The following is a 52,240-nucleotide window of genomic DNA, read 5'->3' as shown; positions in this document are numbered from 1 at the left end:
AACGTGCAGTTTGAACGACCCCGCAGGAGGTCAAACTCGACGTAATGGGGCAGTGCAGACACAGCGGGGTTTGCATGGGCGCTGGAGCGCATTCTGTTTGATTGAATGCGGCAAGCTCTGAGCATTTTGTATTAGTAATTCGCGGAGTGCGCTGCACCGGCACGCAGCTCCGCCCAGAAGAATGGACGTTTCGCATGAAAGTGACACTTGAGCGGACCGAGCTTTTGAAGTCTCTGACCCACGTACACCGTGTGGTTGAACGGCGGAACACCATTCCGATCCTCTCCAACGTTATGCTGCAGGCTGAAGGTGGCAACCTGAAACTGAAAGCAACCGACTTGGATCTTGAGGTCGTGGAAAGCATCGCAGCAATGGTGGAAACACCTGGCGCGACCACCGTTCCGGCACACATGATCTACGAGATCGTGCGTAAACTGCCAGACGGCTCCCAGGTCGTTCTGGAAACTTCCGGTGATGACAGCACCATGGAAATCCGCGCAGGCCGTTCTCGCTTTGCGCTGCAGATCCTGCCAGTCACCGACTTCCCTGATCTGACAGCAGGTGAGTTCTCTCACAGCTTCACTATGACTGCTGGTGGCATCCGCAAGTTAATCGACAGCACCCAGTTCGCGATCTCTACGGAAGAAACCCGTTACTACCTCAACGGTATCTATATGCATTCTCTGGACATCGGTGAAGGTCTGCGTTTCCGCGCAGTTGCAACTGATGGTCACCGCCTCGCTCAGGCTGAGCTTGAGGCGCCAGAAGGTTCTGACGGCATGCCGGGTATCATCGTACCGCGCAAAACCGTTGGCGAAATTCAGAAGCTGCTGGACGATCCTGAAGTTGAAATCAAGGTCGAGATCTCCGAGACCAAGATCCGCTTCACCATTGGTGACATCATCCTCACCTCCAAGCTGATCGACGGCACTTTCCCAGATTACGAGCGCGTTATTCCGAAAGGAAACGACAAGGAACTGCGAGTTGACCGTGATGTCTTCAAAGAAGCTGTCGACCGCGTGTCCACCATCGCATCCGACCGTGGCCGTGCCGTGAAGATGGCGCTCAGCGAAGGCAAGATCGTCCTGACCGTGACCAACCCGGATTCCGGTACCGCGACTGAAGAAGTTGCAGTTGAGTACGACAACGAAGAATTCGAGATCGGCTTTAACTCCAAGTACCTGCTGGATATCGCAGCGCAGCTGGAAGCAGACACCGCGCTCTTCACTCTCGCAGACTCCGGTTCTCCGACCCTGATCCGCGATGAAGGCAGCGACGAAGCGATCTACGTTCTGATGCCAATGCGCGTATAAATCTTTCGCCCTCGGCTACCACAGTCGGGGGCATTTCTTTTCTTGGTATGCTTTTCCGAAAATGCCTTTCGAATTTCGGAAAACAGCATCTGCGAAACTTATTGAACCAAAGAGAGCCTGAATGTCGGATCCAGTGCCTGTGGCGCTTTCTCGCCTCGCGCTAACGGATTTTCGAAACTACAGCGCAGCAAGCGTTGAGTTGAACAGTCGGATGATCGCATTTGTTGGCGACAACGGCGCAGGCAAAACCAATATCCTCGAAGCAATCTCTTTTCTGTCCGCAGGTCGTGGCCTCCGCCGCGCGACGCTTGGCGATATCGCACGCGCTGATGGGGCTGGTGGCTGGGCAGTAAGCGCCGTCTTGGATGGCGAGTATGGCGAAACGCGCATAGGCACCGGCCTGACAGCAGGTGAACCGGGGCGCCGCGTCCGCATTGATGGCGAAGAAGCTCGCTCCTCGGAAGCTCTGCTGGAATACCTCCGAGTGCTGTGGCTGGTCCCTTCTATGGATGGCCTGTTCACTGGCTCTGCCTCTGATCGCCGCAAGTTTCTTGATCGCTTGGTGCTCTCGCTCAATCCATCTCATGGCCGAATGGTTGCCAGCTTTGAAAAAGCTCTGCGCCAGCGAAACCGCCTGCTTTCCGAAGGGGGAACACCTGAGTTCCTTGATGCCATCGAAGCACAGGTCGCCGAACTAGGCACCGCCGTTGCTCTGGCGCGCAGTGAAACCGTGAGTTTGCTGGCCAAAACGCTGGAAACCCAAAAACAGCTCGGCCTTCCCTTCCCGTCTGCAGAAATCCATCTGCAAGGTGCTTTTGAAACAGCCACCATTGGCATGAGCGCATCGGATCGCGAAGATTGTTACCGCGAACTTCTGGTTGAAGGCCGCTTCCGTGATCGCGCTGCAGGCCGCACTTTGGACGGCCCGCACCGCTCAGATCTCTATGTGGTGCACAGCGAAAAGCAAATGCCAGCGGCTCAAGCCTCAACTGGTGAGCAAAAAGCCCTGCTAATCGGCCTGGTTTTGGCTCATGCAGACCTCACCTCATCCATCTCCGGCATGACGCCAATCCTGCTGTTGGATGAAGTGGCTGCTCACCTTGATCCGGGTCGCCGCGAAGCTCTCTTCACGCGTCTGGAAGTGCTCGGCGGACAGGTGTTCATGACCGGGACTGACCAGAACCTCTTCAAAGACCTGCCAAGCGCAGCACAGATTTTTGAAGTCGAAGGCGGTGGCATTAAGCTGAGCTGACGGGTTTGGTTGAGCTCACTTAAAGGCAATGCCCTTTTATCTCGCTTGTCAGCTCAATTTCCCTGTGTTTATTCTGAAGCGGTGTTCTCGGAAGGTGAAGACTGCTTTTCGGGCAAGAAACACAAAGTGCTTCAAACCTTCTGTTTCAGAGCAATGTGATCCCCATGGACTTGCAAATTCTTCTCGTTTTCGGGGCAACCCTGTTTGTTGTTGCCATCACTCCGGGCCCTGCCATCACCGCACTGGTGTCGCGCACGCTCGGATTTGGTCTGCAAGGCACGCTCACGTTTGTCTCTGGCATGCTGATTGGCAGCATGTGCCTGTTTATTCTGGCAATCCTCGGTCTGGCGAAACTCGCAAGCACCTACGTTCTGGCGTTCACCGTGGTCAAATACGCAGGCGCAGCTTATCTGCTCTTTCTGGCCTGGAAACTCTGGCGCGCCAGCGGCTTGCAAACACAGCAGATGGATGAGCAAGCAGCAGCATCGCAAAACACCAAGGGCAGCGCGAAAACGCTGGTCTCTGGCATGTTGATCACGCTCTCCAATCCAAAAGGCCTGCTGTTTTATGCAGCGCTGATGCCAAGCGTGGTGCCGATGGAAACCATCACAACCATCGGACTGGTGGAATTGATGTTCGTCACGCTTACCGTATTGTCAGTGGTCTTTGCGATCTATATTGGAGTGACCGTACGGGCACGAAGCCTCCTGACCTCAGAAAAAGCCGTTGGCAGATTAAATAAGAGCGCGAGCGTTGCAATGTTTGGCGCCGCTGCTGCAATCGTCGCGAAGTAAGAAGAGCAATAAGATGGAACTGGCAGTTCTTTTGTTTTTTGCAGGAACCCTGTTCGCTGCAGCCATTACCCCCGGTCCCGGTATCACGGCATTGTTGGCCCGTATCTTCGGTCAGGGTATGCGCGGTACGCCGATGTTTGTGGTCGGCATGATCTGTGGCGATCTCTTCTGGTTCACGCTGGCGATCATGGGCCTTGCGGCCATCGCAACCAACTACGCCATCGTGTTCGTTGTCCTCAAATGGCTTGGCGCGGCTTATCTGCTTTATGTCGCTTGGGGCATGTGGAACTCCCAGGGGGTCACGCCAACGCAAGAAGGGGATGCAGCAGTAAAAGCAACATCCCGTCTGGCTGCTTTGCTGGCTGGCCTGTCCATGAACCTCTCCAATCCCAAGGTGGTGATCTTCTACATGGCGCTGATGCCGAACATCGTGCCCATGGATAAGATCGGCTTGCTTGCTTATTGGGAGCTCGCCGCGACCATGGCCTGTGTACTGTTCATCGTCTTTGGCATCTATGCGTATCTGGCTGTTTCTGCGAAGAAGTTGATGTCCTCGCAGCGTGCATTCAAGCGCCTCAACAGAGGCTCCAGCATGGTGATGATTGGCGTAGCTGCAACCATGGTAACCCGCTAACGCAACTGCTCAGGAACGGCGCTTGCGAAAGCGCACGGCGCCGTATACTGAAGATGTTCGTCTTCAGGAAAGAACTGCTGCACTTTTATGGATGTAACAAGCCTTGCCCTGTTTGCCGGCACGCTTTTCACGCTTGCTGTCATCCCCGGCCCCGCCGTCTTTGCGATCATCGCCCGCGCCATGAGCTTTGGCAGCAGCGGAGCCATGCTGTTCTGCTTCGGGCTGCTGAGCGGTGATTTGCTGTGGTTCTCCATGGCCGCATTGGGCCTGGCCGCTATCGCAAGCAGCTTCTCCGGCGCTTTTGTTGTCCTGCAAGGGCTCGGAGCAGCCTATCTCACCTACATCGCCTGGGGCATCTGGAAGAGCGCCAGCGCAACACCTTCTGAAGATCGGGAAACTCCGGCAACACCACAAACATCAGCCAGAACCTCCTTGTTTGCCGGATTGTTGTTCAACCTCTCCAACCCCAAAGCGATTATGTTCTATCTCGCGCTCATGCCAAATCTGGTGAGCGTTGAAGAGATGAACTTGCTGGGTTTTGTCGAGCTGGCCTTGGTACTGTCTGTTGTGCTGCTCACCATCAACGGTGTCTACTCATTTTTGGCTGTGAAATTCAGAGAACTGCTCAGCTCTGAAAAGACCATGTATCTGATTAACCGACTGGCTGCACTGGGTCTTCTGTGCATCGCAGCGCTGATGATTGCACGCTAGAAAAAGCACCAGAAACTAGCTTCAATTTTCCGAAAATCAGAGGCGCTCCACCCAAATCTTGGCGTGTTGTTCGCGAATGCAAAACGCAGTGATGCACGCTAAGGAAATTATCCCCCCATAAAAACAGTGATTATGCAATATTTCCCTTGGTTTACGAGCGCTTAAACTCCCTGATTGCTTGAACCATTTGCCCAACCAATTATAACATGAACTTCAATGAAAACCGTTGTGTGAAGTGATTCGAATGAGCGAAACGTCGACCCCTGAAAATGGCGGACCTGAGCAGGCAAATGGCGCAGGTGAATACGGTGCAGATTCCATTAAAGTGCTGAAAGGCCTGGATGCTGTACGTAAGCGTCCTGGCATGTATATCGGTGACACCGATGATGGATCCGGCCTGCACCATATGGTCTATGAGGTTGTCGACAACTCCATCGATGAAGCGCTGGCTGGTCATGCCGATTATGTGACCGTAACGCTGAATGCTGATGGCTCTGTCACGGTGACCGATAACGGACGCGGTATCCCGGTTGATATTCACCCGGAAGAAGGCATTTCCGCAGCCGAAGTTATTATGACCCAGCTCCACGCTGGTGGTAAGTTTGACAGCAACTCCTACAAGGTATCCGGCGGTCTGCACGGTGTGGGTGTTTCTGTGGTGAACGCGCTGTCCACCACTCTGGACCTGCGCATCTACCGCAATGACAAAGAGCACTTCATTCGCTTCCATCACGGCGAGTCTGCAGGTCCTCTGGAAGTTGTTGGCGACGCACCGGGTAAGTCTGGTACCGAGGTGACCTTCACCCCGTCTCCGGAAACCTTCACCAAAACCGAATTTGACTACGACACTCTGGAACACCGCCTGCGCGAGCTGGCGTTCCTGAACTCTGGTGCTCGTATCATCCTGACCGACAATCGTGGTGTCGAGCCTCATGTTGAAGAGCTCTACTACGAAGGCGGTCTGGAAGCATTCGTCCGTTATCTGGACCGTGCAAAGCATCCGCTCATCGAAGAACCAGTCACCATGATGGCCGAAAAAGACGGCATCACTGTTGAAGTGGCGATGTGGTGGAACTCCAGCTACCACGAAAACGTTCTTTGCTTCACAAACAACATCCCGCAGCGCGATGGTGGTACTCACCTCGCAGGTTTCCGCGCCGCACTGACCCGTCAGTTGACCGGCTACGCAGACACCTCCGGCCTGTTGAAGCGTGAGAAGGTGAGCCCAACCGGCGAAGATTGCCGCGAAGGTCTGTCCTGCGTGCTTTCCGTGAAAGTTCCGGATCCAAAGTTCTCCTCCCAGACCAAAGACAAGCTGGTTTCCTCAGAAGTCCGTCCGGTGGTTGAGAACCTCGTTGGTGAAGCGCTCTCCACATGGTTGGAAGAAAACCCTGCTCCGGCAAAGTCCATCGTTTCCAAAGTGGTGGAAGCTGCAAGTGCCCGTGAAGCGGCGCGTAAAGCACGCGAGCTGACCCGCCGCAAAGGCGCACTGGATATCGCCTCCCTACCGGGTAAGTTGGCCGACTGTCAGGAGCGCGATGCTTCTAAAGCTGAACTCTTCATAGTGGAGGGTGATTCCGCGGGTGGCTCTGCCAAACAGGGCCGTGACAGATCCAACCAGGCTGTGCTGCCGCTGAAGGGTAAGATCCTGAACGTCGAACGCGCACGTTTCGACAAGATGATCTCCTCGCAGGAAATCGGCACGCTGATCACTGCGCTGGGAACCGGTATCGGCAACGAGGAATTCAACCTCGAAAAGCTCCGCTACCACAAGATCATCATCATGACCGATGCGGACGTCGACGGTGCGCACATTCGTACGCTGCTGTTGACCTTCCTGTTCCGTCAGATGCCAGACCTGATCGAAAACGGTTACGTCTACATTGCGCAGCCACCACTCTACAAGGTAACGCGCGGCAAGTCCGAGCAGTACCTGAAAGATGAGGCAGCCTTTGAAGAATACCTGATTGGCAGCGGTCTGGACGAAACCTCCCTTGCACTCGCAAACGGCGAAGTTCGTCTGGGTGAAGATCTGCGTTCAGTTGTTGAAGAAGCCCGTGAGGTTTCCGATATCCTCAACGGCCTGCATTCCCGCTACGACAAAGCAGTTGTTGAGCAGGCAGCCATCGCTGGTGCGCTGAACTCCGACAACCTGCATAACCACGAAAAAGCGCAGGAAGCTGCTGCTTACATCGCACGTCGTCTGGACATTCTGGCTGACGAGTTTGAGCGTGGCTGGGAAGGTGAAGCAACTGAAGAGGGTGATCTCATCTTCAGCCGTGTCGTTCGCGGCGTGAAAGAAGTCACTACCATCGACGCAGCTCTGCTCGGTTCCGCCGATGCGCGCCGTCTCGACAGCCACTTCAAGCATCTGGATGAGGTCTACCACAAGGCAGCTTCTCTGGTTCGCAAAGATAAGTCTGTCGAAATCCGCGGCCCTCAGGCACTTCTGGAAGCTGTATATGCGCAGGGCCGCAAAGGCATCTCCATGCAGCGCTATAAGGGTCTGGGCGAGATGAATCCAGAGCAGCTTTGGGAAACCACTCTGGACCCGAATGTCCGCTCCCTGCTGCAGGTTAAGATCAAGGAAGCTGATGCGGCGGACGACATCTTCACCAAGCTGATGGGTGATGAAGTTGAGCCACGCCGTGACTTCATTCAGACCAACGCATTGTCTGTTGCGAACCTCGACGTTTAAGCAACACGCGACAGCGTAAGAAATCAGAAAAGCCGGATGCATCTGCACTCCGGCTTTTTTTATGCACTCAGGGCAAGCGCGCCAAATCTCTGTTGCTATGGAGAGCCTTAAACGGAAAGGCTAAGGAAGGTGTGCTCGGACATCCAGCGATCGAACAAGAAGCTCACATGCCCTCGAGCAGCGTTGGCAGCCTCTTCCGGGGTGCCGTTGCAATGGGTCTCGATGATTGTGATGTGCTTCTCATGGATATCCGTGCCGCAAAGCGGGATGTCCCGATGAGAGAGCGTTACACGATGCATATGAAGCGCACACCGTTCCAGAATTGGCTCCAGACCGCGCAAGTTTGCCTGACTGAATAACGTGGCATGGAACAGCCGGTCATAAGCGCTGCAGAGAAACACCTCGTTGGCATCTGCTGCCTGACACATGGCATCCAGAATTTCAAAGAGCCGATCCCGCGTCTCGCCAGAAATATTGGAGGCAATCATCCGGCCCGCCTGCTCTTCCAGCTGCATGCGGATCTTGACGATCTCGACTGCTTCCGCGCGGCTGATACCAGCAACCCGCGTGCCTTTATAATCGTGGCGCACCACAAGGCCGGATTGCTGTAGCTTCAACATAGCCTCACGTACAGTTCCCTGCGCGCAGTCGCAGGCATCTGCTACCTGCTGCTCGGCGATTGCTTCACCGGGCTTCAGGGCACCAACGATGATCTGTTCTTCCAGGTAATGATAGACAGCGTCACTTTTACGATTGCTGGAAGATGACCAAGGAGAAATTCCAAAACGAGAAATGAGGGAACGGTCCGAGATCGTGTGCAGCATGACAGAAGCGCTTTTTTTTGGATGAGGACGACTCCGAGAGCTCAATTCGGGCAAATAGCTTCGGATTTCTCATCACAGGAACACCATAAGCACGTATAGCGTGTAAACTATGTTATGTGCAATTGTTAAATATAGTTCCTTAGGGGTAGGGCGTATTGTTGCGCGCTTTGTTGTAGCCCGAATTTAATCGAATAAAAAATTGTAGCTACAGAGCTATATGTTCCAATTTATTGGCAGTTTTGAAGAGTTTCAACCAACGGAACACCAAAAGAAGCTACCGGAAATAAATTAATTTAGCCAGCTAATTTGTCCACAAAGGAAGGAGCACATAGAGGCGATTATGTGCTCCTAACCAGAACTGTTTGATCAGGATTCCGGTTTGATCATCACAGTTCCAGATGCGTAAGCATAGATTTTGCCGTTTTCATCGAGGATTTCGCCAGCAGAGATGCCGGTCTGCCGCGTCATGCTGACAACACGGCCTTCCGCGTATAGAACCTGCCCTACCTTAATGGGACGTATGAACTTAACGTTGAGTTCTGACGTACCGCGAAAACTGAAAGCGTCTTTGAGTTTGGTCTGCACAGCCAGTGAAAGCACAGAATCCAGCGCTGTCGCGGCATAACCACCATGCACAGTGCCGCCGGGGTTCAGGTGATCATTGGTCGGCATGCATTTGAAGCGAACAAGGCCGTCCTCAATGCAATCAATGTCTACATTCATGGTTTCTGCCATGGGCGGACGATTGCCCGCTTTCTGCATGGCTTTCAGGAACTCCAGTCCTGACATCACTTTTACGTCCATCTTTCCAATCCGTCCTATTGAAAATTTCTGAAATCAAAGCCGCGCCAGCAGCGCCTTGAGGTCGTCCCTCTCACGATCACTCAGTTCCGCAAGGAACCTGGCGTTTGCGTCTTCGGTTAAACTATCGAGAACTTCTGTGATCTCCTGCCCGCGCTCAGTGAGGAAAATGTGCTGAGTGCGTCGGTCGTCCGGGCTGGCTTTCCGCTCCAGATATCCGGCAGGGCAAAGTCGATCTAAAACACCGGTCAGCGTGGCATTATCCAGCTCAGCCGCTTTGCCAAGTTGAGACGTGGTGCAACCGTCCTGAACTGCCAATGCTTGCAAAACTATGGATTGAACCGGCGTAAGGCCGAGCTCTTCCAGCTGTTTCTTATAAAAACGCGCGCCGCTTCTGGCGCTTCGGGAAAGCAGATAAAAGATGCAGTTATCAAGGCGCATCGTCAGCACTCCATATACTTTGCATACAAATAGTTTGCACACAAAATATACAAGCGCAATTGATCCTTAGGAGGGGGTGAAAGGAAGCTACAGCAGGTTGTAGCTCCCAATCAGGAAGGCTTTAAGCGACTTCGCGGGTCTCGGTCAGGATGACTTCAAAGCCTTCAAAGTGTGGGCCGCCCAGATAGAAATTCATGCGGGTGCCAGCGCCTTTATGAGCAGACGCGAAGGCCTCGGACTTTGTCCAGGCCTGGAAATTCTCGTAGGAATCCCAAAGGGTGTGGGAGGCGTAAAGCGTATGGTCTTCCAGGGTTTCACCCTTGAGCATCCGAAACTCAATGTAACCAGGAACAGAGCTCAGATGACGCTCACGGTTTTTCCAAACGGTTTCAAACTCTTCTTCTTTGCCCCGCACCACGCGGAAACGGTTCATTGCGATGTACACGCCGGAACTCCTTAGCCAATTAGTACATGAGCCTTTCCTGTTAAAGGCCCAGCAAAGTTTCAGGTCTTCAGAGCCACACTCTAAACACATACCACTACAGGATTAAGAAGGGCATGCGGAGGCTGGCTAGCGAATTAAACCGCTTGGCTGGCAAAATGGTCTTAACGACACGCCCATGGAGGCGGTCAATCCGGGTATGTATGAAAATATGAATTTAATAGTCAAGTATTATTTCGTATATTCACCTGACTTCCTGATCACTTTCATTTTTGACATTGACCGCTATTATAAATATGAGTATTCCACTCATGTTATTCTAAAAGATAGCGCTTTACTAGACGGGCGAATTTGGGAAGCCAAAAGCCACTCATGCCCGCAGGAATGAAATACCTCCTCGCAAATGGGTGCAGCTATGTGTCTTCTAACCAGAGCTCTCAAATCGTTTTCTCTTATGCTTCCTTATGCAGCCGCAGCGCTTCTCAGCCTGTTTTTCGGCATGTTCATTGGTCAGGTCCAGGCTGAAGATCTCCAAAAAAATCAGCGCATCATCTCGATTGGCTCGTCTGTGACAGAAATCGTCTACGCTCTGGAAGCGCAGGACAGGATCGTCGCGGTCGACACAACAAGTCTTTACCCAACTGAAGCGCAAAAACTTCCCAACGTTGGCTACATGCGTGCCCTGAGTGCAGAAGGCGTGCTGGCCTCCAATCCGACCCATATTCTGATGATGGAAGGCTCAGGACCGCAAACCGCGGTGGATGTCCTGAAAGCGGCCTCCATCAATCTGACAGAAGTGAAAGAGGTCTATTCTCCGGAAGGCATCCTCGAAAAGATTGATGTGGTCGGCAACGCATTACAGCTTCCAGAGGAAACCAAAGCACTCAAAGCCAAAGTCAAAGCGGATCTGGATGGCGCTCTGGCATATGCGCAGGAGCAGGCCAAGCCGCTCAAAGTCGTCTTTGTTATCTCTGAAGGGGGCGGCAAGCCACTCGTTGCCGGGCGTGAAACCGGAGCTCACGCTGTTATTGGCCTCGCTGGCGCAACCAACGTGTTTGCCGACCTGCGTGGCTACAAACCAGTGTCTAAGGAAGCGCTCATCGCAGCGGCTCCGGATGTTATCATGATGATGTCCCGTCCAGGCTCCAGCGGTCAGTCCGAAATCTTGAAAGAGCCAGGTTTCAATCTCACACCAGCAGGTCTGAACGGCAATCTCATTGTAATGGATGGCGTCTACCTGCTCGGCTTTGGCCCACGCACTGCAGAGGCGATCCGTGATCTGAGCGACCGCTTCGTGAAAATTGCGGCAAAGACCACCCCTAAATCCTAAGGCGAGGCGGCTATGAGTGAGATGACACTGTCTGAGGCGTTCAAGTCACCAGTAACCCATGCAAGAACAGGCAGGGAAATCTGCCAGCACTATGCCCTCCGCGCTTTGGCGGCTCTGCTGCTGGTGGTTTGCTTTGTCTCGCTGGCTGTTGGGCCAACAGAAGTGTCAGTCTCACATATCTTTGGCGCGATTGATTATTGGCTTCTGGGTGATGAAACCGCGCTCACCCTAAGAGATAAAGTGGTGCTCATGGACATCCGCATGCCAAGAACGCTGCTTGGCTGTCTTGTTGGTGCGTCACTCGCGGCCTCCGGGGCTATGATGCAGGGCCTGTTCCGCAATCCCCTCGCCGATCCCGGCTTGGTTGGCGTATCATCCGGCGCAGGCCTCGCTGCAGTTTGTGTGATCACCCTCTCTTCCGGTCTGCCTGCTTGGTTTTTAGATGACTATTCCGTCTACCTCCTGCCATGGGGCGCCTTCATCGGCGGTGCGGCGACAACCGCCCTGCTCTACAAGGTCGCCACTCGGCGCGGCCAAACCTCCATCGCGACCATGCTGCTCGCAGGCATTGCTCTTGGCGCATTGGCTGGCGCAGTCACCGGTTTCCTTGTTTTTGGCAGTACAGACGAAGAGCTGCGTGACCTGACCTTCTGGGGTATGGGCGGACTGGGCAGTTCCACGTGGCCGCGAGTGTGGTCCACGCTGCCATTCGCGCTTGCTGTTCTGATTTCCCTCCCGTTCATTGCAAAGGGCTTGAATGCGTTTCTGCTGGGTGAGGCAGAAGCTTTCCATCTGGGCTTCAATACGCAGCACCTCAAGCGCTTGATCATCATTCTGGTTGCCGGAGCAACCGGAGCTTCAGTTGCGGCGGCTGGTGCAATTGGCTTTGTTGGGATCGTTGTGCCCCACGTCTTGAGATTGGTAATTGGACCAGACCACCGCTTCCTTCTTCCATCCTGCGCTTTGCTTGGAGCATCCCTGCTCGTTGCTGCAGATGTTGTCGCAAGAACCGTTGTTGCACCCGCAGAGCTGCCAATCGGCATTATCACTGCAGTGATCGGTGCACCGGTGTTCCTCTCCATCCTGCTTGGTCGCAAGAACCAGGTCCAACTCTGAGGAATGTAGATGCTTGAAGCGATCAACATCACCGTCCATGCAGGCCCAAAGAAGCTTCTGCGAGATGTCTACTTCCGCAGCTGTCCGGGGGAGCTGACCGTCATTATCGGCCCCAATGGGGCAGGCAAATCGACGCTCTTGAAGTGCCTGACGGGCGATCTGACGCCAACCGCTGGCACGGTGATGCTGGACGGCACCTCGATCCTGTCTGTTCCGGCAGTCGAATTGGCAAGCCGCAGGGCCGTCCTGCCGCAAAGCTCGCAACTCTCATTTCCGTTCTCAGTTGAAGAAGTGGTGATGCTGGGGCTCGTCTCCGGCACACATGGCCTCAGGGCCAAGCAATTGCGCCCGCGCGTGCTAGAAGCGCTCGACCGTGTCGGCCTCAGCTCTTACCTGCACAGGTACTATCAGGAGCTTTCAGGCGGCGAAAAGCAACGTGTTCATCTGGCACGCGTGCTTTGTCAGGTATGGGAGCCTCGACAGGAAGGCCGGGCCAATTACCTGTTTCTCGATGAGCCGACCGCTAGCCTCGATCTGAAGCACCAGATTGATGTGCTGGAAACGGGTCGTAAGTATGCCAATGAAGGCGGCGGTGTTATCGCCGTTCTGCATGATATCGATCTGGCCTGTGTTTACGCAGACAAGATCTTCGTGCTCAACCACGGCAATCTGGTCGCTCATGGCACACCGCAGGATGTGGTGACAACCGACCTGCTCCGCTCAGTCTACCAGCTTGATGATCGCATGCTGGAAACCAAGTGGGGCCATCTGGCGAAAGGCCAGAAACTCGGCAAGTCATGGTCAGAGCTGCGCCCGTCCTAAGCAAAGGCAGCTCGGCCTTCGCGTCTACAGCAGTGATGCAGGCCGTGTTCAGCCCAACCGGCAGCGAACTCACGCACTTCTCTTAGAGATCATCCCGTCGCTTCAGGCGTTCGCCCTCTATCTTCTCTTCTTCCTCCTTAATGAGATTGAGAGGATGGAGTGCAAACTCGCCTTTGATTGGCGCTTTGCGCTTCAGCACCCTGGAACGTTCAGCCCACCTGTTCCTTACAGCCAGAAACAGTAGTGCAGCAGATAAAAAGCACAGAGCCAAAGCCATGCTTAGAGCGATCGTGGCCATAGCTTCCTCCCAGAATAAGCTAGTCGCCACTCTTATTTTGGGAGCAAATCAACATTGCTAAAATCATCAATGTATGCGGGTAGAATTTTAGGGATTGCTCAGACAGTTTGAGTCGGTCCCCAGTTCGCATGTGGAGTACATGTGATATCCGCATAATACACAAGAATGTGTAGGTACATATCCTAAAGTAATACAAGCCAAATAAGGCAAATAAGGCAGCCCAAACGCCAATAAAATACCAAAGCTCTTTCTAAATCTCCAGAATCGTTAAACCACGGAAATACTGGACGAAAACAGAATCGTGAGAATCTGAAAGCGGTATTCTGTGATGTAAAACATTGAATCGAGGCGATTTTTTTAAATTCGTCCGTAATAAATACTCCATTTTTCTTTCGAAATTTGGCCCCAATTTCCAGAAAAATCACCCTCGTCGAACGCGGAAGCGATCACTGGTACTGCAAACAATGCGGCTGTTGGAAACGCAAAGAACAAAATTGCAGTCAGATCGCATCAACGTTCGTTTTTAACGAGAGAGGCTCAATGAGCCATCTGGACTTTAGCAATTCGGCTAGCTCCTTTCATTTCGGAGTCGTCTGGAATCTCTCAATAAAAACTGAGGGAATACAATGGACTATCGTGGCACATATGACGAATTCCGTGACGCATTGCGGGCTTTCGAATCCGGTTGGGATCGCGAAAGATACAACGACGGCAGAATTCAGGATTGGCAGCTCACTGAATGGGCAGGCGGTCCGGTGCAAGACTTCTTTCCAGAGTATGACAGTTGGGGGGATCTGAACGACGACCAGTGGAGCGCAATGTCTTATCGCTCCATGAACTCTCTTGGGTTCGTCGGATACCAGTTTGGTGAAGCCCTGCTTATTGATCTGGGCTATTATGATGATGACGTCTTCTACGGCAACGGCGCAGCCACCAACACATGGGATGGCCAGTGGACCGGCAAGAACGGCGTAACCTCACTTGAAGATTTCATGACTGCTGAAAAGCAGGAAGTCGCCATTCAGGAAGCGTTTGGCTACAATCTTCAGATTATCGAAAACGGACTGTCCAACAGTGGTCAGACACTGGATGACTTTATTGGACAGGAATTCACATACGAGCAGAACGGCCAAGAGGTTAGCGTAACCCTCACACTAACCGGTATTCTGGCAGCCGCTCACCTGCGTGGTGCGTACGGCACCCTTGCTCTCCTGCAGGGTGGCAACGTTTCTCAGGATGAGTACGGCACATCCATTCTTCAGTATGTTGAACAGTTTGGTGGCTTTGAGAGCCCATCTGTTGACGAAGCGATCGACTACTTCCAGGACCGCCTGACTGGTGATGAAGGCCTGAATGGCTCTCTGCCAGGCGTTGGCGTGCCAAAGGAAGATGCAGACGTGGTCGTCACATGGTCCTACGGTGAACAGGAAGTCGTAAACGACTTTGACACCGAAGACGGCGTGATCTTCGTGGACTGGATCAGTTCCGATCAGCTTGATGTGACTGAGACAGCCGATGGCGTTCTCTTCTCTATCCCTTCCAATGGTGGTCAGACCTTGCTCTTGGCCGGAGTTTCCCTCGCCGACCTGACAATGGCTAACTTCTCCATTCAGGATGCATCTGCAGCAGAGCTCATCAGAGATCTTGTTGGCGGTAACTCCCAGCCAGTGGATCCAACCGATCCAGTTGATCCGGTGGACCCTGTTGACCCAGTCGATCCGGTTGATCCTGTCGACCCAGTTGATCCTGTTGATCCGGGTGACGGAGATGACGGTCATGGTAGTCATCCAGGTGATGGCGATGATGGACACGGCGGCCATACCGGCGACATGTACATGCTCGGTCTGGACAGTGAATCTCAGGTTGTTCCGGACTTCGATCCTTCAACCGACATGATCCACATCCTGCAGGGTGTAACTGGTGAGCAGTTTGAGATCTTCGAGGAAAGCGGTGATGCACTTGGACAGACAGTCCGCATCGTAATTACCGATGAACTCGGCAACATTCTCTCCACCACCATCTTCCAGGGTGTGACCCTCTCCGATCTGTCACTGGCGAACTTCTCCGTCGCAGACCAGTCTGCGTTCAACGAAGTTGTCTCTGCAATCGGTGAGACAGTAGAACAGCCAGATCCGGGTCAGGGCGGCGGATACGAACTTGTCTATGACAATGACGGCTCCAACCCTCCTACCGTAACTGGCACAACAGACGAAGGCGGCTCCAAGTTCCGCGCAGATACCAACGCAGACGATATTGTTGGCTTCAATCCGGCCACGGATGAGCTGGACTTCGGCGGCACTTCTGTGCACGGCCTTATCGTAACGAAGGCACCTTCCGGTGAAATCGTCATCGACAGCCCATGGAGCTCCGCGGCACAGATCGTTCAGGGAGTGACCTACCAGGATGTCGATATCTCAGACTTCGGGATCGTCGGGAACGAACACCTGCGTCAGGATCTGGGCGGTGTGGTCTCTTGGGAACAAGGCGTGGGTCCACGCGAAGACGACACAGTCTACATCCGGTCCCACGAATACGGCGTACACGAAGTTATCTCTGACTTTGACCCAGCCACTATGAAAATCAGCTTCCTGTACTACGGTACACGTGAGCGTCTGAGCGTTGAAGAAACCGACGACGGTCTGCTGATTTCTACACTGCCAAGTGGTCAGAGCTTCCTCTTCGAAGGTATCTCTCTTGATGATCTGGTCCCAGGTCAGCTTGAGTTCCACTTCGACCAGGTCATGGAAGATAACCTCGAAGTTCCATTCGGTTTCGACCAGAATGACGTGACCCTTGTAAGCCGTGAAGGTCTTCTGACCCCAGAAGCACCAGCAGGCGACACAACAGACGGTCACCAGACGAGACCAGGCGATTTCGGTCCAACTGACCCAGTCGATCCTGTTGATCCAACCGATCCGGATCCGGACCCAGTTGATCCTGTTGACCCAGTCGACCCGGTCGACCCAGTTGACCCGGGCACAGGTACTCCAGGTCAGGTTCCTGGTGATGGTGTGGTCGTGTTCACATGGGCTTGGGGTGAGAACAGCGTTATCACCGACTTCAACCCTGCAGAACATAAGATCAGCATTGGCTGGATCAGTTCAGATCAGATCAGCTTCACGGAAAGCGAAGACGGTCTGGTGATCTCCCTGCCATCCAATGGTGGTCAGACCCTCCTGCTGGAAGGTGTGTTCCTTGAAGATCTGAATGCCGATAACTTCGACATCAAAGATCCTTCTACCTTGCAGGAAATCCGCGATCTGCTTGCTGGTGGCAGCACTCAGCCTCCGGTTGATCCTACTCCGGATCCAGATCCAACCCCAGACCCAGATCCGACCCCGGATCCAGATCCAACTCCAGATCCGGACCCAGTGGATCCAGTCGATCCGGTTGACCCAGTTGATCCGGGTGATGGTTCTCCTCGCGAGTTCACACTGGATTGGCAGTGGGGCAAGCAGGAAGAGGTACAGGACTTCAACCCAGCCCAGGATACCGTGAACATCGGTTGGATTGGCGGCGGTCAGTTCGAAGTTGAACAGACTGACGATGGCGTCCTCTTCACCCTGCCAGGTAACGGCGGACGGTCCCTGCTTCTGGTTGGTATTGTCGTCGCAGACCTGACAGCAAACAGCATCCTCGCAAATGATGCAGCCGCTCAGGCCAAGATTGAGGACTTCCTCGCAAATGCCGAAAATCTGGCAGATGTAGGAACTCAGTCTGAAGCTGAAAATGTAGACACAACCTACATTCCAGAAGCACCTGAAGCTCCATCCGCTCCTGAAGAAGCAACCGCTTCCAGCAGCAGAGACGATGATGCAGTTGCAGCACCGGCTGAAGAAGCTGAACAGGAAGAAGGTCCTCGCGAAACACAGGATGCTCCGGAACCAGCTCTCGCAGCTGCAGCCAACAACGGCAATGGTGCAATCGGTGGCGATACCGTAGAAATCAATTGGGATTGGGCAGCAGAAGAAGTCATCACGAACTTCGATCCTGCAACCGACACCATCGATTTCGGCAACCTGAACGCATCTCAGGTTCAGATCACTGAAGAGAACAACAGTGTTGTGATCGAAGTTCTGGACAATGGTGGTCACACCTACACCCTGAACGGCATCAGTGCTGATGATCTGACAGAGGCAAACTTTGAGGCAGATGACTTCAATACCATCGTAACGGAAGACGGCGGTGTTGTGGATCAGATCCATTCGATCAACCAGGACGACAACCTGATCTGATCAACAAAGTAACCTAGCGAACTGCTCCCTCCCGGCGAAAACCGGGAGGGGGTTTCTTGCTTTAATCCCCGAAGACAATTGGGAGAAAGCTTATGCCCGGCAGCCAACGACAAAAAGAATCTGTAATCACCCATGCATTCAGATCTCTAAGGTCCGCACTGCTTGGAATCGGCGGCGTCAGCATGCTGTTGAATATTTTGATGCTGACTGGCCCCCTTTTTATGCTGCAGGTCTATGACCGCGTCCTCGCAAGTGGATCAGTGCCAACACTGCTTGTTCTGGCAACACTTGTAGGCGTCCTCTTTCTTTTCTATGGCATTTTGGAAACGCTCCGCAGTCGTGTTCTTTCACGCCTCGGACAGCGTGTTGACGCTCAGCTCTCTGGCGTCTCCTACGAAATCTCAACAAGCTTGCCACTTATCCTTGGCCCGAAAGGCTCCAAGATGCGCCCGGTTCAGGATCTGGATCAGGTGCGCAGCTTCCTCTCCGGCCCCGGTCCTTCTGCCATCTTCGATTTGCCCTGGATGCCGCTCTACTTCGCTATCGTGTATCTGTTCCACCCATATCTGGGCATGATGGCGATCGGTGGTGCACTGGTGATCTGCGCGCTGGTAGGACTGAACGAGTTCTCCTCTCGCCGGCCATCCAGTGAAGCCGCTGCTGAAACCAACCGCCGCTCCGCTATCGTGGAAGCCAGCCGTGCCAATGCCGAAGTCATTCAGGCCATGGGCATGATGGAAACCATGAAGAACAGATGGCATCAGGGAAATGATGCCTACCTGATCAAACAGCGTAAAGCAGGCGACAGAGCAGCGTTCTTCGCAACAGCAGTCAAAACCTTCCGCTTCGTGCTCCAGTCCGCCATGCTCGGCATGGGTGCTTGGCTTGTTATTCAGCAGGAAGTCACCTCCGGTGTGATGATTGCCTCTTCAATCATGTCCTCCCGTGCACTGGCTCCGGTTGAGCAGGCTGTTTCCCAATGGAAAGGCTTCCTCGCAGCCCGTCAGGGTCTGGCACGCCTGCGCCGTGTGATTGAAAACAAGACCGACGCCAACAACGTGATGGAACTGCCCCTCCCTCACCAGAAGATCGATCTGGATGGCGTGGCATGCGGTCCTGTTGGTATCCGCCAGCCAATAGTGCAAGGCATTTCCTTCAGCCTTGCAGCAGGTGAAGGTCTGGGCGTGATTGGCAAATCCGGTTCCGGCAAATCCACCCTGTCCCGCTCAATCGTGGGCATCACCAACGCCCTCACCGGCTCAATCCGCTTTGATGGTTCCGAGCTGGACCAATGGTCGTCCGACCGTATCGGCCAGTTCATTGGCTTCCTGCCTCAGGATATCCAGCTGTTTGACGGAACGGTCGCGGAAAACATCTCCCGCTTCAAGGAAGATGCGAACCCGGATGATGTCATCGAAGCTGCGAAAATTGCCAGTGTGCATGAGTTCATCACCGGCCTGCCTGATGGTTACAACACCGTCATCGGCACCGGTGGCTATGCCCTCTCCGGCGGACAACGCCAGCGGATCGCCCTTGCTCGTGCCATGTACGGCGAGCCATTCTTGATCGTGCTGGATGAGCCAAACTCCAACCTCGATTCCGAAGGTGAAGCGTGCCTGACCCATGCGATCAAGCTCATGCGCGGTCGCGGCAAGATCGTTATTGTGATTGCCCACCGTCCAAGTGCAATTGCAGCCGTCGATAAGGTGCTCGTGCTCAACGAAGGCCGTCAGGCTGCGTTTGGGCCGCGCGATGAAGTGATGAAGCAACTCGTCACCCCGGTACAGACTCCGCAGGTAAAACCAAAACAACCAGCTAAGGCTCCGCAGAAACAGGGAGCAGCGTGATGCATAACCATTCTGAAAGCGACAAACAGCTGAAAGGCAGCATCCGGTTCCACCTGATCTGCGCTGGTCTTCTGGTCGTCATCCTCGTTGGAGGCGTCGGCCTCTGGGGAGGTCTGATGGAAATCCGCGGCGCGATCATCGCTCCCGGCACCATCGTTGTTGAAACCAACACCAAGAACGTGCAGCACATGGAAGGCGGCATTGTTCGTTCCATCATGGTGACCGACGGTGATACCGTAGATGCTGGTGATACACTGCTTCGTCTTGATGATACGGTGACCAGAGCAAACCTTGCTGTTGTCACGAAGCAGCTGGACAACCTCTACTCTCAGGAAGCTCGCTTGATTGCAGAGCGGGACGGTGAAGAGGAAATCCTGTTCCCGTCACGGGCTGCTGACGATGCGCATTCACAGGTTCTGAATACCATTCAGGAAGGTCAGCGCCGCATGATGGTGGCAAAGACCAAGAACCTGCGCGGTCGTCAGGACCAGATGCGGGCGCAGATTGAGCAGTACAAAAAGCAGATTGATGGTCTGTCTCAGCAACGAGACGCCAAAGAAATCGAAATTGGCCTGATCGATGGTGAGCTGGAAGATTTGCACAAACTGCTTGCTAAGAAACTGGTCACCGAGTCCCGTGTGACAGCTCTGAAGCGTGAGAAAACCAAACTTCAGGGTGAATACGGCGACTTCATTGCTCAGATTGCTAAGACTGAAGAAGCCATCGCAGAACGCAATATCCAGATCATGCAGATCGAAGAAGACGTCATGACCAAGACGTTGGAGCAGCTCCAGCAGGTACGGGCGGAGATCGCTCAGCTTGAAGAGAAAAAGATCGCAGCTCAGGACCAGTTGATGCGCATGGAAATCAAGTCACCGCAATCCGGCACAGTGCACGACCTCACCATTCACACCATCGGCGGTGTGATCGCTCCCGGTGAAGTGGTGATGCAAATCGTGCCACGAGAAGATGTGCTTGTGATTGAAGCTCAGGTGCAGCCAATTGATGTGGACCAGCTTACTCCAAATCAGGAAGCGACTGTTCGCCTGCCAAGCTTTGACCAGCGCACAACGCCGGAGCTGACGGCAGCTGTGAAAACCATCTCACCTGACTTGCTGGAAGACCCGAAAACTGGTCTCAGCTTCTATATGGCCGAGCTGACCATCTCTGAGGATGAAATGGATAAATTAGGTGGCAAGAACCTGGTGCCAGGTATGCCGGTTGAGGCATTCATTCAGACAGAGAACCGCACGGTGATCTCTTACATCATGAAGCCAATGGTCGATCAGATCGCCCACGCAATGCGTGAGTAGGAGCAAAAAGCCCCTACTCTATTAGCTTAAACAGATGGTTGAGGCTGCTTACCAGCCAGCCTCAACATCACCCATCTCAACATAGATGCTCTTCACCTGAGAGTATTGATCCAGTGCCCACTGACCGTTCTCACGACCAATACCGGAATGCTTGAAGCCACCAAATGGCATCTCAACCGGGGTCAGGTTGTAGTTGTTGATCCAGCAAGTTCCTGCTTCCAACTGATCAATCACACGGTAAGCACGCTGAATGTCCTTGGTGAACACAGCAGCAGCCAGACCAAACTCGGTGTTGTTTGCACGGCGGATCACATCAGCTTCGTCGTCAAAGTCCAGCACACACATCACAGGGCCAAAGATCTCTTCACACGCGATGCGCATGTCGTCTTTGACTTCGGTGAAGATGGTTGGCTCCACAAACAGGCCGCGGCCAAGACCATCCACCTGCGGACGACCACCACCCGCGTATAGAACAGCACCTTCGCTCTGACCGATAGCGATGTAATCCATCACTTTCTCAAGCTGAGCTTTGGAAACAAGCGGACCAAGCTGCGTGTCTTCGTTGAGTGGATCACCAATCAGGATCTTCTCGGTACGCTCTTTCAGACGCTTCAGGAACTCTTCCTTGATGGAAGAATGAACGAACACGCGTGTGCCGTTGGAGCAGATCTGGCCGGTTGAGTAGAAGTTAGCATTCATCGCTGCAGCCACAGCATTGTCGATGTCGCTATCTTCAAAAATCACGATCGGAGATTTGCCGCCAAGCTCAAGGCTCATGTGCTTCAGCTGAGAAGCTGCTTTTTCAGCAACCTTCATGCCTGTTGGCACGGAACCAGTCAGGGAAACCTTTGCGATTTCAGGATGCGCTACGAGAGCAGCAGCTGCGTCTCGGTCCGCCTGCACCACGTTGAACACACCATCCGGTAGGCCAGCTTCACGGAAGATCTCAGCAAGCTTCAGCGCAGACAGGCAGGTCACTTCAGAAGGCTTGAAGATCATCGCGTTACCAGCAGCCAAAGCAGGTGCTGCTTTCCATGCCGCAATCTGGATTGGATAGTTCCACGCGCCAATGCCAAGGCAGATGCCCAGTGGCTCGCGCTTTGTCAGTGCATAAGACCCGCCAAGGTCGATATGCTCGCCGTTGGAAGTCGCAGCAACGCTCGCAAAGTATTCCAGAGCTTCAGCACCAGAAGCAGCGTCGGCCACCAGTGTTTCCTGCAGCGGCTTACCGGTATCAAGGGTTTCCAGCTCGGAAAGCTCACGATTGCGCTCACGCATCAGATCCGCAGCCTTGCGCAGAACACGGGAGCGCTCAGCTGGAGCCATGGAGCGCCAGATAGCAAAACCGGTGCGGGCAGAAGCAACCGCTTTGGTGATGATCGCCGGTGTTGCGGAATGAACGCGCGCAATCACCTCCTGCGTTGCCGGGTAAAGGCTCAGGATCTCTTCACCCATCGTATCTTCAACGTAAGTGCCGCCGATGAAGTGAGACCCACTAGGCTGCGCACGCAGGGATGCATTTGTCAGAGTATCTGTTTTCGTCATTTCTTAATCCAACACTTAACGTTGTTCGTTCTGCCAGTTCGGGTGTACCCACGCCTGCTTGTCACTGGCAGGAAGCATACCTTTTCCAAGAATATGGTCAGCTGCCTTCTCACCAACCATGATGGAAGGCGCGTTGAGGTTTCCGTTCGTAATCTGCGGGAAGATGGAGCTATCCGCAACGCGCAAACCGTCAACGCCAATCACACGACATTCGCTGTCAACCACAGCGGTTTCGTCATTCGCGTCACCCATTTTACAGGTGCCGCACGGATGGAACGCGCTTTCAACGTGTTCCTTGATGAACCCGTTCAGCTGTTCGTCTGTTTCAACGTCGCTGCCCGGCTGAATTTCCTTGCCGCGGAACGGATCAAACGCATGCTGCGCAAAGAGCTCACGGGTCAGGCGGATACAAGCGCGGAAGTCTTCCCAATCCTCTTCGTGGCTCATGTAGTTGAACAGCACGTTTGGCTTTTCCATCGGATCAGCAGACTGCAAAGTCACTGCACCGCGAGATTTGGAGCGCATTGGTCCCACATGAACTTGGTAGCCATGGCCTTCAGCCGCTGCTTGTCCGTCATAGCGAACCGCAAATGGGAGGAAGTGGAACTGAATGTCAGGATACTTTACGCCTGCTTTTGAGCGAATGAAGCCGCAGGTTTCAAAGTGGTTTGAAGTGCCCAGACCAGATTTGATCAGCTGCCACTGTGCGCCGATTACCCCTTTTGAGAGCAGGTTCCAGTGCTTGTAAAGCGTGATCGGCTGCGTACAGGCCTGCTGGATGTAAAGCTCCAGATGGTCCTGCAAGTTCGCGCCAACGCCTTTACGGTCAGCAACCACATCAATACCCAGCGCAGAAAGAGCTGCCGCATCACCAATGCCGGAATGCATCAGCAACTTTGGTGAGTTGATGGAAGAGGCAGAAACAATCACTTCGCGGGTGCATTTCAGCTGATGCAGCTGTCCGCCACGCATGTATTCAACACCAACAGCACGCTTGCCTTCCATGAGAACACGGTTCACATGTGCGCCAGAGATGATCTCAAGGTTTTCACGCCCTTTGATCGGCCAGAGATAGGCGTTGGAAGCGGACCAGCGACGGCCATCATGCACCGTCATTTCCATCTCGCCAAAGCCTTCCTGGCGATAACCGTTGTAATCCTCGGTCCGCGCATAACCAGCTTCTTCGCCAGCCTTCACAAAGGCTTCGTAAAGCGGGCTCCACAGCGATCCGCGAGAAACATGCAACGGACCAGACCGGCCGCGCCAGCCTTCATCACCAGAGGTCGCATTTTCAAGACGCTCGAAGTAAGGCAGGACATCTTGATAGCCCCAGCCTTTCGCACCCATCTCTTCCCAGGTGTCAAAGTCGCAGGCATTGCCGCGCACATACACCATGCCGTTGATGGAGGAAGAGCCGCCAATCACCTTACCGCGTGGCAGCGCAAGCCGGCGTCCGTCCAGATGCGGCTCAGGCGCACTCTCATAGCCCCAGTCGTAACGGGACATGTTCATCGGATAGGACAAAGCAGCAGGCATCTGGATGAACGGACCGATATCCGTGCCGCCAAACTCCAGCAAAACCACCTTGTTTTGGGGATTATCAGAAAGACGGTTTGCCAGGGCGCAACCAGCAGAGCCAGCGCCTACAATAATGAAATCTGCAGTCATTGTATTCTCTTGGGCTATAAGCCGTATTCCAGTTTTTATTGTGGGGTATCTGTCGTTTCAAAGCTGTCGAAACATTTCTTCACGTAGTCCTGCACCAGCATGGTTGCTGGTGATCCGTCAGGCCGGTTGGTCGTCAGCACGCATTGCAGCCACAGCCCATCAATCATCGCAGCAGTGCCCTCAGCTGCGGTAATTGCCGTCTGACGATCCGTAACGCGATGGTACTCGGCGGTGAGGTTCGAAATCAGCCGTCGATGATAAACTTGCAGCAAGCGACGCGTTGCAGGCTCGGTGCGTGCCACCACGTAAAACGCAAACCAGGCCGAGATAACCGAAGGCTGAAACTGCTCATCGCTGAAGTTGGTATGGATGATCGCATCGATCCGCTCCATGGGCGTTTTGGCCTTCAGCAGGCGGCTTCGTGATTGCTTGCTCAGATCCTTCAGCAGGAAGCTCATGGTCGCGTTGAACACAGCTGCTTTCGAGCCGAAATAGTGATGCGGCAGTCCCGTAGAGACGCCAGCATTCTTGGCGATATCCGCCATTGTGGTCGCAGCATACCCCTTCTCATGGATCGCTTTGATCGTCCCCATGATGATTGAGGTTTTGCGTTCCTCTTCCATTCCGACTTTAGGCATGCGCGCCGCACTCACTCCAAGATTATTTTTATTGAACGTTCAATCAATAAAAATAGTTCTTAGAACATTTTGGAGCTTTTGAAAAGTATTGCACTCCGATTTATCGTAATTAATATCTGGTGGAGAGGTTGCCTTTAGTCCATCGGGTCTTTATTAGCTTAGGTGAACGAAGGAATTTGAAAATTTAATTATCGGCTGAAGAGTGTTTGGGACATGTTTTCTACACAATTCTACGGCTCTATTAAATAAATACCGAAATTGGGGAGATTTACATGAGTGTTGCTAGTAGCCTGGTAAAGAAACTTTCTACTTCTGCTTCAGTACTATTACTGATCACTGGGTCAGCTCTCGCCGCAGAAGCGGAAGCCTGTAAAACCGTACGCTTCTCCGACGTGGGCTGGACAGACATCACCGCAACCACCGCAACAGCAACCTCTGTTCTGGATGCGATTGGTTATGAAACAGACGTAAAAGTACTTTCCGTGCCAGTAACTTACGCGTCTCTCGCAAACAATGATATCGATGTATTCCTTGGCAACTGGATGCCAACAATGGAAGCTGATATCGCGAAATATCGTGAAGCAGGCACCGTTGATACTGTTCAAACCAACCTGACTGGCGCCAAGTATACTTTGGCTGTTCCTAAGTATACCTACGACAAGGGTCTGAAGGACTTTGCTGACATCGCAAAATTCTCTGGTGACCTTGATGGCGAGATTTACGGCATCGAAGCAGGCAACGATGGTAACCGTCTTATCCTTGATATGATCGAGAAAAACGCATTCGGCCTGAAGGGATTCGAACTCGTCGAATCATCTGAAGCTGGCATGCTGTCTCAGGTCGCTCGTAAGACCCGTAAGGATCAGGACATCGTCTTCCTCGGCTGGGCTCCGCACCCAATGAACTCCAACTTTGAGCTGAAGTACCTCACCGGTGGTGATGAGTTCTTTGGTCCAAACTTCGGTGGTGCTGACGTTCTCACCAACACCCGCGCTGGCTACTCTGCAGAGTGCGCGAACATGGGCAAGTTCCTTCAGAACCTCACCTTCTCCCTGGAGATGGAAAATGAGATCATGAATGCGATCCTGAACGACGGTGAAGAACCAACTGATGCTGCAAAGGCATGGATCAAGAAGAACCCAGAGTCTCTTGATAAATGGCTGGCTGGCGTAACCACCTTCGACGGTAAAGACGGCTTGGCTGCTGCAAAGGCTGCGTTCGGCCTCTAAGCGTCATTACCGAGCATAATTTGAGAGGCGGATGCGATAAACTCGCACTCCGCCTCTTAGCGCGTTTTCCGAAGCCTTCCGACAATCGGAAAAATCAACGCGCAACTGGGGCAAGCTGCGTGTCGGTATCAAGCTTTTTGCATCTCGCCCGATTGATTTGAATTACGTTAACGCGTTGATATACAATAACAAAATCTGAGGTTTCCCGTGGAGTGGCTAACAGAGCATAAACTACCCATTGGCAAATGGGCCAAGTGGTACGTTGACTGGCTCACTGACAACGCAAGTGGCTTTTTCGATGCAATTTCCGTTGCAATTGAATGGCTGATCGACAGTGTACTATGGCTTTTGCAAGCCCCTCACCCGCTCGGCATTGTCGTTATTGCCACCGGTCTGGCCTTTGTGGTCAGAAGGTCCGTCATGTTCTCCGTGTTTGTTGCTCTGAGCCTGCTGCTCATCATCAATCAGGGTTACTGGGATGAAACCACAGAAACGCTGGCGCTGATCCTCAGCTCCACATTCATTTGTATGTTGATCGGCATTCCTGTCGGCGTTTACTCCGCACACCATCCAAAGTTCTTCTCCTGGGTGCGTCCTGTGCTGGACTTGATGCAGACAATCCCGACATTTGTGTACCTGATTCCTGCCCTCATCCTGTTTGGTCTGGGTGTGGTTCCGGGTCTGATCTCTACCGTCGTTTTCGCTCTGCCAGCTTCAATCCGCCTGACCCAGATCGGCGTTGCTTCCACTCCAAAGCACCTGCTGGAAGCCGGTGAAGCCTTTGGGGCCACCTACTGGCAAAAGCTCTTCAAGATCGAGCTGCCATACGCTCTGCCAAACATCATGGCAGGCCTGACGCAAACCATCATGTTGTCCCTGTCCATGGTCGTGATCGCTGCCCTCGTTGGCGCGGATGGCCTTGGCGTTCCAACACTGCGCGCGCTGAACACAGTGAATATCGCAAAAGGGTTTGAAGTCGGTATTGCAATCGTTCTGGTCGCTATCGTGCTGGACCGCTTCTTCAAAAGCTCAGAAGATAAGGGCGGCAAGTAATGACCAATCCTGTTGTTTCCTTCAAAAACCTGTCCATCGTCTTCGGTGATAAGCCAGACGCTGCCCTGCCCCTGATTGACGCTGGCAAAACCCGCGCAGAAATTCAGGAAGAAACTGGCCAACTGGTGGGTGTAGCCAACGCGACCTTTGATATCCAGCAGGGCGAACTGCTCGTTCTGATGGGCCTGTCTGGTTCCGGTAAATCCACCCTGCTCCGCGCTATCAATGGCCTCAATAAGGTTTGCCGCGGTGAAATTCTGGTGGCGGATGATGGCGAACAAGTCAACCCAACCACCTGCTCTGCTGCACGTCTGCGCAAACTGCGCCGCGAGCGCGTTGCTATGGTGTTCCAACAGTTCGGCTTGTTGCCATGGCGCACCGTGCGCGACAACGTTGGCTTCGGTCTGGAACTCTCCGGTATCCCAAAATCTCAGCGCCTCGAACGCGTTGAAGAGCAGCTGGAGCTCGTCGGCCTCGGCGGTTGGGGCGACAAATACGTGCATGAGCTTTCCGGCGGCATGCAGCAGCGTGTTGGTCTGGCCCGAGCCTTTGCCACCGATGCACCAATCCTGTTGATGGACGAACCATTCTCCGCTCTGGATCCCCTCATCCGCAGCCACTTGCAGGATGAGCTGCTGGACCTCCAGGAAAAGCTGCACAGAACCATCGTGTTCGTGAGCCACGACCTCGACGAAGCCGCCAAAATCGGCAACCGTATCGCCATTATGGAAGGTGGTCATGTGGTGCAGATCGGCACGCCGCAGGAGATCGTGAAGAACCCGGTTGATGAGTACGTTGAGTCATTTGTAGCGCACATGAACCCACTCAACGTTCTGCACGCAGAAGACATCATGACCAACCTGTCTGATGCAAGCGCAGACATAATCGTAAGCGTTGACGATATGCCGAGGTGCACTGCCAAACAGATGATCCGTGATGTGATTGAAATGAAGCGCAAACACGCTGGCCCAATCGCAGTTTTCCGCGGCGACCGCCCCGTCGGCATCATCCGCGAACAGGAAATCATGGACTGCTTCGTCTAAACAAACCCAAATCATCGATTCCAAACAGGCGCACCCCCAAAGGTGCGCCTGTTTTTGTTATCGTGCTTGTTTTTCCATTTTCATAGGAGATTTCATCGACGGTAGCATTGTCACCAATGTTGGTGAGGCCAAAAAGGATCCGGTGCTGCCAGAATGGCAATGGAAGAGTTTGAAAAACATCTGCTCAGAAACTGCAGAATTGAACGCTTAAACAAACACGGCTGGGGTGATGCCCCAGCCAAAGCATGTTTTAATCCAACAGCTTACCTAAGCGAACCGCTGTCTTGCCAACCTGCAGACGGCGACTCGGCATAATCAGGACGCAGTTATCGTGTGGTGTGACAACAGGCGTATCACCATCCATCGCAAGCACCGTGCCTTGCTTGGCGATGACTTCCATTCCGCGATAATCTTCGTTGAAGCGGAAGTTTTCACTTTGAACCGTAACAGGCGCGACGATTTCTATGGTCTTCTGCGACACCAATGGCGTCTGTTCTTCTAAAAGCGCCTCACCAAAGTCAGCTGGTACGCACTCTGTTGCACGCAAGAAACGGATGCTCGCTGCAATCGCACGAGGGCCTGCTGCTGCTTCCCAATGCTGTCCAGCCTCCAGCAGCAACGCAGCTTTAGGGCTGGAGGCCTCAGAGAACCCGTCATAATCACGCAGTCGCTTGCCTTCTGCATGACCAGAGTCGCAAATAATCCATTCAGGGTCAGCAACTTGTTTGGCGAGTGTCCGCCCTTTTTCCTGATCTCCCGCCAGCATCAAAGGTGGGTTTTTATGCTGCATGCTGTGCAGATCCAGCAGATAATCAACACTCTCAATCACAGGCCGCACTTCACGCGCCCGTTCCAGCTCGCGTGTTATTTCCGGACCATCGAGGGAGGCTGATTGCCAGACGCGGTTGAAATCCTGATCCAGATAGCGTGATGCGGTTGGGTCGTTGCGGTCAAAGGCGTTGTAGGCTGCAACGTTCATGAAAGCGAAGCTCAGTTTGCCGCGCACAGGGCGAACTTCCTGCTTGAACAACCAGTCCAAAGCAACGGCACCACATGGCTCGTTGCCATGCACCAGGGCTGAAATCATCACATGCGGCCCGGCCGTGCCGGAATCGAACGTGGTGATCCAGTCCACGCCGGTATTACCGACTTTGTAGGGCAGGATATCAGGGAAATCGATTTCGATAGGGTAAGCTGTACTTTCAATAATCATGGCAATGGTCCTTGAAAAGTATAGGTCACACCAGCCCGAAAATGCATCTAGGCCGGTGTTGAATATGGGTCCTCAATCTCGAAGGCGCGCGTGAACTCAATGAATTTTCTGGCGATTGGAGTGCTGGGCGTCGTTGCAGGCAATATGAAGGCGTTGAGGTAGGAAATACGCGGCTTAAACGGCAGAAAAACCAGCGTTTCTGGATGGTTTCGCGCAACAGGAAAAGGGTTGAGGACGCTGACACCAACACCTGCATGCACCAGCTCACTCACGGAGACGGCGGTAGAAGATTCGGCAACAATATTAGGCCGAATTCCCCGTTCCGCAAACATGCGCTCCAAAATAGCGCGCACCGGAAACCGGCGGGTGAGGGCGACGAAATCCTGTCCGTCAAAGTCCTCGGGCTCAATAAACGCTTTGCTGGCAAGGGGATGATCCCGATGCAAAACAGCATGCGCAATGGCAGAGCGCAGTGGTTCCAGCGTCAACCCAGCATGCTTAGAAAGCCCATCCGTAATCCCAAGATCCGCATGTCCTTCAGCCACATGATTGCGCACATCAGAGGATGTCCCAATCTCCAGCTCCACCTTCTGCCCTGGATAAGCCTTGATGAACTCCGCAATCACACCAAGCAGGAAGCGATGTGAGATTGTCGGGGGAGCTGCAAGACGCAGCGGCTTGCTGCTGTGTTGAGAAACAAAGGTCTCGTTCTCAATCCCTGCCAGCATCTCAAACACCGGCTCAAGCTTCTCATTCAGCGCCAGCGCATCAGAGGTCGGCACCAGTCGTCCGCTGTCGCGATTAAACAGTGTTTTGCCCAGTCGCTCTTCCAGATGCTTGATCGCACGGCTTACGGCTGGCTGCGAAATACCAAGGCGGGCAGCGGCTGCAGTTGTTTTCCGGACGCTGATAACAGCGCGTAAAACTTCAAACTCTCGAAGGCTCAAGCGTGGACGGGTAGGGGTATCGGACATAGTTCTATGCGTTTTGATTATAAATTTTTGAATGACAATGTTGAAAACACATACTACGGTTTAAGTCAACCGCGAAGCTCTACCGGTGATTTGCCCTTGTGGTGAAGACACATCCAATAAAGAAGCAGCGGCATTGTTACTGGGCGAATGAATTTTAATCGCCAGAGGGAACGATAATTTCGAGGGGAGAGCAGCAATGATTAAGCTGCAGAAATGGCTTGCTGGAACAGCAAGTGCCATGTTGCTTATGGGTGGAGTGGCTTCAGCTGAAGATCTGACCATCGGCTTGTCTTCAGAGCCAAGCGCGATTGACCCGCACTACCACAATCTGGGCCCGAACAATATGATTGCCTATCATATGTTCGACCGCCTTATTCACCAAAACGAGAAACAGCAGCTGCAGCCCGGTTTGGCAACCAGCTGGAAGCCAGTCAACGCCACCACATGGGAGCTGAAACTGCGTGAAGGCGTGGTGTTCCATGATGGCAATCCGTTCAATGCGGATGACGTGGTGTTCTCGTTTGAGCGCGCACCAAATGTGCCAAACTCACCATCCAGTTTCGCCACATATACCAAAGGCAAAACGGTCAAAAAGATTGATGACTACACAATCCATATCACGACCGAAAAGCCTTATCCGCTTGTTCCGAATGATATCTCTACGGTCAGCATCATCTCTGTAGAAGCAGGAACCGATGCAACAACCGAGATGTACAATGCCGGTACAGCGACCGTCGGTTCAGGCCCATACAAGTTCTCTGAGTATGTGCCGGGCGACCGCATTGTGCTGGAAGCAAACGCTGACTACTGGGGCGCAAAGCCGAAGTGGGATAAGGTAACCTTCAAGCCAATCAAATCCGGCCCATCTCGCGTGGCGGCTTTGCTGGCGGGTGATGTTGACCTGATCAACGGTGTCCCAACAACAGACATTGAAGTGCTGAGCGGCAACGACAAAGTCTCTCTGTGGCAAGGCCCATCCAACCGCGTCATCTACCTGCATCTGGATCATGATCGTGATGACAGCCCATTCGTAAAAGCTATGGGTGGTGGAGCCATCAAAAACCCACTGAAAGATCAACGCGTTCGTGAGGCGATCTCCAAGGCCATCAGCCGTGATCTGATTGTTGAGCGCGTGATGGAAGGTGTTGCTGTCAAAGCAGGCCAGCTTCTGCCAGATGGATTCTTTGGTGTCAGCGAGAACCTGAAGCCGGTGGAGTACGATGCCAAAGGTGCAAAAGAGCTTCTGGCCGCTGCAGGCGTTGGGGATGGCTTCGAGCTGCGCATCCACGGCCCGAATGACCGCTACATCAACGATGCCAAGATCGTGGAAGCCATCGCACAGATGCTCAACCGCGTCGGCATCAAAACCGATGTAGAAACCATGCCGCGTTCAGTTTACTTCAAACGCGCGTCCCGTGGTGGTCCAAACAACACGCCAGAATTCTCAATGGTTCTCGTAGGGTGGGGCGCTGGCTCCGGTGAAGCATCGTCTCCGCTGCGCTCTCTCATCCATACCTACGACAAGGACAAGGGCTTCGGCTCCTCCAACCGTGGTCGCTACTCCAATGCGGAAGTAGACGCCATGATCGAGGAAGCTCTGGCCACCGTTGATGATGAAAAACGTCAGGACTTGCTGGCTAAAGCAACCGAGATTGCCATCAACGATCAGGCGATTATTCCGCTGCACTATCAGGTGAACACATGGGCAACCCGCAAGGGCCTCCAGTACCTGCCACGCACGGATGAATACACCCTGTCCTGGGGCGTATCCGCTGAGTAATCGCACGCAATCAAAAGGTCGGCGTAGGTTCCATGCCGGCCTTTTTCTTATCTGAAGCCAGATTGACACCCCTGTAATTTCAATGGGTTGTCTTTACCTGCGAAAGATTTAGAGACATGTCTGTCTTCATTCTCAGACGCCTGATGCAAAGTGGCATAGTCATGATTGCTATGTCCGTCATTGTGTTCTTTGGCGTGAATGTGGTGGGTGATCCCATCGATATGTTGGTCGCGCCGGATGCGGATCAGGCCGAGATTGAACGCGTAATCCGCGACTTCGGCCTCGATAAGCCCGTGTGGCAGCAATACATGGTTTTCGTCAGCAACGCGTTTAAGGGAGACTTAGGCACTTCCTTTGTTTTTGGTGAGTCAGCCCTGAAACTCATCATAGAACGCATGCCCGCCACGCTGGAGCTCGCCTTTATGGCGCTCCTCATGGCGATTGTCATCGGCATCCCGCTGGGCCTTTACGCAGGCCTGCGCCCCAACGCCATTTCCTCACGCCTCATCATGAGCGGCTCAATTCTGGGCTTCTCGCTGCCCACATTCTGGGTTGGCATCATGATGATCATGCTCTTCGCAGTGATGCTTGACTGGGTGCCCGCTACAGGACGCGGAGAGACCATCTCAGTTCTCGGTTTGCAGGTGTCGTTCCTCACTGCTGACGGCTTCTCACACATCGTCCTTCCTGCAATAAACCTCGCGCTCCTGAAAATCTCGCTGGTCATCCGCCTGACGCGGGCAGGGGTGAGGGAAGTCATGCATATGGACTTTATCAAGTTCGCCCGCGCCAAAGGCCTGTCCGCCAACCGCATTGTCATGGTGCACCTGTTCAAGAACATCATGATCCCGGTGGTCACCGTCCTCGGCCTTGAGTTCGGTTCTCTCATTGCTTTCTCAGTAGTGACGGAAACCATCTTCGCGTGGCCCGGCATGGGCAAGCTGCTCATCGATGCCATTCAGCAGCTCGATCGGCCAATCATCGTGGCTTATCTGATGATCATCGTGGTGCTCTTCGTCGTCATCAACCTGATTGTTGACATCCTCTATTCCATTTTGGATCCGCGCATGCGGCTTCAGGATGCGACAAGCTAAGGGGCGGCCATGACTATAGAAACAAGCCTCAAACCACCGCGAAAGAAGCTCTTTTCAGGCGAAACGCCTATGGGCCGTTTCCTTTCAGAGTTTGTTGAAAGCAAAGTCGCTGTCGTCGCAGCGCTTCTCCTCTTCACCATCATTGCCGCAGCGCTCTTCGCACCATGGATCACCCCACAAAACCCTTACGATCTGGCGCAAGTCAGCGTTCTGGATGCGCGCATGGAACCCGGAGCTGAAAGTTTCGACGGCTACACCTTCTGGCTGGGCACAGATGGGGCAGGGCGAGACTTGTTCTCCGCTATCCTCTACGGCCTGCGCATCTCGCTCTCTGTCGGCGTCACCAGTGGTATCATCGCGCTCATAATCGGCATGTCTGTCGGCTTGATCGCAGCCTATGCCGGAGGTCGCACCGAAACCTTCATCATGCGCATAGTCGATCTGCAGCTCTCTTTCCCGGCTTCACTGGTTGCCCTTATGCTGCTGGCTTTGCTAGGCAAGGGCGTCGACAAAATCATCCTCGCACTGGTCGTTGCACAGTGGGCCTATTACGCCCGAACGGTGAGGGGAACAGCACTGGTCGAGCGCGGCAAGGAATACGTGGAGGCTGTCACGTGTCTTGGCCTAAGTCATGCCCGCGTGCTCTTCCTGCACATCATGCCCAACTGCTTACCACCACTCATCGTGGTGGGAACCGTTCAGACCGCCCATGCCATCGCGCTAGAGGCAACCCTGTCGTTCCTCGGTGTCGGCCTGCCGCAGACAGAACCATCCCTCGGCCTGCTCATCGCCAATGGCTTTGAGTATGTGATCAGCGGCAAATACTGGATCTCATTCTTCCCTGGTATAGCCCTGCTCGTCACCGTGGTTTCCATCAATCTGGTGGGAGATCAGCTGCGCGATGTCCTCAACCCGAGACTGAGGAAGTGAGGATAACAATGAACACGCCAAACACACTCACAGTCAAAAACCTCAAAACCCACTTCTTCACCAAAGCAGGTGTGGTCAAAGCCGTTGATGATGTCAGTTTTTCTGTCAATTCCGGTGAAATCCTTGGCCTCGTTGGCGAAAGTGGTTCCGGCAAAACTGTCACCGGCTTCTCGTTGATCGGTCTGGTGGATGAACCGGGCAGGGTGGTCGGCGGCTCGATCCTCCTCAACGGGGATGATTTGGCCAGAAAAGACGAAAAGCAGTGGCGCGAGCTGCGGGGCAAGAAGATAGCGATGATCTTTCAAGACCCCATGATGACTCTCAATCCCGTCCTGCGCATCGACACGCAGATGATCGAAGCCATTCAGGCCCATGAGGACATCTCCAAACAAGCAGCCAGAGAACGCTGCCGCGAAGCTCTGGTACGCGTAGGCATCGCTTCACCGGATGAACGTCTCACAGCCTACCCGCACCAGTTCTCCGGCGGCATGCGCCAACGTGTAGCCATCGCCATTGCACTGCTGCATGAGCCGGATCTGATCATCGCCGATGAACCGACAACCGCGCTCGATGTCACCATTCAGGCGCAAATCCTCTACGAAGTTCGCAAGCTGTGTTCCGAAACCGGCATGTCTCTCATCTGGGTCACGCATGATCTGGCCGTTATCAGCGGTTTGGCAGACAGGATCGCAGTCATGTACGCTGGGCGGATTGTAGAACAGGGCAGCATCGATGAAGTGCTGGACGCCCCACTGCACCCTTACACCAAGGGCCTGATTGAATCCGTCCCGAGCCGCAACAAACGTGGTGCGAAACTCTACCAGATCCCCGGTATGACGCCGTCACTGCTCAACTTACCCGCAGGCTGTGCCTTCGCCAGCCGCTGTCCGGCAAAGCAGAGTGATTGTCTGGTCGCGGCTCCGGAGATCACGCAATTGGGAGAGGAAAGGCACGTGCGTTGCTTCCATCCTGTAAAGCAGGAGGAAATGGCATGACGCTTCTGGAAACACCAGTCATCGAGCTGCAAGGCGTCTCCAAACGCTTCACCAAAAAGCTGGATCTTGCCGAAAAAACACTCCGCTTCTTCGGTTCCAACCTCAAGGAGCAAGTGGTTCACGCAGTCGATGATGTCTCGCTCAGCATTGCACCGGGCGAAGTGGTTGGCCTTGTTGGCGAAAGCGGCTGCGGAAAGTCCACGCTGGGCCGTGTCGTGGCAGGCATTCATGAAGCCAGTGACGGCACCGTTCATTTCCACGGAGACAACGTCAAACAACTCTCTGGAGCCGATGCCAAAAACGCCCAGCTCAAAGTACAGATGATCTTTCAGGATCCCATGTCCTCCCTAAACCCGCGCAAACGGGTGAGTGATATCATCGGTGAAGCACCACGTGTTCATGGCCTTGTCTCAAAAGCAGAGCTGTCCGACTACGTAGACCAGATGCTCCTGCGTGTGGGGCTCGATCCGGATTTCAAAACTCGCTATCCGCACCAGTTCTCTGGCGGACAGCGCCAACGCATCGGCATTGCCCGCGCCTTGGCGGTAAACCCGGAATTTCTCGTGTGTGACGAGTCCATCGCAGCACTCGATGTGTCCATTCAGGCGCAGGTCATCAATCTTTTCATGGACCTGCGGGCTCAGCTCGGTCTCACCTATCTATTCATCAGTCATGATCTCGGCGTTGTGGAGCACCTCTCTGATCGTGTGGTGATCATGTATTTGGGCCGTGTGGTTGAGATCGCGAAAACAGATGAACTCTTCGCCAAACCCAACCACCCCTACACGCAGGCCCTGCTGCGCGAAGTCCCGCGCATTGATGCCCGCAAGCAGGTGTATGAGCCAATCAAAGGCGAGATCCCATCACCACTGGCACCCCCAAGCGGATGCCATTTCCATCCGCGCTGCCCATTTGCCACCAAACGCTGCGCTGAGAGCCAACCGGCCTTGAGGGAAATTGCTCCCGGCCATGTCTCCGCCTGTCACCTGAACGACGGCTGATGCGCACCCCCAAGCTATTTGAGAGAGATACATTGCCCCAATCCATTGAAAATGTGCTGAAAATCCATCGCCCTGCGGAACTGACAAGTCCTCTGGTGGTGGACTCTCCTCATTCCGGAGAGATCTATCCAGCCGACTTCCGCCCCTGCGTCCCAGCCAGCCGCTACAAATGCGCAGAAGACAGATACGTCCACGAACTCTTCGAAAAAGCCGCAGAAACCGGTGGTATCTACCTGGAAGCCCTGTTCCCGCGCATCTACATCGACCCCAACCGCCGTGCGGACAACATCGATCCGGCCATTATCAAAGGCTGGACAAGGGAAGCAAAGCCGGATTTCCGCAGTGATTTGGGCAAAGGTCTCATCTGGACAGAAGCCCCGCCCAGCAGTGGCCCTCTTTATGATCGAGAACTGACAGCAGCAGAGATCGAAAACCGCATAGACGCCTATTACTCGCCCTACTACGACGCCCTAACCCGCCTCATGGAGCAAGCCCACGCCCGCTTTGGCGTGGCCTATCATCTGGACTGCCACAGCATGCAGGCAGTCTCAACGGTGATGCATGAAACCGGAGCAGGCGAGAAGCGACCCGATATCACCTTGAGTGACCGCGAAGGCGCAACATGCGATCCTGAGTACATCAACACTGCAAAGGATATTCTGCTCAGCCTCGGCTATGAAGTGAAGATCAACGACCCCTACAAAGGTGCAGAGCTGGTCATTCACACAGGCCGCCCCCAACAGGGCTGGCACTCCCTCCAGATCGAAGTCAGCCGCGGCCTCTACATGAGCGAAGTGACGCTCGAAAAATACCCGAACTTCGACAATCTCCAACGTGATCTAGGCACCTTCGTGAATCGCCTCACCGCCTACACAAAACAAAAAATCACCGAACCCGCCTAATCTCTCAAAGGCTGATCAGCTCTGGTTTGGCTCTCAAATAGAGACTCTGCACCTCCTCAGCCTGAGGTGCAGAGGCACAAATCTCACCTCAAAATTGTGCGTCTGTGCGGCGCTCTTTATCTCCGAGCTCTACGTGATATTACAGATAAAATTCCTTATTTATTTCAATAAGTAACGCGCACAACGCATCAAGATAAAATCATTCTCCATGCATAGTTATCTCTAATAATAGATGAGCAGTATTCCTCTAATAAATTATCGATGATTAGATAAGAAATATATTTCACTGCTGGAAATATGTTGACCCTCTTGATTGTCTTCGCCATTTTTTCTTCACGAACTGATTTTTGTTCGCGTTCCGCTGGAGGAACTGGTCCTGATTATTCTGGTCTGGTGCGGAATACTAATCATTTAGATGGCTATGTATTTAGCTTTCTACCTTTTGGGAGGGGAATATGAAAAAGTTTATTGCCGGACTTGGTCTGGCTGCTGTTCTTGGGGCAACAGCACCAGCAACCGCAGGACAGGACAATCCATTCCAGTGTGAAGAAGGCGAAACCTACGTCATGAACGTGATGGTTTCCGGTGTTGAATACTGGTTCCCGGTCTATGAAATGTTCAAGCAGGCAGCACAGCAGATGGGCTGTAAAACCGTCTACACCGGCACGCCGGAGTATGACGTCAACAAACAGCTCGCCAGCTTTGAGCAGGCCTTGGCAAAGCAGCCAGCAGGCATTCTGCTGCACCCAATGAACTCTGACCCGTTCATCGAGCCAATCAACCGCGCAACGGAAATGGGAATTCCGGTTGTGACGTTTGCTGCGGACTCTCCAAACTCCAAGCGTGTTTCCTACATCACCTCAAACAACGTCAGCGAAGGCAAATACGCTGCTGATGCAGTGGCTGAGGCAATGGGCGGCAAAGGCAAGTACGCTGTTTTGGAAAATCCGGGTCAGGACAACCATGATGTACGCGTAAAAAGCTTCATCGCTCGCATGGAAGAAAAATGGCCTGATATGAAGCTCGCAACCCGCGCAGCTTCCAATCAGGATCCAACCAAAGCCTACAATGCAGTGCAGTCCATGGCTCAGGCTCACCCTGACCTCGGTGCGATCTTCATGCCAGAAGCAAACTCTGCTCTGGGTGCGGCTCAGGCGGCCAAAGAGCTCGGCGGCAAAATCAAGATCATGCACGCCGACGTGAATGCAAAGATGCTGGACCTGATCAAAGCAGGTGAAGTGTTTGGTGCGGTGAACCCGAACCAGGGCGTTCAGGGCTACATGGGCTTCATGATGTTGTGGCTGGCAAACCATAGTGACCTCATCGATCCGATGAACGACTACAAGTCCGCAGGCTTCAACCCAATGGGTGTGCCTTACCTCGACAACGGCTTCTCCATTGTGACAGCCGCCAATGCCGACGACTTCTACTGGGACAAATACCTGAAGCGTCGCGGCACCAAAGGCATCAACGAGTAAGCCTGAAAGGAAGCCTCACGCTTTTAGCGATACCGGAGTGTGAGGCTTCACACCAGTTCAACAACAGAGCTGGATCGGGGAGGGGAATATGAGCGAGCAGCCAATTCTGGAACTGCGCAACATCAGCAAATCATTCGGAGCGGTCAAAGCGTTGCAAGGCGTCTCGTTTGAACTGCGTAAGGGCGAAATTCACGCTCTTGCAGGTGAAAACGGAGCAGGCAAGTCCACCATGATGAACATCATTGATGGCATCCTGCAGCCCAGCGACGGCGAGATCATCCTGCGCGGAGAAACTGTCACCATTGATGGTCCCGCCGATGCGCAAAAACGAGGAGTTGGGCTGGTTCATCAGGAAATAGCGCTGTGCCCGGATGTGTCCGTTGCCGAAAACATCTTTATGGCAGCCACAAACGCCCGGCGCTCGCTCTTTATGGATTACGCTGGTTTGAAGAAGAAAGCCGCTGAAATCCTCGCGCGCTTGTCCCCGATTGATCCAGCTATAAACGTGGAGAAGATCTCCATTTCCAACCAGCAGATCGTGGAGATTGCCAAGGCGCTGACTTTGGACTGCGAAATTCTCATTCTCGACGAACCGACTGCAGCTCTGACGGAGACTGAAGCGGTTGCCCTCTTCAAAATCATGCAGAAGCTGAAAGAAGATGGCATCAGCATCATCTACATCAGCCACCGCATGGCAGAAATCTTCGAGCAGTGTGATCGGGTCACCGTCCTGCGTGATGGCAAGTACATCTGCACCGATAATGTGGCTGATATCACCCCGGATGACTTGATCGGCAAACTGGTAGGCCGTGATCTGGGCGATCTCTACCCACCCAAGGCCGAAAATATCGATATCACCGCAACGCCTTTGCTGCGGGTGAAAGACCTGACGGACCCAGAGCGCTTCCGAAGCATCAGTTTTGACCTGCGCCCCGGCGAAATCCTCGGCATCGGCGGCCTGATCGGCTCTGGCAGAAGCGAAATCCTGCAAGGCATCTGCGGCCTCTATCATCACGATTCTGGAGTGGTGGAACTGGGCGGTGAAACCTTCCGCATCAACTCCTATCAGGAGAGCATCAAAAAAGGCATCGTCTACCTCTCAGAAGACCGCAAAGGGGAGGGCGTCTTCCTCGATCTTTCCATCGCACAGAACGTCTCGGCTCTGGATGTAGACCAAGTCTCAACTGCAACAGGCGTTTTGGATCGCAAGGCAGAGCTGGAGCAGGCGAAGACACTAGGTGAGCGTCTCAACCTCAAGCATGGCGGATTGGATCTGCCAGTTTCCTCCCTCAGCGGCGGAAACCAGCAGAAAGTGGCCATCGCCAAGATGCTCTCAGTGAACCCGAAAATCATCCTCATGGACGAACCCACACGCGGCATTGATGTGGGCGCAAAAGTGGAGATCCACGCCCTGCTCCGCAGACTGGCAGAGGAAGGTATCGGCCTTGTGGTCGTCTCCTCCGAACTCCCCGAGCTGATTGGCCTGTGTGACCGCATTCTCGTGATCTGCGAAGGCGAACTCAGCGGTGAAGTTGGGCCAGATGAAATGACCGAAGAACGCATCATGGAACTGGCGTCTGGCCTTCACACCAGCAAAACCGCCGCTTGATCCCCATTCGCCAGTTAATTGAAAGATTTAAGTATGACAGAGACAGCAACAATAGCAGGTGAGCAGCAGGTACTCAAAAGCCCAGCGCTCCGGCTCGGACACTTCAAGAACATGCGTGAAGCGGGCCTTCTCGCCATCATCATAACCCTTTGCATCGTGATGAGCTTCGCCTCGCCCTACTTCCTCACCTGGGCCAACATCAAAGCCATGCTGCTCTCCTTCTCCGTAGAAGGCATTGTGGTGGTCGGTATGACAATCTTGCTCATCGTAGGAGGCATCGACCTTTCTGTCGGCTCGGTTGTCTGCTTTGCAATGGTTGTTGGCGGCAAGCTGTTCCTGATGGGTATGGACCCATGGCTGGCAAGCGGTGTTGCCGTTGTCCTCTGTGCAGGCATCGGCATGCTCATGGGCCTGTGTGTCACCAAGATCGGTCTTCACCACTTCATAGCCTCGCTGGCCTTTATGGTGATTGTGCGCGGCATCTGTCTGGTCATCACCCAGGGCACCCCGCTTTCACTCTACACACTCCCAGCGGAGTTCAAGTTCCTCGGGCAGGGCACGGTTTCAGGTATCCCGGTGGTGATCCTCATCTTCTTCGCCATCGTGCTCGCCTTCGACATCCTGCTCCGCAAGGCCACTCTGTTCCGCAAGGTGTTCTACACCGGCTCCAATGAGAAAGCTGCCGCTTACTCCGGCATCCGTACCGACAAGGTGAAGTTCTGGGTCACCGTCCTGTGTGCCACTCTCGCAGGCGTTGCCGGTGTCATTTACATGGCTCGCTTTGGAGCTGCGACACCAAACTTCGGCGTCGGCATGGAGCTCAACATCATCGCAGCAGCCGTTATCGGCGGTGCCAGCCTCAATGGTGGTTCAGGTACTATCCTTGGCGCAATCCTCGGCGTGGTTCTGCTCTCTGTGGTCTCAAGCTCCCTCATCTTGCTGGACGTATCTGTCTATTGGCAGGACTTGATCCGCGGCTGCATTCTGCTGGTGGCAGTCGCGCTCGATCATATCCTTCACAAGAAGCGCGCGTGAGGTAGCTATGCTGACAAAGATAGATCAGAGCGAACTGGACGCCACACGGCAAATCTACAAAGTCCTCGTCATGCACTTCATCGAGGGCAAGAGCCAGGCCGAGATTGCCAAGTTAATTGGCGTCTCGCACCCCAAGGTCAACCGTATGATCAAACAGGGCCGCACAATGGGCATGGTGGATATCCAAATCCGCTCTCCCTTCCGCTCCCTGTTCGATCTGGAGCACGAAATCGCGGGCCTTGGTGGGTTGGACAGCGCCGTTGTCGCGGCAACAATCTCAGAGCAGGACGATGTCAACCTTGCATCCGTTGCCGAAGCTGCTGCCAAGCTGTTCCTTTCAAAACTCAAGGACGGCGACATAGTCACGGTCTCCGGCGGCAAGAGCATGTCTGCCTTTGTTGCCGCGCTGAAGCCCGAGAAAACCTATAATGTAGTCGTGGTTCCAGCCACCGGCTGCTTGCAGGGCAACCACTTTATCGATGTGAACCACGTCACCGCGCAAATGGCTGAAGCGCTGGGCGGGCGCAGCTACCAGCTGCACGCTCCAATCTTCGCAGAAAGCACGCAGCAGCGCGATATGCTTAAGGAAATGCGTCAAAACGAGTTCGTTCTGGAAATGGCGCGTAGAGCAACAATCGCAGTCGTTGGTATCGGCTCAATTCTGACCAAAGACTCCAGCTACTACAGCCTGCACCCGACCAGTCAGGCAGATCGCAAAGCCATTTTGCAAAGCGGTGCCACTGGCGAGTTGCTCGCTCACCTTATTGAAGAAGGCGGTCAGGCCTGCGGCTATGCCCTCAATGACCAGCTGGTGAGCCTGACACTGGATGAACTCAGAAAAATACCTTTCACCATTGGCGTTGCAGCAGGAAAGCAAAAGGTGCTGCCGATCCGCACAATCCTGAAAGGCGACTACATCAACGCTCTGGTGACAGACGAAAACACCTGTCGCACAGTTTTGCAGACAATGAACGAGGCCGAGAAATGACCACTTTAGCAACAAAGAGCAAAATGGAACTGCGCCCCATGGGCAAGTCCGGCATCGATGCCTCTGTCATCGGCCTTGGTACCTGGGCCATGGGCGGCTGGATGTGGGGCGGCGGTGATGACAAGGCCTCCATCGATGCAGTGCGCGCCTCACTGGATGCAGGAGTTAGCCTGATTGATACCGCCCCGGCTTACGGTCTGGGTCGCTCCGAAAAGCTCGTCGGCGAAGCCATAAAAGGCCGCCGGGATGAAGTGGTGCTGGCGACCAAATGCGGCCTTGTCTGGCACACAGACAAAGGCACTCATTTCTTTGATGAGGAAGGCAAGCCCGTTTATCGCTATCTGGGCAAGGATTCCATCATCTACGAAGCAGAACAAAGCCTGCGCCGCTTGCAGACAGACTATATCGACCTGTTCATCACCCACTGGCAGGACAGCACAACACCAATTGCCGAGACGATGGATGCACTGCTCACCCTCAAACAGCAAGGTAAGATCCGTGCAATCGGAATCTCCAATGCGTCTCCTGAGGATCTGCAGGAGTATGTCGCTGCTGGGCAGCTGGATGCTATTCAGGAATGCTATTCCATGCTCGACAGAGGCATAGAGCAAACCTTGCTACCGCTCTGCAAACAGCATGATGTGGCTACACTCAGCTACTCCTCACTCGCACTCGGCTTGCTCTCAGGCAAGGTCGGGCCAGACCGCGTATTCGAAGGCGATGACCAGCGCCTCCAGAACCCGCGCTTCAGCGTTGAGAACCGCATCAAAATCCAGAACTTCACCAAAGAGATTGAGCCAGTCGCGAAAGCCCATGACATCTCAATTGCACAGACCGTGATTGCATGGACACTCGCCCAACCGGGCATCACCTACGCTCTATGCGGCGCGCGCAATGTGAAGCAGGCAACCGAGAACGCCCATGCTGGGACTTTGCAGCTGGCAGGAGATGAAATTGCCATGATTTCTCAGGCAATCGATCGCCATCTCTCCGGGTTTGACGACAACTAAAATCCGCTCGGATTTCAAGGAATAACAGCGACCTCGGGGCAGTGAGGTCAGGCTGGACCGTCGACGAGATGGTCCGGCAACGGGAGTGCTTTGGCTATGGCCCATAATTTGCGGCATATGGAACGGGACGATATCTGGGGGCGTTTAAAACAAAACACCACGCCAGATGTGCTTGTAATTGGCGCAGGCATAAATGGCACTAGCGTGTTTCGCGAACTCGGGCTAGCTGGTGCAAACGTCATCCTAGTTGATGCGGCGGACTATTGCAGCGGCGCCAGTGCGGCCCTTTCCCGCATGGTTCATGGCGGCCTGCGCTATCTGGAAAATGGTGAGTTCCGTCTGGTGCAGGAATCTCTCATGGAACGCAATGCGTTGCTTGCCAACGCTCCGCACTATGTGAAGCCCTTGCCAACATCAATCCCAATTTCCAGTTACTTCGACGGCATCATCGGCAGCACCCTGCGCTTTTTCCGCCTGAGCCAGTCTCAACCGCGCCGTGGTGCCCTGATGATCAAGGCTGGCCTGACGTTTTATGATCTTTTCACCCGCAAGAACAAAGTTATGCCCAGCCACCAGTTCTTCGGTAAAGCGGCTACCAGGCAGAAGTTCCCGCAATACCGCCCGGAAACCCTCTGCAGCGCAACCTATTACGATGCTTCAGTAACCCAGCCAGAGCGACTTGGCTTTGAAATCATTGAGCAAACCCTTGCTGAAAACCCAACAACACTAGCCCTCAACTATACCCGCGCAACAGGCAAGGGGAATGGCGAGATCATTCTCAATGATGAACTGAGCGGCCAGCAAACGATCGTGATGCCCAAGACCATTATCAACGCCACAGGCGCTTGGATCGACTTCACCAATGATGCCCTCACAGATGAGGTATCGTCACTTAAGAAACGCCTGATTGGCGGCACCAAAGGCTCGCATCTCATGATCGACAATGAGGAACTGCGCAAAGCCATTGGTGATCACATGGTCTACTTTGAAAATGAAGAAGGCCGCGTCTGTATTCTCTTCACCTATCAGGGCCTTGTGCTTGTTGGATCGACAGACATCCGCGTCGAAAACCCAACCGGCATGATCTGCACGCAGGAAGAGCAGGACTACATCCTCAAATCGCTGGAAGGCATCTTCCCAAACATCAAGATAGCCCCGGAGCAAATCCGCTTCACCTTCGCCGGTGTCCGCCCTCTGCCCCATAGCAACTCTGCTATCAACGGCCAGATCTCCCGGGATCACTCCTGCGTAGACCTCGGCTCACTGGCCGGAGGTTCAGCCCCCGTGCGCTGCATGGTCGGCGGCAAATGGACAACCTTCCGCGCATTCGGTGAGCAAGTGGCAGATGCGGTGCTGGCAGACCTCGGCATGAAACGCACCCACTCTACACTAGAGGCACGCATCGGCGGAGGTGCCGCCTACCCGCAAACAGAAGCGCAAAGACAGCGCTGGTATCAGGCCGTTATGTCCGAAACGGGTGCCTCCCAGCAGCGTCTCGAAACCTTGCTGGAGCGATACGGCACCAAAGCCCGTGATGTTGCCCTCGCCTGTGCCAACCAGTCAGACCAGCCGCTGGCAGATGCTGAAACCTACACCCACGCGGAGATTGCACATCTCATCAATGCCGAACATGTCGCCAACATGCTCGATCTGGTCCTGCGCAGAACCACCCTCGCCATCTCAGGCACGCTCACCACCAACACGCTGGAAGATATCTCCCGGATCTTCGCCAATCAGCGTGGATGGGATGAGAACTTGCGGCAAGACCACGCCACCGAAACACGAAATTACCTAAGTGCCTATCACGGCATGAAGCAACTCATTGAAGATCATATTGAAATGGAGACTTCCAATGTATCTTAGCAAAAAAGTGCGAATGAACCGCCTGTTCTCCGGCGGCAAATGTTTGGACGTCGCCATTGACCACGGTGTCTGCAACGAACCAACCTTTATGGATGGTTTGGAAGATATGGGCGGCGTTGTAAAAGCGCTGGTAGATGCTGGTCCGGATGCCATCCAGATGAATTACGGCCAGTCCGATCTGCTGCAAACCATCGACGGCAAGAATAAGCCAGCATTGGTGATGCGCGTCGATATGGGAAACCCTTACAATGCAGAACGCCACCGCCATATGTGGGCGCTGATGCAAAATGAGGAAGAGCCAATCCTCACAGCCCTGCGTATGGATGCTGCCTGTGTGGTCGTGAACCTGTTCATGCTGCCGGATGAGCCGGAGCTGTTTAAACAATGCGTCCAAAACATCTCCCGCCTCACCAACGCCTGCGAGAAATACGGCATGCCGCTGATGATCGAACCGCTCGTCATGCAGCCAAACAGCGAGCGCGGCGGCTATCTGGTGGACGGCAACGCCGATAAGATCGTCACACTGGTCCGTCTGGCACGTGAGATGGGCGCAGATATCGTCAAAGCCGATCCAACTGACAACCCGGATGACTTCCACCGCGTGGTTGAGGCGGCTCGCTGCCCAGTGCTTGTACGTGGCGGCGGCAAGGAAGACCTGCTGAAGGTCTTTGAAAAGTCATCCCGTTTGATGCGTCAAGGGGCGCACGGCATGGTGTACGGTCGTAATATTTATCAGCATGACAATCCACGCGGCGTGGTTCAGGCTCTCATGGCGATGATCCATCAGGATGTCGACGCGGCAGAAGCCTGGGCGATCTATCAGTCAGCCTTCGAAGCTGCATAATCGGGAATTGGGGGAAACCATGGGCTCTTATCTACTCGGGCTTGATGCCGGTAACACGGTTATTAAGGCAGTCTTGTTTGATTTATCGGGCAGGATTGTATCCATGGCCGGGCGGGATGGCGTATCCTCTAGCCCAGCGCCCGGTCATGTTCTCCGAGATCTGGGAGAGCTCTGGTCCAATGCTGCCTCAGTCATCTCTAAAGTGATCGCCGAGGCAGACGTCTCCGCCAGTGAGATTATCGGCGTCGGCTGTGCTGGCCACGGCAACGGTTTGTATCTGCTGGATAAACAAGAACAGCCTCTGCTGGCCGTCCAGTCTCTGGACACCCGCGCCATTGAAACGGTGGAGCGCTATACGGCAGAAGGCAAAGATGATCCGCTCTACGACATCTGCCTGCAAAAGCCGTGGGTTTCTCAAACCCCAACCCTACTGCGCTGGGTAAAGGATCATGATCCTGAAACCTATGCCCAAATCGGCACGGTGTTTCTCTGCAAGGACTTCATCCTCCACCAGCTCACCGGCAAGCGTGTCAGCGATATCTCCGACATGAGCGGCTGCGGTCTGCTTAATATGCAAACCAGCGCCTATGATGCTGAGCTACTGAGCCTCTACGGCCTCTCAGATGCCATGGAGCACTTGCCAGAACTGCTGGCACCGGAAGAATGCGCAGGCAAAGTTTCAGCCCAAGCTGCGGAAGCAACCGGACTTGCCGAAGGCACACCTGTTGTTGCGGGCCTATTCGACGTAATCGCCAGCGCGCTGGGATCTGGTGTGGTCAAGCAAGGCGAAGCTTCCATCGTGGTCGGTACCTGGAGCATCAACCAGATCATCACTGAGAAACCGCTGCATGACCCACGTGTCTTCATGGCCTCCAGCTTTGGACCGAACAAAGTCATGGAGATCGAAGCCAGCGCCACCTCCGCAGCTAATCTGGAATGGTATGTCCGCGAGTTCATCGAACACGTAAACCCGGCTCTGGAAGGTGCAGACGCGTTTGCTCTGTGCAATGAGATGGTCCAGAGCGTCACGCCATCTGAGGATTTGCCGTTCGTTTTGCCGTTCCTTTATGGCTCGGGTCCAGAACCGAGAGCCCGCGCCAGCTTCATCGGCGTTGCTGGCTGGCATTCCCACGCTGATATGCTCTACGCGCTTTATGAAGGCGTTGCTTTCGAACATCGTCGCCACATCGAACAGCTTAAAGCCGCTGGCGCAAGCTTTGAAACCGCAGTTCTGTCCGGTGGCGGTTCCAGAAGTCAGATCTGGCCACAGATCTTCGCTGATACGCTCAACATCCCGCTGTCCATCTCCGAATGTCAGGAAACCGGCGCGTTGGGCGCGGCCATCGCAGCAGGTGTTGGGGCAGGGGTGTTCTATGAGTTTGAAGCTGGTATCGAGGCCATGACCCGCCAAACTCGACATTGCACACCAAGAGAAGAACTTCGCGAGCTCATGGATCGTCGGTATGCCAAGTTCTGCAAGTTAAGCCAGCGCTTTAGCCTGCCATTGGAAGAAGAGGAGCTGGCGTGATGTCCACCCGTCTGTCTCTTGGAACCTACGATTACATCGTCATCGGTGCAGGTTCAGCCGGTTGCGTGCTGGCCAACCGCCTCAGTGCCAACCCTGCCAACAAGGTGCTGTTGTTGGAAGCGGGAGGTTCAGACCTCTATCACTGGATCCATATTCCCGTTGGATACCTCTATTGCATCGGCAATCCAAGAACAGACTGGTGCTTCAGCACCGCCGCAGAAAAGGGCCTCAACGGCAGATCTCTCGCCTACCCACGTGGCAAAGTCCTAGGCGGCTGTTCATCCATCAATGGCATGATCTATATGCGCGGTCAGTCCGCTGATTACGACCACTGGGTCCAGCTCGGCAATACCGGTTGGGGCTGGGATGATGTGCTGCCCTATTTCAAAAAATCAGAAGACCACGCCTTCCGCAACAACGCTCTGCACCATCAGGGTGGCGAACTGCGGGTCGAAAAACAACGCCTGAACTGGGACATCCTCAACGCGGTGCAGGATGCGGCAGCAGAACTTGGAATCCCCGCTGCGGATGATCTCAATGATGGCAAAAATGAAGGAACGTCCTACTTCGAGGTCAACCAGAAAAGTGGTCTCCGCTGGAGCGCCGCCCGCGCCTTCCTTAGTCCAGTCAAAAACCGCAGCAATCTCACCATCGTCACCCACGCGCAGGCAGAAAAGCTGCTGTTGGAAGGAACCCGTGTTACAGGGCTGAACCTAACTGCTAAAGGCAAACCGATGACTGTTCAGGCAGGTAAAGAGGTCATCCTTTCTGCGGGCGCCATCGGTTCACCGCAGCTGCTCCAACTCTCAGGCATCGGTCCGGCTGATCTACTCAAATCCCAAGGCATAGAGGTGCTGCACGAGCTGCAAGGTGTCGGCGCAAACCTGCAAGACCACCTGCAACTGCGCACGATCTTCAAGATACAGGGAGCGAAAACCCTCAACGAGATGCAACGCACGTTCTGGGGCAAGGCCAAAATCGCGGCCGAGTATGCGCTCACGCGCTCCGGTCCAATGGCCATGGCTCCAAGCCAGCTCGGCATCTTCACCAAGTCTTCAGAGCGCTACGCAACGCCAAACATCGAGTACCACGTCCAGCCACTCAGCCTTGAAAAATTCGGTGATCCCCTGCACCCATTCCCGGCCATCACAGTATCAGTCTGCAATCTCCGCCCGGAAAGCCGCGGAACAGTCTCCATCCAATCCGCAGACTACCGCGATGCCCCCGTTATCGCACCAAACTACCTGAGCGCACAGGAAGACAAACAAGTCGCCATAGATTCAATCCGACACGCCAGAAAACTCATGGCCACCAAAACCATGCAGCACTACAAAGCCACCGAAATCAAACCCGGTCTGGCCTATGAAAGCGATGAGGAACTGATCGAAGCAGCAGGCGATGTCGGCACAACCATCTTCCACCCGGTCGGTACCGCCAAAATGGGCTCAGACGAAAATGCGGTGGTTAGCTCAGACCTGAAAGTCCACGGCCTCCAAGGCCTCCGCATAGCAGACGCCTCCATCATGCCAACCCTCCCCTCCGGCAACACCCATGCCCCAGTCGTCATGATAGCCGAAAAAGCCGCAGACATGATTTTGGCGGATTGAGGCTATACGTAGAAACAATCATTCCTAAGCCTAGCGAAACCGGTAGTCTTGCAAATGGCGCTGGCAGCTCTTCTCTCTTTCTTTACTCGGAAAAATCTTGCAAGTTTGTATTGTTTGGTATACATCCGCATACAACAAACTTGCCCCGGTTTGACAGAAGATTCTGTGACCCGGCGTTCAAGCTACATCTAACACTAAATCGCCAGGATAATCATGAGCTTGTACACAGACTACCTGAATGAGATTGAAACGCGTAAAGGTGAGGGACTGAACCCGAAGCCGATTGAAGATGGTGCCCTTGTTGGTGAAATTATCGCGCAAATTAAAGATCTTAAGAACGAACACAGAGCAGAGTCGCTCAAGTTCTTCATTTACAACACGCTGCCAGGCACCACGAGCGCTGCTGGTGTAAAGGCTGCGTTCTTGAAAGAGATCATTCTCGGTGGCTCTGTTGTAGAAGAAATTACCCCTGCATTTGCTTTTGAGCTGCTCTCTCACATGAAGGGTGGTCCTTCTGTTGAGGTTCTGCTTGATCTGGCGCTGGGTGATGACGCTGCAATCGCTGCTCAGGCTGCAGACGTTCTGAAAACTCAGGTGTTCCTGTACGACGCTGATACCGATCGTCTTGCTGCTGCGTTTAAAGCAGGCAACGCTGTTGCAAAAGACATTCTGGAAAGCTACGCAAAGGCTGAGTTCTTCACCAAGCTTCCTGAAGTAGAAGAAGAGATCAAGGTTGTTACCTTCATCGCTGGTGAAGGCGATATCTCCACTGATCTTCTTTCTCCAGGCAACCAGGCGCACTCCCGTTCTGACCGTGAACTGCATGGTAAATGCATGATCACCCCTGAAGCACAGGCGGAAATTCAGGAACTGCAGAAAGCAAACCCTGATGCACGCGTGATGCTGATTGCTGAAAAAGGCACCATGGGTGTTGGCTCCTCCCGTATGTCCGGCGTGAACAACGTTGCGCTGTGGGCTGGTAAGCAGGCAAGCCCATATGTTCCTTTCGTGAACATCGCACCGGTTGTTGCAGGCACCAACGGTATTTCTCCAATCTTCCTGACCACTGTTGGCGTGACCGGCGGTATCGGCCTTGACCTGAAGAACTGGGTCAAGAAGCTGGATGCAGACGGCAATGCAGTTCTGGATGCAAATGGTGATCCTGTTCTTGAGCAGACCTATTCTGTTGAGACAGGTAAAGTGCTCACCATCAACTCCAAAACCAAGAAGCTTTATGACGGCGACAAAGAGCTGGTCGATATTTCTTCTGCTTTCACACCTCAAAAAGTTGAGTTCATGAAAGCAGGTGGCTCCTACGCTGTTGTGTTCGGTAAAAAGCTGCAGACATTTGCATCTGAAACACTGGGCATTGAGCTGAAATCCGCTTTCGCACCGTCCAAAGAGATCTCCGTTGAGGGTCAGGGTCTGACCGCTGTTGAGAAGATCTTCAACCGCAACGCAGTTGGTACCACCCCGGGCGCAACTCTGCACGCTGGTTCCGACGTTCGCGTGAAAGTGAACATCGTTGGTTCTCAGGACACCACTGGTCTGATGACCTCACAGGAACTGGAGTCCATGGCGGCAACCGTCATCTCTCCAACTGTTGATGGTGCATATCAGTCTGGCTGTCACACCGCTTCTGTTTGGGATCTGAAGGCGCAGGCTAACATTCCTAAACTCATGAAGTTCATGAACAAGTTCGGCCTGATCACCGCACGCGACCCTAAGGGCGTCTATCACTCCATGACAGACGTGATCCATAAGGTGCTGAACGACATCACCGTGGACGACTGGGACATCATCATCGGCGGTGACAGCCACACCCGTATGTCCAAAGGCGTGGCGTTCGGTGCGGACTCCGGTACTGTTGCTCTGGCACTGGCAACCGGTGAAGCAACCATGCCGATCCCAGAGAGCGTGAAGGTGACCTTCAAAGGCACCATGAAGGATCACATGGACTTCCGTGATGTTGTGCACGCAACACAGGCGCAGATGCTTAAGCAGCACGGCGACAACGTGTTCCAAGGCCGCATCATCGAAGTGCACATCGGCACTCTGCTGGCTGACCAGGCCTTTACATTCACCGACTGGACTGCAGAAATGAAGGCAAAAGCCTCCATCTGTATCTCCAACGATGAAACCCTGATCGGTTCTCTTGAGCTGGCCAAGCACCGCATCCAGATCATGATCGACAAAGGCATGGACAATGATGCGAAGGTTCTGGCTGGTCTGATCGCGAAAGCGGACAAGCGTATTGCTGAGATCAAGTCTGGTGAGAAATCTGCTCTGACCCCCGATGACAACGCGAAGTACTTCGCTGAAGTTGTTGTTGATCTGGACCAGATCGATGAGCCAATGATCGCTGATCCGGACGTGAACAACGACGACGTTTCCAAACGTTACACCCACGACACCATCCGTCCTGTTTCCTACTACGGTGGCGACAAGAAGGTTGATCTGGGCTTCGTTGGGTCCTGTATGGTTCACAAGGGTGACATGAAGATCGTTGCTCAGATGCTCAAGAATCTTGAGAAGAGCGGTGGTAAGGTCGAATTCAAGGCTCCGCTCGTTGTTGCTGCACCTACCTACAACATCATTGATGAGTTGAAGGAAGAGGGCGACTGGGAGATCCTGCAGAAGTACTCCGGTTTCGAGTTCGACGATCTGATGCCAAAAGCAAAAGCTCGTACCGAATACGAAAACATCATGTACCTGGAGCGTCCTGGCTGTAACCTTTGCATGGGTAACCAGGAAAAAGCTGCAAAAGGTGATACCGTTCTGGCAACCTCTACCCGCCTGTTCCAGGGCCGTGTGGTAGAAGATACTGCTGAGAAGAAAGGTGAATCCCTGCTGGCCTCCACGCCTGTTGTTGTTCTCTCCGCAATTCTGGGCAGAACACCAAGCATGGACGAGTACAAGGCAGCGGTAGAAGGCATCAACCTCACCAAATTCGCCCCACCCCTCCAGAAGCCACTGGACTCCAAATCAGTCCACTTCTAAGAGCTGATTTCAGCGACAAACTTTACAAAGCGGGCGGCCCCAACACCGCCCGCTTTTCTTTTGGGCAGCGTTAGATGTAGTCGGCATTCTGAAGTCAAAGCCAATACCACGCACGAGGCACACTGACCGCAAGCGCGTAAAAACACAGTCAAGCCTTCTACCTTGTGTAACAAGCTTCAAATTTTACGAGAAAGTGGCGCACCCGAGAGGATTCGAACCTCTGGCCTCTGCCTTCGGAGGGCAGGTGGTCTGGTTTCCTTGGTGATATCATTAAATAACTTAGTATGTTGATTTTTATAGATAAAGAAGGTTTTCTGTCTTGATCTGACTTCCCGGAAAATC

The 52,240-nt window shown here is 53.8% G+C and carries 41 protein-coding genes; 31 read left to right on the top strand and 10 right to left on the bottom strand.

Translation table 11 applies throughout. The features are described from left to right. The first annotated feature begins 194 nt into the window (after positions 1 to 194). The 6 genes from dnaN (at position 195) to gyrB (ending at position 7,402) form a co-directional block, all read left to right on the top strand. Positions 195 to 1,313, top strand: a complete 1,119-nt coding sequence (gene dnaN / locus PJE062_RS14990; RefSeq protein WP_008550340.1) for a DNA polymerase III subunit beta — start codon at positions 195 to 197, stop codon at positions 1,311 to 1,313. A 121-nt stretch (positions 1,314 to 1,434) separates the two neighbouring features. After that, entirely contained in the window at positions 1,435 to 2,565 is a 1,131-nt protein-coding gene (recF, locus tag PJE062_RS14985) for a DNA replication/repair protein RecF (protein ID WP_008550254.1), read from the top strand. Positions 2,566 to 2,729: 164 nt separating this feature from the next. Then, on the top strand, positions 2,730 to 3,359 hold the full coding sequence (locus PJE062_RS14980) for a LysE family translocator (protein ID WP_008550118.1): 630 nt from the start codon (positions 2,730 to 2,732) through the stop codon (positions 3,357 to 3,359). Positions 3,360 to 3,372: 13 nt separating this feature from the next. Continuing rightward, positions 3,373 to 3,993 (top strand): LysE family translocator, encoded by a 621-nt coding sequence (locus PJE062_RS14975; RefSeq protein ID WP_008550438.1) that lies wholly within the window; start codon positions 3,373 to 3,375, stop codon positions 3,991 to 3,993. An 87-nt stretch (positions 3,994 to 4,080) separates the two neighbouring features. Then, entirely contained in the window at positions 4,081 to 4,704 is a 624-nt protein-coding gene (locus PJE062_RS14970; protein WP_008550365.1) for a LysE family translocator, read from the top strand. A gap of 244 nt (positions 4,705 to 4,948) precedes the next feature. Continuing rightward, entirely contained in the window at positions 4,949 to 7,402 is a 2,454-nt protein-coding gene (gyrB, locus tag PJE062_RS14965) for a DNA topoisomerase (ATP-hydrolyzing) subunit B (RefSeq protein ID WP_008550360.1), read from the top strand. A 107-nt stretch (positions 7,403 to 7,509) separates the two neighbouring features. On the opposite strand, the gene PJE062_RS14960 is transcribed toward gyrB, so the two are convergent. The 4 genes from PJE062_RS14960 to PJE062_RS14945 all read right to left on the bottom strand — a co-directional run bounded on the left by PJE062_RS14960 (position 7,510) and on the right by PJE062_RS14945 (position 9,913). Then, positions 7,510 to 8,226: a GntR family transcriptional regulator gene (locus tag PJE062_RS14960; protein WP_008550236.1), complete on the bottom strand. Its 717-nt coding sequence runs from the start codon at positions 8,224 to 8,226 to the stop codon at positions 7,510 to 7,512. Between the two features lie 366 nt (positions 8,227 to 8,592). Next, a complete protein-coding gene (locus PJE062_RS14955) occupies positions 8,593 to 9,030 on the bottom strand; it encodes a PaaI family thioesterase (RefSeq protein ID WP_008550418.1) in 438 nt (145 codons plus the stop codon). A 33-nt stretch (positions 9,031 to 9,063) separates the two neighbouring features. Continuing rightward, the gene (locus tag PJE062_RS14950; protein ID WP_008550727.1) at positions 9,064 to 9,468 is read right to left on the bottom strand and encodes a MarR family winged helix-turn-helix transcriptional regulator; all 405 of its coding nucleotides are present in this window, start codon (positions 9,466 to 9,468) and stop codon (positions 9,064 to 9,066) included. A gap of 121 nt (positions 9,469 to 9,589) precedes the next feature. After that, positions 9,590 to 9,913: an antibiotic biosynthesis monooxygenase gene (locus PJE062_RS14945; RefSeq protein ID WP_008550524.1), complete on the bottom strand. Its 324-nt coding sequence runs from the start codon at positions 9,911 to 9,913 to the stop codon at positions 9,590 to 9,592. 451 nt (positions 9,914 to 10,364) lie between these two features. Here PJE062_RS14945 and PJE062_RS14935 point away from each other — a divergent pair, with 451 nt between their 5' ends. Genes PJE062_RS14935 through PJE062_RS14925 form a run of 3 tightly spaced genes read left to right on the top strand, consistent with a single transcriptional unit; the run spans position 10,365 to position 13,178 of the window. Continuing rightward, positions 10,365 to 11,240 carry a hemin ABC transporter substrate-binding protein gene (locus PJE062_RS14935; protein ID WP_008550148.1) on the top strand — a complete coding sequence of 292 codons (876 nt, stop codon included), beginning with the start codon at positions 10,365 to 10,367 and terminating at the stop codon, positions 11,238 to 11,240. Positions 11,241 to 11,252: 12 nt separating this feature from the next. After that, a complete protein-coding gene (locus PJE062_RS14930) occupies positions 11,253 to 12,356 on the top strand; it encodes an iron ABC transporter permease (RefSeq protein WP_008550329.1) in 1,104 nt (367 codons plus the stop codon). Positions 12,357 to 12,365: 9 nt separating this feature from the next. Continuing rightward, positions 12,366 to 13,178, top strand: a complete 813-nt coding sequence (locus PJE062_RS14925) for a heme ABC transporter ATP-binding protein (RefSeq protein ID WP_008550116.1) — start codon at positions 12,366 to 12,368, stop codon at positions 13,176 to 13,178. An 82-nt stretch (positions 13,179 to 13,260) separates the two neighbouring features. Here PJE062_RS14925 and PJE062_RS14920 read toward each other — a convergent pair whose 3' ends face one another. Then, complete coding sequence (locus tag PJE062_RS14920; RefSeq protein ID WP_008550131.1) at positions 13,261 to 13,476, bottom strand: hypothetical protein; 216 nt, start codon at positions 13,474 to 13,476, stop codon at positions 13,261 to 13,263. A 626-nt stretch (positions 13,477 to 14,102) separates the two neighbouring features. Here PJE062_RS14920 and PJE062_RS14915 point away from each other — a divergent pair. The 3 genes from PJE062_RS14915 to PJE062_RS14905 all read left to right on the top strand — a co-directional run bounded on the left by PJE062_RS14915 (position 14,103) and on the right by PJE062_RS14905 (position 20,871). Then, on the top strand, positions 14,103 to 17,711 hold the full coding sequence (locus tag PJE062_RS14915; RefSeq protein WP_008550231.1) for a hypothetical protein: 3,609 nt from the start codon (positions 14,103 to 14,105) through the stop codon (positions 17,709 to 17,711). 92 nt (positions 17,712 to 17,803) lie between these two features. Continuing rightward, the gene (locus PJE062_RS14910; RefSeq protein ID WP_008550481.1) at positions 17,804 to 19,558 is read left to right on the top strand and encodes a type I secretion system permease/ATPase; all 1,755 of its coding nucleotides are present in this window, start codon (positions 17,804 to 17,806) and stop codon (positions 19,556 to 19,558) included. Further along, positions 19,558 to 20,871 carry an HlyD family type I secretion periplasmic adaptor subunit gene (locus tag PJE062_RS14905; RefSeq protein ID WP_008550662.1) on the top strand — a complete coding sequence of 438 codons (1,314 nt, stop codon included), beginning with the start codon at positions 19,558 to 19,560 and terminating at the stop codon, positions 20,869 to 20,871. Before PJE062_RS14910 ends, PJE062_RS14905 begins: the two co-directional genes overlap by 1 nt. 48 nt (positions 20,872 to 20,919) lie before the next feature. Here the strand turns inward: PJE062_RS14905 and betB are convergent, their stop codons facing one another. The 3 genes from betB to betI are packed head-to-tail and all read right to left on the bottom strand — an operon-like array spanning position 20,920 to position 24,722. Continuing rightward, the gene (gene betB / locus PJE062_RS14900; RefSeq protein WP_208982363.1) at positions 20,920 to 22,383 is read right to left on the bottom strand and encodes a betaine-aldehyde dehydrogenase; all 1,464 of its coding nucleotides are present in this window, start codon (positions 22,381 to 22,383) and stop codon (positions 20,920 to 20,922) included. 48 nt (positions 22,384 to 22,431) lie between these two features. Beyond that, complete coding sequence (gene betA, locus PJE062_RS14895; protein WP_008550369.1) at positions 22,432 to 24,084, bottom strand: choline dehydrogenase; 1,653 nt, start codon at positions 24,082 to 24,084, stop codon at positions 22,432 to 22,434. A gap of 35 nt (positions 24,085 to 24,119) precedes the next feature. Continuing rightward, a complete protein-coding gene (gene betI / locus PJE062_RS14890) occupies positions 24,120 to 24,722 on the bottom strand; it encodes a transcriptional regulator BetI (protein ID WP_037037182.1) in 603 nt (200 codons plus the stop codon). Between the two features lie 272 nt (positions 24,723 to 24,994). On the opposite strand from betI, the gene PJE062_RS14885 reads away from it, so the two are divergent. From PJE062_RS14885 to choV, 3 genes are all read left to right on the top strand, one after another. Next, complete coding sequence (locus PJE062_RS14885; RefSeq protein ID WP_008550469.1) at positions 24,995 to 25,951, top strand: choline ABC transporter substrate-binding protein; 957 nt, start codon at positions 24,995 to 24,997, stop codon at positions 25,949 to 25,951. A 207-nt stretch (positions 25,952 to 26,158) separates the two neighbouring features. Next, the gene (choW, locus tag PJE062_RS14880) at positions 26,159 to 27,004 is read left to right on the top strand and encodes a choline ABC transporter permease subunit (RefSeq protein ID WP_008550561.1); all 846 of its coding nucleotides are present in this window, start codon (positions 26,159 to 26,161) and stop codon (positions 27,002 to 27,004) included. Continuing rightward, positions 27,004 to 28,047, top strand: a complete 1,044-nt coding sequence (gene choV / locus PJE062_RS14875) for a choline ABC transporter ATP-binding protein (RefSeq protein ID WP_008550615.1) — start codon at positions 27,004 to 27,006, stop codon at positions 28,045 to 28,047. Before choW ends, choV begins: the two co-directional genes overlap by 1 nt. A 250-nt stretch (positions 28,048 to 28,297) precedes the next feature. Here choV and PJE062_RS14870 read toward each other — a convergent pair whose 3' ends face one another. Together PJE062_RS14870 and PJE062_RS14865 are read right to left on the bottom strand one after the other, a co-directional pair. Next, positions 28,298 to 29,260: a M14 family metallopeptidase gene (locus PJE062_RS14870; protein ID WP_008550630.1), complete on the bottom strand. Its 963-nt coding sequence runs from the start codon at positions 29,258 to 29,260 to the stop codon at positions 28,298 to 28,300. A gap of 47 nt (positions 29,261 to 29,307) precedes the next feature. Beyond that, a complete protein-coding gene (locus tag PJE062_RS14865; RefSeq protein WP_008550144.1) occupies positions 29,308 to 30,234 on the bottom strand; it encodes a LysR family transcriptional regulator in 927 nt (308 codons plus the stop codon). Positions 30,235 to 30,430: 196 nt separating this feature from the next. Between PJE062_RS14865 and PJE062_RS14860 the strand changes: the two genes are divergently transcribed. From PJE062_RS14860 to PJE062_RS14785, 16 genes are all read left to right on the top strand, one after another. Beyond that, the gene (locus tag PJE062_RS14860; protein ID WP_008550539.1) at positions 30,431 to 32,014 is read left to right on the top strand and encodes an ABC transporter substrate-binding protein; all 1,584 of its coding nucleotides are present in this window, start codon (positions 30,431 to 30,433) and stop codon (positions 32,012 to 32,014) included. Positions 32,015 to 32,130: 116 nt separating this feature from the next. Next, a complete protein-coding gene (locus tag PJE062_RS14855) occupies positions 32,131 to 33,108 on the top strand; it encodes an ABC transporter permease (protein WP_008550673.1) in 978 nt (325 codons plus the stop codon). A gap of 9 nt (positions 33,109 to 33,117) precedes the next feature. Beyond that, the gene (locus PJE062_RS14850; RefSeq protein ID WP_008550122.1) at positions 33,118 to 34,038 is read left to right on the top strand and encodes an ABC transporter permease; all 921 of its coding nucleotides are present in this window, start codon (positions 33,118 to 33,120) and stop codon (positions 34,036 to 34,038) included. 8 nt (positions 34,039 to 34,046) lie between these two features. Continuing rightward, positions 34,047 to 35,033, top strand: a complete 987-nt coding sequence (locus PJE062_RS14845; RefSeq protein WP_008550370.1) for an ABC transporter ATP-binding protein — start codon at positions 34,047 to 34,049, stop codon at positions 35,031 to 35,033. Continuing rightward, the gene (locus PJE062_RS14840; protein WP_008550515.1) at positions 35,030 to 36,034 is read left to right on the top strand and encodes an ABC transporter ATP-binding protein; all 1,005 of its coding nucleotides are present in this window, start codon (positions 35,030 to 35,032) and stop codon (positions 36,032 to 36,034) included. Before PJE062_RS14845 ends, PJE062_RS14840 begins: the two co-directional genes overlap by 4 nt. A 32-nt stretch (positions 36,035 to 36,066) precedes the next feature. Beyond that, positions 36,067 to 36,936 carry an N-formylglutamate amidohydrolase gene (locus PJE062_RS14835; protein WP_208982334.1) on the top strand — a complete coding sequence of 290 codons (870 nt, stop codon included), beginning with the start codon at positions 36,067 to 36,069 and terminating at the stop codon, positions 36,934 to 36,936. 455 nt (positions 36,937 to 37,391) lie between these two features. Next, positions 37,392 to 38,414, top strand: coding sequence for a substrate-binding domain-containing protein (locus tag PJE062_RS14830; protein WP_008550358.1), 1,023 nt, complete (start codon positions 37,392 to 37,394; stop codon positions 38,412 to 38,414). Between the two features lie 88 nt (positions 38,415 to 38,502). After that, positions 38,503 to 40,023, top strand: coding sequence for a sugar ABC transporter ATP-binding protein (locus tag PJE062_RS14825; protein WP_008550442.1), 1,521 nt, complete (start codon positions 38,503 to 38,505; stop codon positions 40,021 to 40,023). A 111-nt stretch (positions 40,024 to 40,134) separates the two neighbouring features. Continuing rightward, positions 40,135 to 41,058 (top strand): ABC transporter permease, encoded by a 924-nt coding sequence (locus PJE062_RS14820; protein ID WP_208608965.1) that lies wholly within the window; start codon positions 40,135 to 40,137, stop codon positions 41,056 to 41,058. Positions 41,059 to 41,065: 7 nt separating this feature from the next. Continuing rightward, positions 41,066 to 42,046 carry a sugar-binding transcriptional regulator gene (locus PJE062_RS14815; protein ID WP_008550476.1) on the top strand — a complete coding sequence of 327 codons (981 nt, stop codon included), beginning with the start codon at positions 41,066 to 41,068 and terminating at the stop codon, positions 42,044 to 42,046. Beyond that, positions 42,043 to 43,056, top strand: a complete 1,014-nt coding sequence (locus tag PJE062_RS14810) for an aldo/keto reductase (protein WP_008550157.1) — start codon at positions 42,043 to 42,045, stop codon at positions 43,054 to 43,056. The genes PJE062_RS14815 and PJE062_RS14810 overlap by 4 nt, the downstream gene beginning before the upstream one ends. Positions 43,057 to 43,152: 96 nt before the next feature. Then, entirely contained in the window at positions 43,153 to 44,919 is a 1,767-nt protein-coding gene (locus tag PJE062_RS14805) for a glycerol-3-phosphate dehydrogenase/oxidase (RefSeq protein ID WP_008550516.1), read from the top strand. Continuing rightward, positions 44,909 to 45,763 (top strand): class I fructose-bisphosphate aldolase, encoded by an 855-nt coding sequence (locus tag PJE062_RS14800; protein WP_086005226.1) that lies wholly within the window; start codon positions 44,909 to 44,911, stop codon positions 45,761 to 45,763. Before PJE062_RS14805 ends, PJE062_RS14800 begins: the two co-directional genes overlap by 11 nt. Positions 45,764 to 45,782: 19 nt before the next feature. Continuing rightward, entirely contained in the window at positions 45,783 to 47,291 is a 1,509-nt protein-coding gene (locus tag PJE062_RS14795) for an FGGY-family carbohydrate kinase (protein ID WP_083793260.1), read from the top strand. Next, positions 47,291 to 48,898, top strand: a complete 1,608-nt coding sequence (locus PJE062_RS14790; protein ID WP_008550265.1) for a GMC family oxidoreductase — start codon at positions 47,291 to 47,293, stop codon at positions 48,896 to 48,898. The genes PJE062_RS14795 and PJE062_RS14790 overlap by 1 nt, the downstream gene beginning before the upstream one ends. A 213-nt stretch (positions 48,899 to 49,111) precedes the next feature. Next, a complete protein-coding gene (locus PJE062_RS14785; protein ID WP_008550627.1) occupies positions 49,112 to 51,898 on the top strand; it encodes a bifunctional aconitate hydratase 2/2-methylisocitrate dehydratase in 2,787 nt (928 codons plus the stop codon). The last annotated feature ends 342 nt before the right edge of the window (positions 51,899 to 52,240 follow it).

The sequence above is a fragment of the Pseudovibrio sp. JE062 genome, assembly GCF_000156235.1.
Lineage (GTDB): Bacteria > Pseudomonadota > Alphaproteobacteria > Rhizobiales > Stappiaceae > Pseudovibrio.
This window is presented reverse-complemented; position numbering and strand designations above follow the sequence as displayed.

Coding starts and splice junctions, on each gene's coding strand:
- dnaN (WP_008550340.1), top strand. CDS start 195: ATGAAAGTGACACTTGAGCGGACCGAGCTTTTGAAGTCTCTGACCCAC.
- recF (WP_008550254.1), top strand. CDS start 1,435: ATGTCGGATCCAGTGCCTGTGGCGCTTTCTCGCCTCGCGCTAACGGAT.
- PJE062_RS14980 (WP_008550118.1), top strand. CDS start 2,730: ATGGACTTGCAAATTCTTCTCGTTTTCGGGGCAACCCTGTTTGTTGTT.
- PJE062_RS14975 (WP_008550438.1), top strand. CDS start 3,373: ATGGAACTGGCAGTTCTTTTGTTTTTTGCAGGAACCCTGTTCGCTGCA.
- PJE062_RS14970 (WP_008550365.1), top strand. CDS start 4,081: ATGGATGTAACAAGCCTTGCCCTGTTTGCCGGCACGCTTTTCACGCTT.
- gyrB (WP_008550360.1), top strand. CDS start 4,949: ATGAGCGAAACGTCGACCCCTGAAAATGGCGGACCTGAGCAGGCAAAT.
- PJE062_RS14960 (WP_008550236.1), bottom strand. CDS start 8,226: ATGCTGCACACGATCTCGGACCGTTCCCTCATTTCTCGTTTTGGAATT.
- PJE062_RS14955 (WP_008550418.1), bottom strand. CDS start 9,030: ATGGACGTAAAAGTGATGTCAGGACTGGAGTTCCTGAAAGCCATGCAG.
- PJE062_RS14950 (WP_008550727.1), bottom strand. CDS start 9,468: ATGCGCCTTGATAACTGCATCTTTTATCTGCTTTCCCGAAGCGCCAGA.
- PJE062_RS14935 (WP_008550148.1), top strand. CDS start 10,365: ATGCTTCCTTATGCAGCCGCAGCGCTTCTCAGCCTGTTTTTCGGCATG.
- PJE062_RS14930 (WP_008550329.1), top strand. CDS start 11,253: ATGAGTGAGATGACACTGTCTGAGGCGTTCAAGTCACCAGTAACCCAT.
- PJE062_RS14925 (WP_008550116.1), top strand. CDS start 12,366: ATGCTTGAAGCGATCAACATCACCGTCCATGCAGGCCCAAAGAAGCTT.
- PJE062_RS14920 (WP_008550131.1), bottom strand. CDS start 13,476: ATGGCCACGATCGCTCTAAGCATGGCTTTGGCTCTGTGCTTTTTATCT.
- PJE062_RS14915 (WP_008550231.1), top strand. CDS start 14,103: ATGGACTATCGTGGCACATATGACGAATTCCGTGACGCATTGCGGGCT.
- PJE062_RS14910 (WP_008550481.1), top strand. CDS start 17,804: ATGCCCGGCAGCCAACGACAAAAAGAATCTGTAATCACCCATGCATTC.
- PJE062_RS14905 (WP_008550662.1), top strand. CDS start 19,558: ATGCATAACCATTCTGAAAGCGACAAACAGCTGAAAGGCAGCATCCGG.
- betA (WP_008550369.1), bottom strand. CDS start 24,084: ATGACTGCAGATTTCATTATTGTAGGCGCTGGCTCTGCTGGTTGCGCC.
- betI (WP_037037182.1), bottom strand. CDS start 24,722: ATGCCTAAAGTCGGAATGGAAGAGGAACGCAAAACCTCAATCATCATG.
- PJE062_RS14885 (WP_008550469.1), top strand. CDS start 24,995: ATGAGTGTTGCTAGTAGCCTGGTAAAGAAACTTTCTACTTCTGCTTCA.
- choV (WP_008550615.1), top strand. CDS start 27,004: ATGACCAATCCTGTTGTTTCCTTCAAAAACCTGTCCATCGTCTTCGGT.
- PJE062_RS14870 (WP_008550630.1), bottom strand. CDS start 29,260: ATGATTATTGAAAGTACAGCTTACCCTATCGAAATCGATTTCCCTGAT.
- PJE062_RS14865 (WP_008550144.1), bottom strand. CDS start 30,234: ATGTCCGATACCCCTACCCGTCCACGCTTGAGCCTTCGAGAGTTTGAA.
- PJE062_RS14860 (WP_008550539.1), top strand. CDS start 30,431: ATGATTAAGCTGCAGAAATGGCTTGCTGGAACAGCAAGTGCCATGTTG.
- PJE062_RS14855 (WP_008550673.1), top strand. CDS start 32,131: ATGTCTGTCTTCATTCTCAGACGCCTGATGCAAAGTGGCATAGTCATG.
- PJE062_RS14850 (WP_008550122.1), top strand. CDS start 33,118: ATGACTATAGAAACAAGCCTCAAACCACCGCGAAAGAAGCTCTTTTCA.
- PJE062_RS14845 (WP_008550370.1), top strand. CDS start 34,047: ATGAACACGCCAAACACACTCACAGTCAAAAACCTCAAAACCCACTTC.
- PJE062_RS14840 (WP_008550515.1), top strand. CDS start 35,030: ATGACGCTTCTGGAAACACCAGTCATCGAGCTGCAAGGCGTCTCCAAA.
- PJE062_RS14830 (WP_008550358.1), top strand. CDS start 37,392: ATGAAAAAGTTTATTGCCGGACTTGGTCTGGCTGCTGTTCTTGGGGCA.
- PJE062_RS14825 (WP_008550442.1), top strand. CDS start 38,503: ATGAGCGAGCAGCCAATTCTGGAACTGCGCAACATCAGCAAATCATTC.
- PJE062_RS14820 (WP_208608965.1), top strand. CDS start 40,135: ATGCGTGAAGCGGGCCTTCTCGCCATCATCATAACCCTTTGCATCGTG.
- PJE062_RS14815 (WP_008550476.1), top strand. CDS start 41,066: ATGCTGACAAAGATAGATCAGAGCGAACTGGACGCCACACGGCAAATC.
- PJE062_RS14810 (WP_008550157.1), top strand. CDS start 42,043: ATGACCACTTTAGCAACAAAGAGCAAAATGGAACTGCGCCCCATGGGC.
- PJE062_RS14805 (WP_008550516.1), top strand. CDS start 43,153: ATGGCCCATAATTTGCGGCATATGGAACGGGACGATATCTGGGGGCGT.
- PJE062_RS14800 (WP_086005226.1), top strand. CDS start 44,909: ATGTATCTTAGCAAAAAAGTGCGAATGAACCGCCTGTTCTCCGGCGGC.
- PJE062_RS14795 (WP_083793260.1), top strand. CDS start 45,783: ATGGGCTCTTATCTACTCGGGCTTGATGCCGGTAACACGGTTATTAAG.
- PJE062_RS14790 (WP_008550265.1), top strand. CDS start 47,291: ATGTCCACCCGTCTGTCTCTTGGAACCTACGATTACATCGTCATCGGT.
- PJE062_RS14785 (WP_008550627.1), top strand. CDS start 49,112: ATGAGCTTGTACACAGACTACCTGAATGAGATTGAAACGCGTAAAGGT.